The organism is Verrucomicrobiia bacterium (assembly GCA_019634635.1).
In the GTDB taxonomy this organism is placed as follows: Bacteria; Verrucomicrobiota; Verrucomicrobiia; order Limisphaerales; family UBA9464; genus UBA9464.
In genome coordinates, this window is sequence record JAHCBB010000017.1 from 1 (window position 1) to 57,671 (window position 57,671).

Below are 57,671 nucleotides of genomic sequence, written 5' to 3' on the forward strand. Positions count from 1 at the left end.
TAAAGTGACAGGTTTAAAGACTCCGTGAATCGAAAGGGCTGAGGAAGTTGAAGGAGAGCCACCGTGTTCACGCGTGCCGCATACGTTCCAATTCGCTCTTCAAAGGAGCCCAGTACGCGCGATCGGCGGCCCGCTCGACACGCTCCTCCTCCAACAAGCCGGTCTCGATGCCGGCTTCGTCGCCCTGCAAGGCCGAGGACAACAACGGTCGCGATCCGGCAGACATGGCCGCGGCCTCGCGAGGAAACTGGCGCGCCAACTCAACGAGCAGGTCCGGCGTCCGGGCTTCCCGCAACCAGAACCGGACCTGTTCCGGGGATGGCGTCCCCCGGCAGGCGACGCGATCCGCCTCAATCAGCCGGCGGATCATCGGCCAGTCCTTGTCGCGCTGCGTCTTCTTGGACTGGACCAGATCGGGCAGCGACATCAACTCGTATATCGTGCCGTCGGTGCCCTGCAACGTGGTGCGGCCCTCCCAGAGTTCGGCAAACTCCGCGACGCCCCGCATCTTCGACATCACGTCCACCCGCAGGCCGACGGCTTCCGGGTTCTGGCATCGAAAGTGAACGGCATGTCCGCGCTGCAGATGTTCCAGGGAAAGCGGCGGCACGGCGATCACCGAGGCCCGCAGTTCGCGCAGGGCCGCGTTCAGACGATCCAGATTGGCCGCGTCCCCGAGGATGGCGAAATCCGTGTCCCGGCTAAACTCCGCCGCGCCGTAGAACACGCAGGCCTGCCCGCCCATCAACAGGGCGCGCACCCCGCAATTCCGGAAAGTCGAAAGGACTCTGTGAATCGGGTTCGGGATCAAGGTTGCCTCCTTGGGCAAGATACTGCGTCCACAACTTCATGCTCTCACGCCAGCGCTCCAGCGGTTCCAACCGGAACCACTCCTGCCATTCATCCGCCTGCTCGTGATGCACGCGGTGCAGGCTGTCACGTCCATGGCCCGTTGCCAACCCAGCCGTCCCGCCCCGCCTGCTGGTGCTTGGCGGACAAGGCCCATCGTCCAGGCCATGCCCGACGTCACCCAGCTCCTCAGCGATCTGGACGCGGGTGATCCCCGGGCCGCCGACCAGTTGCTCCCGCTGGTTTACGAGGAACTTCGCAAGCTGGCGGCGGCGAAGATGGCGCAGGAGCCCGCCGACCACACCCTCCAGCCCACGGCGCTGGTGCATGAGGCGTGGCTGCGGCTGGCCGGCGAAAACCCTCCGTGGGCGGGCCGGCGCCAGTTCTTCGCCGCGGCGGCCGAGGCGATGCGGCGCATCATCATCGAACGCGCCCGCCAGCGCGGCCGGATGCCGCCTGGGCCGCGGCCGGCGGCGGGCCGGAATACGAGGCGCTCCGGCGGGAGATGTGGGCGGGCGGCGAGCCGCCGTGAGGCGGGAGGACACCGTGGAGTGCGGCGGTCCTCCGCCGCTTTTTCCGCCGGGAGGCAGCGGAGGGCAAGGAGCCACCTCGCCGCCGAAAGCGCCAGAGGGCTGGCGCACTCCAAAAGCACACGCGCCAGCGTCTTGGAGCGCGGCGGGAAGAGAAGCGCCACGCCGCCTGGGCCCGGCCTGAAGGAGCGTTTCCGGAGTTCCAACGCGCGTCCAGCCGCCGAAAGCGGTGGCGTCAACCGTGGTCACTTTGGAGCGCCGCCCGAAATGCCGACGCGCCGGTGCGGAGCACGGCGCCCCGCCACCTCGCCCGCGGCCAATGCATGCCACCACCGCGCGTCGCTTCGCATGGCCTCCCGCAGTCCATGGTTCCGCAACCTGCCTAGAAGCCTGAAATCTGGGGCTTTTCTTGAGCTTTGCGCTTTGCGCTTGAGGCTTCATCCGCGCGCCCTGCCCCGCCTTCAAGCACCGGAAAATTTCTTGGCCCCATCCGCCCCGAAACGTCGCGCTGGGGGGATGAACGGCCCGCCACGGGCCGGGGAGAACCAAACCATGAAACACCTCGCCGCCACCACCGCCGGCCGTCGCCGGTCCGTTGTCCTGATGTTGCTGCTGCTCGCCTCCGCCGCCCTACCCGCCGCGGCCCAATGGGCGCACACGACGAACAACGGCACCATCACCATCACCCGCTACCACGGAGGGGACACCAACCTCATCGTCCCCGAATCACTCAACGGCTGGCCCGTCGCGCGGGTGGCCGCCGGGGCCTTCCAATTCGCGCCGGCCCAGTACTGGACGCACAGCATCACGTTTCCGCCCGCCATCACGAACCTCGGCGTGGCCGAGTTCAACAGCTACCAGCGCCTCACCAACGTCACCTTCCTCGGACCGATCCAGATCATCCCCGACGGCGCCTTCATCGGCTGCCGGAACCTGCTCGCGGTCCATTACCCGGACAGCGTCACCCGCATCGGCCAGGACGCCTTCCAGGACTGCGCGAAGCTCGCCGTCGCCAGCCTCCCGGCCGGCCTCACGCAGATCGGCGCGCGGGCGTTCTCCGGCTGTGCCGCGCTGACGCAAATCCAGATCCCCGCCAGCGTGACGAGCATCGGCGGCGGCGCCTTTGCCGGCTGCCTGGGCGTCGAGGCCATCGAGGTGGACCCGCTGAACGGCCATTACGCCAGCGTCGAAGGCGTGCTGTTCAACAAGGACAGGACCGCGCTGCTCCAATGCCCGGGCGGCAAGACGGGGATCTTCGTGATTCCCGACAGCATCACCAGCCTGCCCGAGGGCGCCTTCAGCGGCTGCGCCAAGCTGACCGGCGTCGTCATTCCCGACAGCGTGACCACGCTGGGCCGTCAGGTGTTTGCCCGCTGCGGGGCGCTCACGGAACTCACGATCCCCGCCGGGGTCCGGGCCATTCCCAACGGCGCCTTCTGGTTCTGCACCAACCTGGCGAACGTCGCGCTCCCGGCCGGCCTCACGAGCATCGGCTCGCAGGCCTTCGGTTTCAGCGGCGTCACCAACCTGGTCATCGCGGACGGCGTCACGGCCATTGAGGCGGAGACCTTCAGCAACTGCGCCGAACTGGTGTCGGTGACGATCCCCGAAGGCGTGCGGACGATCGGCGCCGCGGCCTTCGCGCGGTGCCTGAAGCTCACGGCGGCGGCTATCCCCGCCAGCGTCACCACGCTGCAGACCTCCGCGTTCAGGGACTGCACCAGCCTCGCCGCCATCACGGTGGACGCGGCCAATCCCGCCTTCGCCAGCGTGGACGGCGTGCTCTACAACAAGAGCCTGAGCGCGCTCCGTACCTATCCCGCCGGGCGGCCGGGGGATTACGAGATCCCGGCCAGCGTCCGGCGCCTCGAGGACACCGCGTTCTCCGGCGCGGCGCACCTGCGCACGCTCGTGATCCCCGACACCGTGACCTTCCTGGGGAGCGGCGTCTTCCAGAACTGTGCGCGGCTGTTCAGCATCCGCATCGGCCGCGGCATCACGGTGATCCCGAACGGGGCCTTCTCCGACTGCCTGGAGCTCGCGGACGTCCACCTGCCCGACACGCTCCGGACCATCTCGGACTCGGCCTTCAGCCGCTGCCGTGACCTGCGCCGCATCACCATCCCCGCCAGCGTCCGCACCCTCGGCGTCGGCGTGTTCGATCCCTACTTCGGCGGTGTCTGGCCGCTGCCGATGCTGGAGAGCATCTACTTCGAGGGCAACGCGCCCGCGGCCGGGGCGCAGGCGCTGGTGCTCCAGCCCTACGAGTGGGGTCCGACGGTGTACCACCGCGCCGGCACCACCGGCTGGCGGGAGGAATTCGCCGGCCGGCCCGTCGTGCTCTGGGATCCGCGCGTGGCCTTCGACGCCACTTTCGGGATCAAGGACGGGCGCTTCGGCTGCACCCTCACCGGGACGCCGGACCTGGTCGTCGTGGTGGAAGCCGCGCCGGACCTGGACGGCCCGGCTTGGACCGTCCTCGCAACTCTCACCCTGGCCGGCGGCCAGGCGGCGTTCCGCGACCCCGCCCCGGCGGACGGCCCCGCGCGCGTCTATCGCTTCCGCTCGCCCTGAGCGCGCGCCCCGCGTCTGACGCGCCATGATCCATTTCCGCCCGGAGCAGCGGCCCGGCTCCGGGCGAAAACTCAACCTTGGGCCGTCCATTCACGCGGAGAAGCCGACCATGAGCACCACCAGCACCCCCGGCAGCCCCAGCGATTTCGGAAGGTGGGCGGGGTAAAGTGACAGGTTCAAAGATTGACACACCAGCAGTTGTCGGGCGAAGGCCACGATGGCCCGCTTCCGCGCCCGGGCGTGGGCCTTGGGATTGAGCAGCACGGGATGCCATTTGCGGACCAGATAGTAGCGCGGCTGGAAGAGCAGGATCCGCCACGCCAGCTCCACCCGTTCGGTCCGCAAACGCCGATTGCCCGAGGTGGTGATGCTCAGATCCGCGTGGCCTTCCCCGGAGGCGCGCACGGCCTGATCCATCGCCAGGATCAGCGGATGAAAAACTTCCAGACGTTCGACCAGCCAGGGTTCCAGGGTCGCCTTCAGGACCTCCCACCGCCCGGACTTCCACCAGTGGTTGGTTTCGCGTCGTCCATTCAGCAGCATCAGGCAGCGTCCTTGGGCGGCCAGGCTCAATCGTTGTTCGCGCAGTTGCTGGCGCTGACGTTTGCGCGCCCGCTTCTGCTCCTCCGCCTCGGTCGGGACGTGAACGATGGACAGCGCCTTGTCATTACCGGCGCGGTAGCGATCCAGACGCGTGGCCAGTTCGAGGGCATCGGTCCGGTCGTTGTTCACCCCGGCACGGCGGGTGTCCAGGCTGGTGGGACATCCAGCAATCACCTCACCCGGGCACCGCGTAGATGCGGCGGCGTCCCAGCCGCTCCAACCAGCGGTTGCGTGTCGCATCGGCCAGCACGGCGACAAAGATGATCGCGCTCGACACCAGGGGATACAGGTAGGGATCCGCATTGAGGATGACGAGGCCGTTCTCGATGCTCTGGATCAGGACCGCGCCGAGCACGGTACCGGGAAAAACGGCGCCACGGCCGCCAAACAGGCTGGTGCCGCCCAGCACCGCCGCAGCGATGGCCCCAAACTCGCGATACGTTCCAAACGAGGGCGATACCGCGCCCAGTTGCGCAAGGGACAGAATGCCCCCAAGCGCCGCGCACAGCCCGCTGATGACATACACGGATGCACGCAGGCGGCGGGTATTTAGACCTGCTTTCCGCGCTGCAGCCGCCTGATGACCGACCGCGTACAACTGTCGTCCGTACGGGGTGCGCGTCAGCGTGACGTGCGCGGACACCAGCACGGCGCCAAACACCCAGAGCGGCAGCGGCACCCCAAGCCACCGCGAAGCCCCCAATGCCAGGAAGCCGTCCGGTAGGTTCATTGCCCGCGTCTGCGTAATCCAAAGCCCAAGTCCACGGCCAAGATACAAGGTCCCCAGGGTGGCAATGAAGGCCAGCATGCCGAGCCGGGTGATCAGGAAGGCGTTGACCATTCCGTAAACCACTCCGATCAGCACAATGGCCGCCAGGGCGACCGGAAGGGACATCCCGGCCAGAAGCAGCTTTCCGGCGACCGCCGCCGCCACAAACATGATCGCCCCGACCGACAGGTCCACGCCGGCGGTCAGCAGGACAAATGTCATGCCGATGCCGACAATCGCCGTGGACGACGCCTGGACGAGCAGGTTGGTGAGGTTGGCCCCGGTGAGGAATCGCGGGGACAGCATCCCGAAGGTCATCAGCACCAGAACCAGCAGCACGAGCGTCACGTGGTTCAGGGCGGCCTCGATAATTCGCTGCCGCGCAGCGGCGGACCGGTTCCCTGGGGCTGGAACCACCGGACTCATGTCGGGAGGGCCGCGCGCAGGATGCGCTCACGGTCGAAATCCTGGCGCGGGAGGTCTTCGGTGATTGTGCCGCGGCGCATCACCAGGATGCGTTCGCACAGTCCCGTCAGCTCCTCAATCTCCGACGAAACCACCAGCACCCCGGCGCCACGATCGGCCAGCTCATGAATGAGCTGGTAGATCTCGAAGCGCGCGCCCACGTCAATGCCGCGGGTCGGCTCGTCAAGGATCAGCGCCCGGGGTCCGGCCAGAAGCCACTTGGCGAGGACCACCTTCTGCTGGTTGCCGCCGCTGAGGGTCCGCACCGGTTGATCCATGGAGAGCGTGGATTGCAGCCGGACGGCCTCCCGGATGGCGGCCAGGGCCCGGCGCAACCCCGCGAGGGCCAGCAACCGCAACGGGGTACGGGCATGGCGGGCCAGTGTCACCAGCGCCATGTTTTCGGCAACCGTCGCATCAAGACACAGGCCGTCCTCGCGGCGGCTGTCGGTCAACAGGGCCAGCCCCTGCCGGATGCGCTGCCGCGGGCCGCCGGTCACCGGCACCCCTTCCACGAACACCCCGCCCCGCGCGCAGGGGTCGAGCCCGAAGAGGATGCGGACCATCTCGGTCCGCCCGGCGCCCATCATCCCTGCAACCCCCAGGATCTCGCCGCGGTGGAGCGTGAAGGACAGATCGCGAACCATGCCGTCCTGATGCAGCCCGCGCACCTCCAGCAGCGGCGGGGAAGCGATTCCGGCACGGGTCCGGGCCTTCGCGTCGCGCACCGGGAACAGCTGTTTCAGTTCCCGACCCACCATGAGGGACACCAACCGGCCGGCATCCCAGGCCGCGACCGGCCCCTGACCCACCACCTCCCCATCGCGCAGCACCACCAGGTCGTCGCATTCGCGCAACACATCGCCAAGGGTGTGGGAAATGAAGAGGACCGCCCGTCCCTCGTCTCGAAGCTGGCGCATCAACGTGAACAACCGTTCGCTCTCGCGAAGGCTCAGCGAGGAGGTCGGCTCATCAAGCAGGATGAGTTGCGCGTCCAGGGACAGGGCGTGAGCGACCTCCACCAACTGCCCCTCGCCCGCGGACAAGCGGCCCACCAAAGTTTCCGGGGGCAGGTCAAGGCCCACGCGTTGCAACAGCGAACGGGCATCGTTGCGGAGGCTCGCGCGGCGGATGAAGGGCCCCTCCGTGGGAAACCCGGTGAGGAAGAGATTCTCCGCGATCGTGAGGTTGGGGAACAGGTTCAACTCCTGGTGCACGAAGCCAATGCCGGCTTCCCGGGCCTCGCGTGGCGACCGCGGGGCATGAGTCCGGCCGCGGAGCAGCAGGGTGCCGGCATCGGCCCGCAGGTCGCCGCCCAGCAGGTTCATGAGCGTGGACTTGCCGGCCCCGTTCTCCCCGACCAGTCCCGTGATGCGGCCGGCCTGGACTTCAAAGCTCACGTTCCTGAGCACGGGCACCCCGAAGAAGGCCTTGCAGATCCCGCGGAACGCAACCACGGGCGTCGGCGAACCGGGATCCGGTCCGGCGGCAGTCCTTTCGGCCGGCGGGTTCATGAGCCGTAAAGCATGCGGGATCGCCACCCATCCAGAAGTGCGGCCAGCAGGATCACGCCCCCCTTGACCATCATGATCGTGAAGTGCGAGAGACCGAGCAGATTGAGCGCGTTGTCGAGCAGTGTCAGGAACAGCACGCCGCACAGCGTCCACGCCACCCTGCCCCGTCCGCCAAACAGACTGGTGCCCCCGATCACCGTGGCCCCGAGCACATCCAGCAACAACCGCTGGCCATGCACCGGCGAGCCGGTCTCCAGCCGGGCCGTGTACAGCACCGAGGCCGCGGCGGCAAAAACGCCGCTGACCACGTACGCGGCGATCAGGACACCCGCCACCGGCACTCCCGACACCCGGGCGGTGCGCGGATTTTGTCCCACCGCGTGCAGCCATCGTCCAAACAACGACCGCGTGAGCATCAGGTGGGCCCATCCCCCGAGCACGGCGGCGATTCCCACGGCGATGCCGGGCCGGGATCCCAGCGCAATGAACCCGTCGGGGAGCCGGTCCACAGGCTTCGACTGGCTGATCCAGATGGCCAGGCCGGAAAAGAACATCATCGTGGTGAGCGTCACGATGAATGCAGGCATGCGCAGCAGCGCGACCGCCACGCCGTTGATCAGGCCCGCCGCGGCTCCCAGGAGCAGCATGACCGCAACAGCGGTCGGCGCCGCCAGCGGGCTGCCCGCCAGCCAGCCGGTGTCGCCGTTCATCACCATCGCCCCGACCACGGAGGTCAGCGCGATGATGGACGTCAGGGACAGGTCCATGCCCCCGCTGATCAGCACCACGGTGAGTCCGGTCGCCACAACGAACAACGGCACCAGGTTGCCCACGAGGTTGAGCGCATTGCCCTTCGACGCGAGAGCCGGAGTGAACGGAGCAAGCGCGAGAAAGAGCAGGATGCTGAGCCCAAGGATCAGAAAGCCGGATCGGCCCGCACGGGAGGCGGCGGCCCCCAGCCGGTCGTGGAGCCCCGTCAGAGCCGGTGAACCCATGGCGCTCACTTCCCGACGTTCGCGCCCCAGGTCTTCTCCGCCATCTCCCTGAAGTTGCCCTGGTGAATCACAAATCCCGGATCCAGGATGACGCTGGCAACGTCCCGCCCTTCCCGCAGGGCCACCAGGGCCTCCACGCTCTGCGCCGCCTCGAAATAGACATCCTGGACGCCCGTCGCGTCGAGATAGCCGTCCTGCAGCATCTGCCACGCCGTCGCATCGCCATCAATGCCGCCGAGGATCACATGGCCGGGATCGCCGATCCGGTGGTATTTGCCCGCAGCCTTGAGCGCGCTGACGATGCTCGGGAACAGGAAGTCGGAACTGGAAAAGATGAATCGGATGCCCGGGTTGGCCTGCAGACCGTTCACCACCCCGGCCTGGGCCTTTTCCTGGTTCCACTCCGTCGGGATCCTTGACACGACCTCGATCACGTCCGGTGCCGCGGCCACTGCGGCATCGAAGCCGTCCCGCCGTCCGATGGCATTGATGTCGCCCAGGTCGCCCATGAGGATCATCGCCTGGTGCTTCCGTCCCGTCTTGCGGGCCTCGCCGATCATGTAGTCCACGGTGGCCCGCGCGAGACCCGGGTTGTCGGCGACCACCGCCACTGACGTCGCATCGCTTTGGGCTGCGGGCCGGTTGAAAAGCACGATCGGAATGCCCGCTGCATTGGCCGCCCGGATGGCCGGCAGGCAGGTCTTGGCGTCCTTGGGGACGAGAATGATGCCGTCCACGCGCCGCGTGATGAAGTTCTTCACCTGCTCCAGCTGCCGGTTGGCATCACCATCGGCAACCGCCTCCAGCACTTTGAAGCCGCGCCGGGCGCATTCGGACTTCAAGGCCTCGTAGCCGGCCACCCAGTACTCCGTCTGCAGCGTCTCAAACGCGATGCCGACGGTGAGGCGTTCGGCGGTTCCCGTTGCCGTGGCTCCTTCGGAGGGCTCGTCTCGACCACAGCCGGTCGAAAGTACGGCCATCCACAGGCCGAGGACCGCAGGGAGGAAACGTCGCCGCGCGAGCAACGCCGGATGGGATGAGGATTTCATGGGCGATCGGTGATTCGTGGCGTCGGCTCGTTCAGAAACTGGCAGGGGATTGAAGGCGCAATGTTTGATCCAGACGGGCACGCGTTCAACCTCATCACGCGGCCTGCGCCGGGGCGTCGGGGAGGATTGTCCCGGGATCCAGCAACAGACGGAGCGTTGCGAACGGCGGCAGCCCGACCGGCATCCCCGGCGTCCAGCGTTCACCCGGGGCCTGACGAAAGGGTTCCGGCGCGTTCACCGCGCTCCGGACCGTGGATGCGTCAAGACGACGCCACATGCCGCCACCGGAAATTCCATCAAGTTTCAGCTGCCGGGTTTCCCGGCCGAGGTTGGCCACCCATACGGCGGTGCGCTCCCCGGTGGCCACGGCCAACGCCGCAAGCCCCTCCCCGGGGTCACCGCACACCTCCAGCACCCGGCCATCCACGCACGCACCGAGATCCGCCAGCACGTGGAACAGCGGAAACACCCCACCAGCACCCGACGGAAATCGCGCCGGCAACGGAGAGCCGGCGCTGGTCTCCAGGACGCCCTGCCAGCCCGTCGTCTCGTAGAAAGTGGCTCCGGCCGCGCCGGCCTCTGCCAGCGCCTTCACCATCGCGAGGGTCCAGGCCGCGCCGAACAGGGAGAGTTGCCGCGGATCCACCGCGGATGGCAGCTCCCCGGCAGCCTGCGGGGCTTCTGGTCCGGTCGCGTTCGGATTACCTCGCGGGCGCAGGCTCACCGGGGACACGTACAGGGGTCGCCCGGGAAAATACGCCGCCACACTGGACACCTGTTGGCCCGCTGCCGGCGGGGTTTCGGCAACACTTGAGGTGTCGGCGGCATGCACCTGGGGGTTCATGGACCAGCAGATGAAATCGGCATCGGCAGGCGGGCGGGAAAGATTGATCTGGTACAGGTCGCCATCGGTGCCCGCCCCGAGCGGGACGTCCGGCAGGGCCTTTCCCAGATGTCGGCGGGCCGCCGCCAGCGCCGTCGGCGTGGTGGACCGCCGCCCGCGATGCAGCACCAGCAATCGTGCAATGACGTCCCGAAATCCCCCCAGATGCGCGGCGACAGACCTCAGGTCCTGCCCGGGGTTCTCGTTGAGGTGCAGCACCACCTCCAGTTGGGCCCCGAGGTCTGCCGCCTCGCTCGCAACGAGAAACAGACGATCCTGCCACCTGCGCTCCCAAACCCGCAGGTCCACCCGCAGGTGGGCCGGATGCAGGAACTGCAATCGTCGCGCCTGTTCCTCCGTCAGTATCCGCCCGTGGGTTGCCGCACCCAGGCCAATCCGCGGCAGCCTGAGGGGCGCCGGCGGACGCCGCACCCTGAGGACCGGGACCCGCGGCGCTTCGGAAATGACGATGGTCGGTCGCGATGCCGGCGTTGGGGCCTCGGGTCCATGCCACCGCAGCACCACTTCCTGCCGGACCCGCGTGCCCTCGCGGATTTCCATGGGGAACGGCAGGCGAAGGGGCGTCCCATAGGTCTTGAAGCTCGCGTCAATCCAGTTGCGCTGGTCCTCGGTCTCAAAGGCATCGCCGGCAAATCGCACCTCGGCCCACAGCCCCGGGGACACCTCATGTGCCAGGCCGGCAAGGTCGTGCAGCCACCGGACCGGCTGCTCCGCCGCGATGATCCCGGGAAACCGCATTTGCTGCCCGGTCCCGTTGCCATAGAGCGCACGACATGGGGTTCCCGCACATTCGCGGATGGGGTGCAGGACGCAGAGGCCGATGCGGTTGCGGAGGAATGTGGCCCGCGCCTCGCCGTCCAGGACAAATCGCACGGTGCCGGCGGCATCCCCGGTGATCGTTGCCTGCCAGGCGAAGTGGACCGGACCCCGCTGGTGGACCTGGGTGTACCCGACGACAAAACCGTCGCCGGAATCGTCCACGACGAGATGCGAAATCACCCCCGGCACGGTGCCCCAGTTGGCATCCCGCACGGCGCCATAAATCCGGCGGAGCACCTCCCGTCCGTTCCGGCGCAGCGTGCGCAGGTCTCCCGCCTCGAAGACCATGGACACCGGACCGGCCCGAAGTTCGCGCCGCTCCGGCAGCGGATCATCGCTGCCGTGCCGCAGCATGGAATCACTGGCGGGAACACCGTTCATGGCTGGGCGCGAACGATCCGTTCCACCTGTTCGCGCACGCTCACCGGCTCGAACACTTGTTTCCAGTCCGGACGCATGAGGCGGTGACGTCCGTACTCGGCGATCAGCCGCGCACCATCCGAAAAGGGAAATGGCGCCTTCCCAAAGGCGATGCCGAGTTCGACCTTGATGTGACCGTAAAGGAAATCCTCGGCGGCCGCCCGGGGTACGCCCCGCCGCACCGCCTCCTCCAACGCCTCCCGCAGGGCCATTACCAACGCGATGCCGCACGTCTCGGCCATCGTCGGCTCCAGGATGGCCATCTGCTCGACGGTCACGCGGTGCGCCCGGGTGACCGGCGCATAAATGTCCCGCGCGATGCGTTCCCCGGTGGCATAGGCCGCCTCAGGACCCTGCATCAGCGCGCAGACGACCGCCTGACGCGCATGAATCCCCCCGAAGAAATCGTCCCGCTCCGCGGGAGTTTCGAAGTGGTCGAACACATCGGGATGGCACGGGTGGGTCACAAAGTAGCTGATATCCGCGCGCGCCGGCAGCGCGCCGGCATGGGCGACAGCGGGGTCGAGGGTGATGACAAGGCATTGCGATTTCAGGTGCGGCACCACCTCCCGGGCGACCTCGCTGAGCACGCGGTCCGGCACCGCGAGGATGACGGCATCCGCCGCCGCCAGGGCCTCACCGCGTGGCGTGGGCCCAACGCCGCGTTGACTCAAAGCTTCGAGGCCGCGCGTCCCCGTCTCGACGTAAAGCATCCGGTAACCCGGATGATCCCGCAGATGGTCGGTAATCCGGCAGCCCATCTTGCCGCCGGCGCCGATGAGGGAGAGGGTGGTCATTGGAAACATTTGTTGAGAATGCCGCCATCACGAGGCGCCGGGAACTCCGCAAAGCACGTCCGCGAAAAATGACGGGTGTCCGACCTGCCCACCCTTGAACACGATCTCGCGTCCGTGCGCCACCCGTCCCGGGGCATAAACCCGGCACACCGGAGATCCAGGTGCCATCGGCCCACGATACTCCAGCGCTTCAACTCCCATGGCCCGGGCCACATGGGTCGAGGTGTCGCCACCGCAAACCACCGCGCGGGGCAGTCCGGTCCGCTTCAGCAACTGCTCCAGCAACCCGCCGAGTTGCAGTCCAAGCTTCTCCGGGTCCGTGGGCGGCATCCGCGAACTCCCGCACGCATCCTCCGGACCCCGGCTGCTCCGCAGCACCACGCTGCGCCCCTGCCCGAGCAAGGCCAGCGCCTGCTCCAGCAGCCGGCGTCTCGCCCCCTCGTCGGCCAGCGGACCCGGGCCCGCATCCAATGCGACGAATCCCTGTTCCACCGCCACGGCGATCTGTCGTGCCGTCACCGGCGAGCAGCTCCCTGAGACACACACCAGCTGTTCCACGGTCTCAAGGCCGCATGCGTCCGCGGTCGCAACGGAAACCCGGCGTCGCCAGTGCGCGACCAGCGCATACTCCATCCCGCTCGATCCCACGACAAAGAGCGGAACGTTGCGCACAAGGTCCTCAATCACCCGGCCGATGACGGGCAGATGCGCCTCGCGAAGGGTGTCAAAAAGGACCACCGGAGCCGGCACCCCGGGGGCCACCGTCCACCCGGGATCCCCGGGCTGCTCCAACTGCAACACGTCCACCAGCTTCACGGGCAAATCCGTCTGCGCCGCCAGGACCCGCCGCAAATCGGATTCCGTCATCGGGGTCACCGGATGCCGGCTCATGGTCGGATGGCGGTCCAGCCGGTACGGCTCGGTGTCGAGTCCCGAGCGTGCGAACAGATTGCCGAAAACCACATACCGCCCGAGCACCGGCGCTCCGACCACCAGGGGCGTCGGCTGTTCCCCGAAAACCTTTCGTCCGAGCTCGATTGCGCGACCGACCGACCCCGTCGTCGGGGACGAATCAAAGGTTGAGCACACCTTGTAGTGGATGATGGGTGCGCCGCTCGCGCGAAGGGCCTCAAACGCCGGGGGCAGCTCCCGCTCCATTTGCTCCGGCGTCAGGGTTCGCGATCCCCCCGCGACGCCGAACGCACGGATCCCGGGGAACCTTGCAAGCTGCTGCGCCGTTGGCGGACGCAGGAAAAGTACAGTGGAAATTCCCGCACGCGACAGCGCCTCGAGCACATCGGTGGACCCGGTAAAGTCATCCCCGTAGTAGGCCAGGCACAATGAAGCCTTGCCGTCCGCACGATCGGCTTCGGTGGGTCGGGTCGGTGTCATGCGATCGTGTGTGTCCGCTCCCCGGTCATCCACGACCCCCAAACGCCACGAGACTCGCCGCCAGTTCCGGGTGCGCCGCCGCATGAGCAACGAGATCCACGCCCTGCACCGCCGCCTCCCAGGCCTGACGGAGCGCCCGCAGACCAGCAGCCGGGCCCATCGGATGCGCCATGATGCCTCCGCCTGCAAGGTACATCAGGTCGGTGGTCCCCGAACGTCGGTAGGTCTCCGGCGCCTGGCCGCCCCATTGCCCCGAGCTGATCACCGGTACGGCGGTGTCGTCCGGACGAAACATCGGTGTGCGACAGGCCACGAGGCTTCGGACCACCGAGTCGTCCGGCTCCCAGAACTTGTTTCGCAGCCCGTTGACGTGCAGGTGGTCGACTCCCACCAGACGCCAAAGCTTCTGCCAGGCCGGAAACTCAACCCCCAGGAGCGGATGCCTGGAATACAGGCCCCAACCATTGCGGTGACCATGGATTGGCAGCGCCGTCCGCCGCCGCAATTCCAGCAGCCCCGGCAGCCCCACGCTGTGCAGGCTCACCATCACACAGGTGCCGCCCGCGGACTGCACGGCCTCCTGGTGTCGGAACATCGCGTCCAGATCGTCGGTGATGTTGAAGGCATACATCAGCTTTCGCCCCGTCCGGTCCGCCAGTTCACGAATGACCCGCATCACGGCATGCACCCGGTCCCGAAGCGGGCATTGCGGACCGTCCGCCTGCAACTCGTCGTCCTTGATGAAGTCAATGCCCGCCTCCCCCAACTGACGAACCAGCGACGCGGTCTGGTCCGCGGTCAGCCCCACGCTGGGCTTCACGATGGTGCCCAGGATCGGGCGCCCCTCCACACCCGCCAGACGACGGGTGCCTGCGATGCTGAACGCCGGCCCCGGGTACTTGGCGCCAAATGAAGGGGGCAGCTCCAGGTCGAGCAGCTTGCATCCGGAATGGTCCGATAGCTCGTAGAGATTGCCGCACACGGTGGCCAGGAGGGTCGGCAGGTTCGGACCCAGATTGCCGATGGGGAACTCGAGGGTCAGCACCGCCCGCCGGTAACCTGCGGGACCGGCGCCGCCGGACGGACGGCATCCGCCCGGCAGGCTGGGTTCCGGGACGCTCTCCAGCGGTTCGATTCGCAGCACCCGCGCCCGCGCCCGTGCCTTGAGTTCCTCGGTCTCTCCGGGCACCGGCAGGAAGGTCCCCGACGATTGCTCGCCCGCGATCGTTTCGGCCACCTGTTCCAGCGGGAGACAGGTCTCGATGCGGTATCGGGCGATGATGGACTCGGGCGACATGGATCAGAAATTCGCCAGCCACAGGGGCGGACGAAGGCAGCACCGTCTTCAGGATTGACCTGGAATGCTATCCGGATCCGCGGACGAAGGCCTTGAACATTTGAGTCAACGTTTGGGACGGACCGGCCCCCTCCGCCGCTCGCGAGGGTCCCCGTCCAGGGAGACTCCGTCCGCCCTGCCGCCCCTGCACTCAGGCGCCGGCCCGGTCGTCTGGGCGCGGTGCTGGGAGGGGGTGCGCCCGAAGGTCTGGCGGAAGCGGCGGTCGAAATGGCTCTGATCGCAGAAGCCGAGGCGGCAGGCGATGGCCGCCACCGATTCCCCGGTCTCCTCCAGCAATGCGACGGCGTGGGTCATGCGCACGCGGTTGACATAATGACTGAATGTCATGCCCGACGCCCGCTTGAACGCCCGGGAAAACACCGCCGGACTCATGCCGGCGAGACGGGCCGCCGCTCCAAGGGGGAACCGGACCGCATACTGGTCGCGGACCCGGTCAAGCACCGGCTTCAGCCTCACGGCCAGCGCCTGACGGCGCAACAGTTCAGCCCGCTCCAGCATCGAGCCCCGGAACTCCTGGATCATTGAATTCAGCAGCACGAGCAGCCACGCCTTGCACCCGGCCTCCCGGTGAGGAAGGGACAGATCGAAATGGAACCGCAGCAACCGCGCCAGCGCGTCATGGGCTTCCGCCGCCAGGGATGACCTTGCGCGCAGGACATGGGGGCGCCCCTCAATGCGGCGATGGAACGGGATCAGGAATGCAGCGTCGGTCGGTGGCGACCCCGCCGAGAACAGGCACTCGGGGAGAAACGACAGAACGACAACCCGCGAGTCGAGCCCGGGGCTGTCGGCCACCTGATGCGGCTTCAGGTGATCCACCACGAGCACGTCGCCGGGTTCCAAAGCGGCCTCGAGGTCACCCATCCGCTCCGTCATCGGCCCGTCGAGCGGGATCAACAACTCGAGGCGCTCATGCCAGGTGGGCCGCCGGGTGACCGCACCCTCGCGGAAATGAAACAGGCTGACGGCGAACGGAAACCCTGCCGGAAGCTCCAGGGAGTGGCGCCCGCGGGCGTCCAGCAGATGTCCGATCCGGTGCGGCCGGAATTCCAGTCCGGACGCCACCTCCAGGAGACGCTGGAACGATCCGGATCCCACCCGATCCGTGACCGTCCGGCGCGATGCGGAGGGCGTCATCCTGGGTCTCCTCCCAGCCGCACCACCGAATCGCGACGTGCGGAGTCGTACGCGGCGAAGGTGAGCTCCATGGTGCGGAGATTGTCCGCACCCGTCGTCTCCGCAGGCGGCCCGCCCTCAAGGGCCTTCAGGAGGTTTCGCAGGCATGGCACCAGGCTGGCCTGCGCCACCTCGTACGCGGGATCCGCCCACGGATACCGCGGGGGAGCGTGGCGCCGGCAATGCACCCCTTCGCGAGTGGAAACGCGCAGCCAGTAGTCTGCGGTCACCTCCGCCGTGCCAAGCGGCCCCTCCACGAACGCCAGCGTCTGCGGAAACACCTCCCGCTCCAACGGGGCCTTCGCATATCCCAATTCCACGATCACGCTGGTGCGCTCCGGCCCCATCGCGAGCAGCAGCGTGGCCACATTTTCTCCCCGGACCTCCGGCGCCAGGGTTCGATGCGTCTGGCAATACACCGTGCGCGCCTCGCCGAATGCGGCGCGGGCAACATCCAGCAGGTGGACGCCCAGGTCGGTGAGGATGAATCGTTCCAGCGTCCGCAGGGCCGGTTGACTCGCCCAGACATCGAAGCCCGAGATCAGGGTAAGGCGGGCGCGAAACGGCGGGCCCAGCATCCCCGACCGCAAGGTGTCCAACAGGGCACGCATGGGCGCCTGCCAGCGCCAGTTCTCATGGACCAGGAACAGCGTCCCGGTCCGCTCAAAGGCCGCCACCATCGCACGGGCATCCCGCAGCGAGGCCGCCATCGGTTTTTGGCAGATGCAGGGGATTCGGTGCCGCGCACAGAGCAGCGACAGGGGCTTGTGCCCCCCAACCTCGGTGATGTTGTCCACAAAATCCGGCCGCACCTCCTCCAACAACCGGACCGGGTCATCGTAAACCGCGGGCACCCCGAGCTCGCGGGCAAACGACGTGGCGCGATCGCGCGACCGGTTGTAGACCGCGACGCATTCGGTGCCGCCCAACTCGCGCCACGCGGCCAGCTGGACGCGCGCCCAGAAGCCGGCGCCCAGGATGGCAAATCGAAGCGGGGGCATGCCCGGGTGATACTCCACGCTGGTGGCCGCGCCAAGCCCCGGGACGGCCACAGAATGCTGCGACGCGCTCCAGGAATCGAGGAGGGCGGCTCCTGCCGCTCGTCGGCGGTCAACGGGCGGCCTGATCGTCCGCCAGCGAAATCTCGAGGAGCAGGAATCGCTGCGCCCCCGCACTCATGGGCCACCAATCCCTCACCGTCACCATCCGCCGGCCCTCGGCAACCACCGCGGACACCGGAACAACCTCGTCCGCCGACAGATCGGCAAGATCCGCACCCGCCCTGGGCCGGTAAATGATCCCGGCGGGCACCGGCAGGGCCTCGTTGTAGGTCATGGCGAGGTACTCGACACCCTCCACTCGCAGGATCGAATACCCGACCCGGTGATCCGCGCGCTTCAACCAGGCCACGAGGTCGGTGTTGGACGGTGCGCCCGCCAGCGCCACGGCCCCCCCTGCGTCGCCTGACGGAGCAATCTCAATCCGGTCAAGCAGCGTGTTGGGCTCCCGGTACGCGATGGTCAACAGGTGAGCACCCGCGGCCAGCTCGTATTCGAGCGGCGTTGTCGGGGAGGCCCCGTAAACGCCCACCCATCGAAAGCTCTCGGCCTCGGCGGCCGTCCTTCCATAAAATCCGTTCCACGAAGACCAGGCGCCCGAGTCCATGCGCACCCAGAAGGAATCGCTGTTCGCGGTCGGCGCCTTGACCCGGGCGCGGATGCTGTAGGTGCCGGCGGTGGGCACGGTGAACACATAGGCGACTTGACCACTGGCCGGCGCCGCGGCGGTGGCGGCCGGTGCCGAGGAGACGGACACGTAGTACCCCCCCGATGCCTCGGGATCCGCAAAAGCATTCACCCGCATCGGCTCGGTGATCGAATGATAGCGCTCCGCCTCAATTCCGATCGTTGATGAGGCGGACGGCGCCTCGCCAACAATGGTATAAACCCTGGAATGGGTGGGACCCGCGTCCCCGCCGGTTTCACGCCCGAAGAACTCAAGCGCCGTCGTCTCGTTGATCCAGAGATTGGTTCCTGCGGTGGAGAACGCCACAAAGGGTCCCCCATTGGTGGACCAGAACCCGAAGTTCCTGTCCACCTCCAGACGCAACCAGAAGGGCGCACCAGGCCCCGGGCTCGCGGGCGCGGACACCACGGGCGCGGCGAGGTCCACCTCCCGGACATGAATCACAAGTTCGTTGGTGGCGCTCCGGGCCGGGATGCCGTCATCGGTGGCCTTGACGGTGATGAGGGTGGTGGTCCCACCGTCGGATGCCTGAGGGGTCCACGTCAGCTGGCCGGACGGTGTCACGACCGCGTTGGCGGGTCCGTGGACCCGTTCATGGAGCAGACGGTCCCTTGGCGTCTCGACGTCGGAGGCGCTGACGTCCAGGGATACAGTCTCCAAGGCGTTCACTTCGAGGGCCGGAAGCGCGGCAAACACGGGCGCATTGCGGTTGGGCGGCAATGCCTCGATCGCAATGTAATCGAAGAGGATGGACGATTGGGTGACGATCGGACCCGTGCGCACAAACTCCAGGGTGTTCGGCCCCGCGGAGATTCCCGCCGCGGCATTGGACCGTCTGAGCACCACGTTGGTGCGGGCCGAAATCCGGTCGGCGAAGAGCACCGTCGCCTCCCCCGCAGCGTTGCGGATCCGCACAACGATGTCGTGATTTCCGAAGCCGACGCCGGATCCGTTCACGGTCTGAGTTGCCGACTGGAATTCAAAGGAGATGCCGAGGCCACCGTCCGCCTCCGCCTGGCCCGGGGTCAAAATGAAATGCAGACGGTTGGTGCGATCGCCCTGGGTCAATGCCCCCTCCCACGCCTTGAAGGGTTCATCGAACGGTACCGAAAGCGCCGCGGTGAGGCTGTTAAAGCCCGCGGGATATTCCCCGGCCAGATAATGGTCGTCGTCTGCAGTCGGATTGGCCGCCTCCACGTAATCGGGATCTCCGGCCAGGCGGGTTACGCGGCCCGGCGGAAGGTCATTCAGGTTGTTCTGGGGGGAGAACTCGGAGTTCCCACCCCCTGTCGCATCATCCACCCCGACGAGCCACGCGGAGCGGGATGCGGTCACCTCGATTTCGAAGGTGATCATGTCCGACAGGGCGGGTTCGCCATCATCGGAAACCCGGAGGGTGACCGGATGCCGTTGCGGTCCCTGATCCGCAGCGGGCACCCACGTGACCTCGCCGGAAGCGGAAACGGCCAGTCCGGGAGGTCCCTCCATCAGGGAGAACGTGAGAAGGTTGGCCGGCAGGTCGGGATCGAGGGCCGTCACGGAAAACGACAGCAGCGAGAGGGCCCGGGCTTCCCGGTCTGAAACCGGCTCAAACACCGGAGGGAGATTGACCTCGCGAACCACGATGGTGAATTCATTCGTGGCACTCCGGGGCGGCTCACCATTGTCCCGAACCCGCACCTTGACCGCGTTGGTCGAGGGGCCCTGGCCCTCCATGGGCGTCCAGGCGAGGCCCCCCCCCTCGCTGACCGCAAGTCCCATCGGACCCTGGATGAGCGAAAAGAAAAGGCTCTGTGGGGGATCGTCCGCATCCGTCGCCAGCAACTCAAGGACCAGCGGCTCCAACTCATTCACGATCGTTTCCGGGACGGCTTCGAAAACTGGAGCCGCATTGAATCCTTCCACAACCAGCGTGAACTCACGCGTGGCCTCGAGAGGTGGCTCGCCGTCGTCCGTGACCCGGACGACCACCACGTTGGTGGAGATGGCCTGATGAGCCGCCGGGGTCCAGCTCAATCCGCCCCCCGGCGCCACCACCAACCCCTCGGGACCGCTGACCAGGGAAAACACCAGCTGATTCGGCGGCAAATCCGGGTCGGAGGCCGTCAGCGTTCGTGTGAACAGGAGGAGCGGCTCCAGGTGGGCATCCGGAATGGGCACAATCTCCGGCGCCCGGTTGGTCTCAAGAACCACCAGGGTGAACGCATTGGTGGCGCTCAGCGGTGGTTCACCACTGTCGGTGACCCGGACCGTCACCACGTTGGTGGACGGGCCCTGGGTCTCCGCCGGTGTCCACCTCAGGAGTCCCTCGGAGTTGATCAGGAGCCCTTCCGGACCGCTGACCAGTGAATAGCTCAATTCATTCCCGGGCAGGTCGGGATCGGTGGCCGTCAGCGCGACCTCGAACAGCGCGAGTTCCGGAATTGCGGCATCCGCCAACGGGTACAGCTCCGGGGGCAGATTCACCTCGCGCACGAGGATCTTGAACGTGTTGGTGGCGCTCAGCGGCGGCTCCCCGCGGTCGCTGACCCGGACCGCCACCACATTGGTGGAGGGTCCCTGAGCCTCCCCAGGCGTCCATTCCACAAGGCCGCCCTCTGCCACGGTCAAGCCCTCCGGCCCGCTCACCAGGGAGAAGATCAGCAGGTCCCCGGACAGGTCCGGATCCGCGGCGGTCAGCGTGACCTGAAACGGAACCAGTTCATCCGTGCTCACATCGGCGACCGGATCGAACACCGGCGCAAGATTGATCGACTCCACAGACAACGTAAAGGCATTGGTGGCGCTCAGGGGGGGGACGCCGTTGTCGGTCACCCGCACTCGCACCTCGTGGGTCGAGGGGCCTTGCTCCGCGGCCGGCGTCCAGGTCAGCAGTCCGTCGGTGCTGACCGACAAACCGTCCGGCCCGCTGACCAGTGAATAGCTCAGCGCATTGACCGGCAGATCGGGATCACTGGCCGACAAGGCGAGCTCAAATGGAACAAGTTTTGGGATCGTGGCATCCTCCACCGGGTCAAATCCGGGAGGGAGATTGATTTCGCGAACTGCGATCGTGAAGGCATTGGTGGCACTCAGGGGCGGTTCTCCATCGTCCGTCACCCGGACCGTCACCACGTGGGTCAGAGGTCCCTGCGCCTCGGTCGGCGTCCAGCTCAGGAGACCGTCCCCGGCCACGGTCAACCCCTCGGGTCCGCTGGCCAGGGAAAAGGACAGCCGATCGGCCGGCAAGTCCGGGTCCGTGGCCGTCAACATGAGCTGCAAATGCACCAGTTCGTCCGTAGAGACCTCGCCAATCGGGTTGAAGACGGGTGCCTGATTGACCGAATCCACGACAATCGTGAACACATTGGTCGCGCTTAGCGGCGGTTCGCCATCGTCGGTGACCCGGACCATGATCACATTGGTGGAAGGGCCTTGCGCCTCGGACGGTGTCCAGCTCAGGAGGCCGGCGGCGCTGACGTCCAGTCCCTCCGGCCCGCCAACCAGCGAATAGAACAACCCGTTCGGGGGAAGATCCCCATCCGTGGCCGTCAACATGAGCTCATGGGGTACCAATTCCTGGATGGACTGGTCCTCCACGAGGCCAGGCACCGGCGGTCGGTTCACCTCGCGAACGACAATGGTAAACGAACCAAGGGTGCTCTTCGGGCGCATGCCGCCGTCGGTGACTCGTACGGTCACGAGCTGGGTGGAAGGCCCCTGGGATTCCGAGGGTGTCCACGAGAGGACTCCCCCCGGGCTGACCGTCAAACCGGCCGGGCCGCTGACGAGCGAGTACGTGAGCCCGCTGGCCGGAGTCTCCAAATCCCAGGCGGTCAGGAGTCGCTGAAACTCGATCAACTCATCGGTGACCGCATCGGTGAGCGGCCCCAGGACCGGCGGGTCGTTCCTTTCGTAAACGACGACGGTGAAGTCCAATTCCGCGCTCATCGGCGGATGGCCATCGTCCGTGACCGAGACAACCACCCGATTGGTGGACGGACCCTGAGCCGCGTCCGGCGTCCACAGGACCTCACCCCACGAGGCGATCTCAAGCCCGTCCGGTCCGGTGATGAGCTGATACTGCAGGAGGTTTTGCGGCACATCTGCATCCACCGCATCCAATGTCCATGCCAGCGGGTGCCCCACCTCGATCTCCACAACCTCCAGCGGAGCAAAGACCGGGGGCTCGTTTACTTCCACGACCACCAGGCTGAAACTGTTGGTGGCACTCCGCGGGGGAGTGCCATCATCGGTGACCACCACGTCCACCTGATGAATGAGAGGCCCCTGGTCCTCACCCGGGGTCCATGTCAGAAGCCCACGCGCAGTGACCTGCAATCCGCGGGGCCCAGTCAGCAGCGAATGGACCAACTCGTCCGACGGAGTATCATCGTCACTGGCGTCCATTTGAAGCTGGAACGGTTCATGCTCCTGCAGGATCTGCAACGGAACCGGAACCACGACCGGCGGCTTGTTGGTGCCGAAGAGCCGGGCAAGTCGGGTGAGATGGATGGATTCCAACTCCGCGTCGGTCAGTGCCCGGTTGAAGACGATCACCTCACCCAGGGTGCCGGACGGCACCTTGCTGGGCTTGCCCCACGGAACGGCGAACGATCCGCCACTGCCAAAGGCGTTGACAACGCTGGCGTTCCGTATCCCGGCCAGCTGGCCGTTCTTGAAGACCTCAATGCGGCCGTCGGCGCCCATGCGAACGGCCATCAGATCCACTCCGGGACTCGGCGAAAGCCCGATGGTTGTCTCGGGATCCCCATAGGAGAACTGCTTCCGGGTCATGTAAAAGCGCGGGACACCGCCGCCCCCATTGCTGCCATTGCCACACATTCCGAAATCGCCGTCCTCGGAGTGCGTCGTCATCACCACGGTGAAATTCTGCGGGATCCCGGCCGTGTTCATCAATCCGCCTGCGGAAAGGCAGTTCGTCCCATTGAAATACACGCCAGGCGCCCCATTGATCACGTTGGTTCGATAGACCGGCGGCGTGTTGATCGCCAAGTTGGGCAGCGACCCCGTCGGCGCCCGGACGACAGGACCTACCGACGGCGACCAACTGGTCACCGGAGCGTTATGGGAAAGCCCCTTGAGATCCACCCAGGGCCGAAGCCACAACTTCGTGGCCGGATTCTTCGCAACATCAAATACGGGCACGCCCCGGACCACCACGGTGCTCACCGGCGTTGCATTGCCACCGAGGAATGACCGCGCCTTGATGGTGCTTGCCTCGTGAATTCGGAGGGGGCCGGAGTATTCCGGCGACGTCGAAACCGGATCACTGCCGTCCAGCGTGTAGCGAATCGTCCCCTTCCCGGCATTGACAATCCGAACTTCCTGGTTTGCGTGAATCATGTCCCTCCGGGTCACAATGGCCGGCTGGACCAGGGCGCCCGGGGCCGGCTCAAGGACCAGAATCGCCCACAAATCGAACGGGGGAATCTCCAACTGCGTCAGGCTCCGGTCGGAAAAGCCCTCCGGGGTGATGTCCACCGCAAGGGCCGAGTAGTCCTTCGTCAAACGGGCTGCGTTGTGAATTCCTGCATCATACGGCCGCAGCGTGTACAGCGTCTTCTTCATCGCCGTTCCAAAAAACGCCTCCGGATTGAGCGACAGCACAATCGGATCCGCATCGGCCGGACTGCTGCGGATCATGTGGACCACCACCGGATCCTGACGCGTCCGGGTGGCCCGTATCGTGACGCTCGCAGCGGACCGGTTCTCAACAAACAGAGGCTCCACCGGATACCTCGGATCCGACCGGCTGGCATTGAAGAAGCCGGCATCTTCGTATCCGTCGAGATACCGGGACATTGCCCGGACGAAACCCAGGATCGGGGCAAAGTCCGCCACGGTCCCATAAAACCGCCCTTGAGACGGCGCATTGTAGTCCTGGGGAATGATGTACGTATCCCAGGGCACGATCACGTTTCCACCCGCCGCATAACCGGACGCGGTGAATCGCCGGTGCTCCGCAACCAGATAGGAACCATCGTAGGTCAATGCCAGCGGCTTGTCGTCCAGGGCCGCCTGCTTCAGAAACGTGTCGTAAATTGCCGCCGGATCCGAAGTGTTGCATTCCCGCATGAACAGATCGTGGCGCTCCTCGATCGCCTGGGAGCTGGACCTTGTATTGGCGGAGAACTTGATCTGACGTCCAAAATGATTCGTGATGGCGGCATGGACGACGGTGTAGAATTCGAGGGTGTTCGCCGTCTGGAAATTGACGAACGCGTCCTTCAACACCGGGGAACCCACGGAAATGAACTTGACGGGATCCTGACCCCTGGACTTGAGATAATCCCGGTAGCTGAAAACCGCGACATCCCCCACCCCGGCCTGCGTCAGTTCCGCGGGAGTTAGATTTGTGGAGAGGTATTGGCGGAAACCCGTGTTGCATTCGTCGCAATAGCAACCGCCGTTGCCGATGATTTCGATGTTCATGTCCACGGCGTCCATCTGAAGCGTTTGCACGACCGCGGGGTTCCGATTGATCAGGGCCAGGGCATGCTCGATCCACACGTTTCGGAAATCCTCCCGCCGCGCGCACCCCGGATACTTGCCGCTGTTCAGGTGGTCCGTCCGCGCGGCGGGTTCATTGTTGATGTTCTTGACCCGACCAATGGTGTAGGTGGCGGATGTGAGGGACTGCGAAAAGTAGTCGCGGATGTTGGGATCAATTGTCAGGCTCAACTGGACGCCCCGCTGGGCCGCCGTGTTGAGCATGCGGTCATCATAGGCCTGCAGCCAGAACACCCACTCCATCCGGTTGGCGAAGAACGCATCGAAGGCTTCAAACGTGTCCAGGAGGATCGGAACATTGACGCCATTGACCCGATGGGTCATTTGGTACGTCGGCTTTTCGTGATAGACGCGCGAGGAGAGGATGACGTCGGAGCGGTTCCAGTGCGTTGCCGGTCGGGTGAAATCGCTGAGCAGGCTGCTGACCGTGGGTTCGGGGGGCTGGCCCGGTCGGTTGACGAAAACGATGAACTGACCGGTGGTGCTCATGGGGGGAACTCCATCGTCCGTGACGGCGAACTCGACAACGTGGGTCGAAGGGACATCGGAAGGGTGGGGCGCCCATGCCACCAGGCCGTCCGGCGAAATGGTCAGCGATGGAGGACCCGAGAGTTTCTGCCAGGCGAACGCATTGGCCGGAGTGTCCGGATCGAACGCGGTCAACAGAAAGGAAATGGGTGTCACGCCCTCGGTCGTCCGGGGTGCGACGGACGGAACAACCGGTGGCGAATTGGCTTCGCGTACGACGATCAGAATCTCTTGACGGGTGCTGCGGGAAGGTAGGCCATCGTCAGTCACCTCAACGTGGACCACCTTGACGGTGTCTCCGTCATCCTCAGTCGGAGTCCACGTCAGCCGGCCGGCGGGTGTCAGGACCGCGCCTGCAGGTCCGCCGATCATCGTGTAGGTCAGCCGGTGCGCGGGCGTCTCAACATCAGTGGCGGTGATATCCACCGAAAGCGTCTGATGTTCGTCCACCTCCAGCGGTGGATGGACGGCAAACACGGGAGCGTTGCGGTTGGGATCCAGCGCCTCGATCGCGATGTAATCGAAAAGGATGGACGACTGGGTGACGATCGGACCCGTCCGCACAAACTCGAGTGTATTCGGGCCCGCGGAGACTCCAGCCCCGGGGTTTGGCAGAAGGATGACCACGTTGGTGCGGGCGGAAACCCGGCTGGAGAAAAGCACCGTCTGCAAACCGGACGCATTGCGCATCCGGATGACGATGTCGTGATCTCCAAACCCGACGCTGGCACCGTTGACAATCTGCGACGCCGACTGGAATTCGAGGGATATCCTGATTGTGCCATCGGACTCAGCGCGGCTCGGACCCAGGATGAAGTGCAGGCGGTTGGTGCGATCCCCCTGGGTCAGCGCCCCCTCCCAAGCCTTGAAGGGTTCGTCGAACGGAACCGACAACGGAGCCGGGAGTCCGTTGAAGCCCGCTGGATACGCTCCCGCCAGGTAATGGTCATCGTCAGCCGTCGGATTGGTCGCCGCCACATAGGCGGGATCCCCGGGCAGGCGGGTCACGCGACCCGGGGGTAGATCATTCTGGTTGTTCTGTGTGGAAAACTCGGAGTTACCCGACCCCGTGGCATCATCCGCTCCGACAAACCACGCGGAACGGGACGCAGCCACCTCAATCTGCAGGGTCGCCGTATCGGAAAAGGGAGGCGTCCCATTGTCGGTAACCTGAAGGATCACGGGATGGACCTGAAGGGCCTGCGCCTCGGCAGGCACCCAGGTCACTTCACCCTCCGCGGAAATCGCCAGCCCCTCCGGTCCTTCCAATACACTGTAAATCAGGAGATTACCAGGAAGGTCCGGATCCGTGGCGGTGACGGAGAACCTCAACGGCAGCAAGGCCCCGATTTGCTGGTCTGAGACGGCGGCGAAGGCCGGTGGCCGATTGACCTCCAGCACGACAATGGTGACTTCATTCGTGGCACCCAGTGGAGGTATTCCGCTGTCCACGACGCGGACGCGAACAACATTGGTTGACGGCCCCTGCCCCTCCGTCGGCGTCCAGCTCAGTAATCCACCTTCGGAAATCGCCAGCCCCTCCGGTCCGCTGATCAGCGAGAAGGTGAGGACCTCGGGAGGCAGGTCCGGGTCTGTGGCCGTCAATGCGAGCTGGAAGGGCACCAGCTCTTCGATAGCCACCTCGGCCACCGGATCGAACACCGGCGGCCGGTTGATTGAATCCATGTACACCGTGAAGGTGTTGGTCGCGCTCAACGGCGGCACGCCGTCGTCCACCACCCGAACCACCACCACGTTGGTGGATGGAGCCTGTGCCGCGACCGGGGTCCAGCCCAGCAGTCCCGCGGCACTCACCACCATCCCCTCCGGCCCGCTGAGCAATGAATAGCTCAGCGCATTCGCCGGCAGATCGGGATCCGTCGCCATCAACGTCCGCTGAAACAGCGCGAGCTCCGTCAGCGTCGCATCCTCCTCCGGCACCCACTCCGGAGCACGGTTGATCTCCAGCACCACAATGGCGAGCTCGTTGGTGGCGCTCAGCGGCGGTATGCCGTTGTCCGTCACCCGCACCACCACCGCGTTGGTCGAAGGGCCCTGCGATTCCGTCGCCGTCCAGTTCAACAAGCCCTCCTCAGACACCGTCAGCCCCTCCGGCCCCAGGATCAGCGAGAAGCGAAGCACGTCCGCCGACCCGTTCGGATCGCTCGCCGTCAACGCCAGCTGGAAGGGCACCAACTCCTCGATCACCGGCTCGGCCACCGGATCGAACACCGGCGGCCGGTTGATGGAATCCACGTACACCGTGAAAGTATTGGTCGCGCTCAACGGCGGCACGCCGTCGTCCACCACCCGAACCACCACCACGTTGGTGGATGGAGCCTGTGCCGCGACCGGGGTCCAGGCCAACAGTCCCGCGGCACTCACCACCATCCCCTCCGGCCCGCTGAGCAATGAATAGCTCAGCCCATTCGCCGGCAGATCGGGATCCGTCGCCATCAACGTCCGCTGAAACAGCGCGAGCTCCGTCAGCGTCGCATCCCCCTCCGGCACCCACTCCGGAGCGCGGTTGATCTCCAGCACCACAATGGCGAACTCGTTGGTGGCGCTCAGCGGGGGCACGCCGTTGTCCGTCACCCGCACCACCACCGCATTGGTCGAGGGGCCCTGCGCTTCCGTCGCCGTCCAGTTCAACAAGCCCTCCTCAGACACCGTCAGCCCCTCCGGTCCCAGGATCAGCGAGAAGCGAAGCACGTCCGACGCCCCGTTCGGATCGCTCGCCGTCAACGCCAACTGGAAGGGCACCAACTCCTCGATAGCCACCTCGGCCACCGGATCGAACACCGGCGGCCGGTTGATCGAATCCATGTACACCGTGAAGGTGTTGGTCGCGCTCAACGGCGGCACGCCGTCGTCCACCACCCGCACCACCACCACGTTGGTGGATGGAGCCTGTGCCGCGACCGGGGTCCAGGCCAACAGTCCCGCGGCACTCACCACCATCCCCTCCGGCCCGCTGAGCAATGCATAGCTCAGCGCATTCGCCGGCAGATCGGGATCCGTCGCCATCAACGTCCGCTGAAACAGCGCAAGCTCCGTCAGCGTCGCATCCTCCTCCGGCACCCACTCCGGAGCGCGGTTGATCTCCAGCACCACAATGGCGAACTCGTTGGTGGCGCTCAGCGGCGGTATGCCGTTGTCCGTCACCCGCACCGCCACCGCATTGGTCGAGGGGCCCTGCGCTTCCGTCGCCGTCCAGTCCAACAGGCCCTCCTCAGAAACCGTCAGCCCCTCCGGTCCCAGGATCAGCGAGAAGCGAAGCACGTCCGACGGCCCGTTCGGATCGCTCGCCGTCAACGCCAGCTGGAAGGGCACCAGCTCTTCGATAGCCACCTCGGCCACCGGATCGAACACCGGCGGCCGGTTGATTGAATCCATGTACACCGTGAAAGTATTGGTCGCGCTCAACGGCGGTTCGCCGTCGTCCACCACCCGCACCACCACCACGTTGGTGGATGGGGCCTGTGCCGCGACCGGGGTCCAGGCCAACAGTCCCGCGGCACTCACCACCATCCCCTCCGGCCCATTGATCAACTCATAGCTCAGCGCATTCGCCGGCAGATCGGGATCCGTCGCCATCAACGTCCGCTGAAACAGCGCAAGCTCCGTCAGCGTCGCATCCCCCTCCGGCAACCACACCGGAGCGCGGTTGATCTCCAGCACCGCAATGGCGAACTCGTTGGTGGCGCTCAGCGGCGGTATGCCATTGTCCGTCACCCGCGCCGCCACCGCATGGGTCGAGGGGCCTTGGGCCTCAGCGGGAATCCAGTTCACAAGTCCGAAGGGGCTGACCGACAGCCCGTCCGGTCCGCTGATCAGCGAATAGACGAGCCCCTCCGGCCCGGTATGAGCATCTGTGGCGGTCAATTGAAGCTGGAACAATTCCAGTTCGGGAATGACCTGGAGCGCAACCGGACCCGGAACCGGCGGCGTGTTCAGGACTGCCGGTGTGGACTCGATGCGAACATACGCCATTCCCAGGGAATGGGAGTACCCGGAGAGCACAGGGCCGGTCCGCACAAACTCCACCGAGTTGGGCCCCGCGGAAGCGCTGATCGCAGCGGCCTCCACCTCGACGGCCACCGTCGCGGCCTGGGTGAGCGTCCGCGTGTCGAGAACCGTGGCCAGTCCGGAGGCGTTCTTGAACCGCATGATGATGTCATGGGAGCCAAACCCCTGCTTGACGTTGTTGATCATCAAGAGGGCGTCCGGATACCGGATCTCAAACCGGATCCGGGACCCCGGCGCCACCTGCGCCGGGGAAAGCACAAAGTGGAGCCGGTTGGTGCGATCTCCTGCCGTCAGAGCACTCTCCCAGGCGGACCACGGTTCATCGAAGGGCACCAACAGGGGCGCCGCCAGGCCGTTGAATCCCGCAGGATAAGACCCGGCGGTGTAGTAGTCGTCATCCAGCGGGGCATTGGCCTCCGGTTGAAACTGCGGATCCCCGGCAATCCGCGTCACCTGACCGGGCGCGAGGTCGTTCTTGTTGTTCTGCGAGGGAAACTCGGAATTCCTTGACGTCGTCGTCGGATGGTATGTCCCGATCTGCCACAGGAGCCTGTCCGCCGCCATCGCAGGAGCAAGTCCAAGGATGCTTCCAAATAGAGCCGCAAGGCGCCATCGGTTGTGGGGGACCACCACGGGATTGCAGCATCCGCTGCGGGACGCGCAAGCGCAAACAGGCCAGAATGCAACAAAAGGGCGCATCCCCAAGTTGGCCAAAGTCGCTCCGTGCCGGTGGAGCGAAGGGACTCTGGGAGTTCAAACAGCAGGCGGTTCGTCGAAGGTTCCAGCAATCGCTGCGGACTTCCGGTTCTGGGAGGCACCCTTGCGTCGGGCGCCACCCGAACTTCCGCTTGCCTCCGCAGTCGGGTTCCGCAACGTCTCCGCGCTTTCGTATGCAACTCCCGATCGCGCACCGTGCGGCCTCGCTTACACCGTCCGTCACCCTCGCCATTGACGCGCGGGCCAAGCAGATGAAGGCGGAAGGCCTGGACGTCGTGGGCTTCGGCGCCGGCGAACCGGACTTTGACACCCCTCAGCACATCAAGGATGCCGCCGCGGCCGCGCTGGCCGCCGGATTCACGAAGTATACGCCGAGTTCGGGCATCCCCGAACTGCGCCAGGCCATTGCCGACAAGTTTCTCCGGGAGAACGGTCTCCGGTTCGAGCCGTCCCAGATCATCGTGAGCAACGGCGGGAAGCACTCCTGCTACAACGCGATCCTGGCCACCTGCCAGGAGGGGGATGAGGTGTTGATTCCGGCGCCCTACTGGCTGAGCTATCCCGAAATGGTGAAGCTGGCGGGTGCCACCCCGGTGATCCTGCCCACCAGCGACCGCACCGAGTTCAAGGTCACCCCCGATCAATTGCGCGCCGCGATCACACCGCGCAGCCGGCTTTTCATCCTCAACTCGCCGAGCAACCCCACCGGCACCGTGTATTCGCCTGAGGAAGTCCGCGCGCTCGGAGACGTGTGCGTCGAACGGGGCGTGCTGATCCTGAGCGACGAGATCTACGAGCACCTGCTCTATGACGGTGCGCAACACCGGTCGGTGGCCGGCTTCAGCCCGACCCACGCGGCCCAGACCATCATCGTGCACGGGTTCGCCAAGGCCTGGAGCATGACCGGGTGGCGCCTGGGATTCCTGGCGGCCCCCGGGCCGGTTGCGAAGGCGATTGACGCCATACAGTCGCACAGCACGAGCAACCCCTGTTCCTTCGCCCAGAAGGGCGGCCTGGCGGCATTGACCGGCCCGCAGGACCACCTGCCCGGGTGGCTCGCCGAATTTGCCCGGCGCCGCACGCTCGCCTGGGAACGGTTGAATGCCATCCCCGGCATCACCTGTGTCAACAGCCGGGGCGCCTTCTACCTGTTCCCAAACATCAGCGGGACCGGGCTGCGCTCCGCCGAGTTTTGCGCCCGTCTGCTCGATGAGGAACGCGTGGCGGCCGTGCCAGGAATCGCCTTTGGCGCGGACGCGTACATCCGCCTCAGCTACGCCACGAACCTGGCCAGCATTGAGAAGGGTTTGGAACGGATGGAGCGGTTTGTGCGGCGGCTCATGGGGGCCTGACCCGGCGGTGCGGATCCCGCTCCCCTGCGCCCTCCAGCGGCGGGTTGAAGGTCCTCCCCGGGCGTCCGCGCACGGCGTTCCCACGGGCCCGGCTCGCAGCGACACGTCAAGCCGGGGTCGCACCGCCAGCCACACGGATTACGTCGGGCGTGCGATGGGACTTGCGACCGTCCCAGACCGCGGGAGGGTGTCGGGGTGTCGCCCGCTGCTGCACTGGAATACCTCGCGTCCCTTGGGCAGTTCGGAATGCAACCCGGACTGGAAACCACCCGCCGTCTGTGCGCCGCCGCCGGCAATCCCGAGAGCGGTCTGCGCTTCATTCACGTCGCGGGTACCAACGGGAAGGGTTCGGTGTGTGCCTTCCTCGACTGCGTCTACCGGACGGCAGGCTACCGGGTGGGACTCTACACCTCCCCCCATCTGGTCCGGTTCGGTGAACGCATCCGCATCAATGGCGCTCCCCTCTCCAATGAGGCGCTGGCCGGAAGCGTGGCGGCATTCCGGGAGATCGCCGGGCGTTGTCCGGGTCCATCCCCCACCTTGTTTGAGGCGGCCACGGTCATGGCCTTGCGGGAGTTCGCCGCCGCTTCGGTGGATGTCGCGATTTGGGAAACGGGGCTCGGGGGCCGGCTGGACGCCACCAATGTGGTCATGCCCCTCGCCACCGTGGTCACCAATGTCGGGCTGGACCACCAGCACATCCTGGGTTCCACCCTCGACAGAATCGCGGCCGAGAAGGCGGGGATCTTCAAGCCGGGCGTTCCGGCGTTGACGGCCGCCGAGGATCCGGATGCGCGGGCCGTCCTGGAGTACCGCGCCCGGGAACTCGACGCCCCGTTTCTCGCCGTCGGCGCGCCCGAGGCCGCTGCGTTGACCGTCGCGCCCGGCCTTCGAGGAGCCCACCAGCGCCTGAATGCCGCACTGGCGGCGGCCACGATCCGCATGCTTCGGGTGTGGCTTCCGGTGGGTGACGACGCCCTCCGCGAGGGACTGGCATCCACGCGGTGGCCCGGACGCCTTCAGGAGATCCGTCGTGGTTCCCAAATCCTGGTGCTGGATGGCGCGCATAATCTGCCGGCGGTCCTGGCCGTGAAGGCCGCCCTTACGGAGGTTCTCCCCGGGGTTCGTCCCACCGTCATTGTGGGCATGCTCGCGGACAAGGACTGGCGGTCCATGATCCGGGAGCTCACCCCCCTGGCCGGCCGCCTCATCACCGTACCGGTGGACAGCCACCGCAGCGTCAGCCCCGGTGAACTGAAGGCGGCAGTGATCGCGACCGGGATGGGAAGACCGGTCCGGGCCGCCACCTCGCTGGATGAGGCGTTGCGCTGGGCGGTGTCCGACCCCGCGGTGCTGCTCACCGGCTCGCTGTACCTCATCGGCGAGGCACTGGAACGGCTGGAGGCAACCGGCAGCGTGCCGGCGGGAGAGCGGTCACTCAACGAGTGGACCCCGCCCGGCATCGTCTCCACGATCCGCTCCCGTTCCACGCCAACCGGTTGACGTTTCCAGGGTCGCCAGCGGCCCGCGGCCGAAACACACTCCGCGTGTGGTGTCCTCAACCGTTGCCCCGGTCTTGCCGCTGCTCAGTCGCGCCCAGCGGCGCTTTCTGTACCTGACCGCCCTCGTCAACGGGGCGGCCATCATGATCGTGGAAATTCTGGGGGCAAAAATGCTGGCACCCTACCTGGGCACCTCGCACTTCGTGTGGACCGCCCAGATCGGCATGGCGATGGTCTCGCTGGCGGCCGGCTACTACCTGGGGGGGCGTCTGTCGGATGCCGCTGCGGGTTTGAACCGGCTCTACGCGGCCATGCTGGCCGCCGCCGCATACCTCGCCCTCACGGTGATCGGCGTGCGTCCCGTCGCGGAGAAGTGTCTGGATCTGCCGCTGCCCGTGGGATCGTTGCTCGCCTCGATGTTCCTGTTTTTTGTGCCCCTGTCATTGCTGGCGATGACCGCGCCGTTCCTGGTGCGATTTCTCACCCATCAACTGCAGCAGGTCGGCGGCGCCGTGGGCAGGCTGACGTCGCTGAGCACCGTGGGCAGCCTTCTTGGGACGGCTCTGATCGGGTATCTCCTCATCCCGCTGATGCCCAATTCGCTCACGATGGCATTAACCGCAGCCCTGGTGGCCGTCGTGGCGGTGGCCCACTTCGTCGTCTGGGGCCGGCGTGCAGGCGCGGCAACGGCCGCGGCCGCCGCCGTCGCCCTGCTGGCAACCCTCGGGGTGCGTCGGGACCTGCGGCTGGAATATTCCCATGTGAAGCAGCTCCACCGGGGCAACTCGAACTTCGGCCAGCTCCAGGTGATGGAGACGTCGTCCGGCTCCCGCCGGTTCTACGTCAACGACTACCTCATCCAGAACACCTACATTCCGCAGACCCGACAAAGCGCCTCGGTGTTCACCTACGCCCTGCACGGGCTGGCCCGAATGCACGTGGAGCCGCTCCGCTCGGTGCTGTGCATCGGCCTCGGGATCGGCATCGTGCCAGCCCAACTCGCGCGGGAGGGGGTCCAGGTGGACGTTGTTGAGATCAATCCGGCTGTCGTTCCCGTCGCCGAGCAGTTCTTCGACCTCGACCCGTCGGTGATGAACCTGACAATTGGCGACGGCCGCCAGTTCCTGAACCGCTGCACGAACCGGTACGACGCGATCCTGCTCGACGCGTTCCTGGGCGACTCGTCGCCCGCCCACCTCATGACCCGCGAGGCCTTCGAGACGATGCGCGAAGTGCTCCTGCCCGGGGGCGTGCTGGTGATCAACTGCTTCGGGGAGACACGCCAGGGGAAGGATTTCTTCCTCGCCTCCCTGATGAAGACCCTGCGCGCCGTGTTCCCGCACGTGGCGCTGCACGCCGCGGAGGGCGGCAACGCCTTCTTCGCCGCCTCGACATCGCCGCTGCAGGTGCACCAGCGGGTGGATCCGCGAACCGTCCATCCGGTGGTCCGCGAGGAGGTCGTGCGGGTGTTGTCCCGCACGCAGGAGACGGATCCAGGTCACGGACGGATCCTGACCGACGATTTCAACCCGGTGGAGTTCCACGATGCGGCCAACCGCGAGCGCCTGCGCCGCAATCTGGCCCGCGGCATGCAGGAATTGTAGCCGTCGTCGTCCGCAGCCCGCAATCCGCTGGGATCGTCACAAGATTGACTCGCATTCCAATATTGACTTCGAGTCAAGCCATCACATCCTCGGCGCGTGGGCACTGGGGAACGCAGGACTCGGGAGCGCGAGGCGCGCGAGGCGCTGATGGTGGAGCATGCCGGGCGGTTGCTGCTGCGGGACGGCTTTCAGGGACTGAACCTCGACGAACTGGCCCGGGCCATCGAGTACGCCAAGGGGACGATCTACCAGCATTTCGAGAGCAAGGAGGACCTGGCCCTGGCTGTGGCCACTCGGGAGCTGAAGGAGCGGGCGGACTTGTTTGAGCGGGCGGCCGGCTTCACCGGACGCAGCCGCGAGCGCATGCGCGCCGTGGGCGTGGCGTGCATCCAGTTCGCCATCGCGCATCCCACCTATTTCCAGATTGATCTGATGCTGCACGCCCGGTCGTTCTGGGAGGATGCCTCGGCCGCGCGACGCGAGGCCCATGGCCGCGAGGGGGAGCGCTGTCTCCGGGTTCTGGAGCGCATTGCGACGGAGGCGCAGGAGGCAGGGGACCTTCCGGCCACGCCTGCCGCGGGCGTGGTCTGCTTCAGTCTGATCGCGATCACAATGGGGAGTCACGCCATGGCGTTGGAGCCCGACATCCAGCGGCTGTGCCGGTTGTCCGATCCCACCGCGGCCACCCGGTTCAACCAGGCTCTCGTCTGCGATGCGCTCGGATGGCGCCCCCTGCTCTCCGAATGGGATTATGCCGCCACCGACCGGCGGATCCGGGCGGAGGTGTTTCCCGAGGCCGGGTGGCTCTCCCCGCCCCCGGGACGCCCAAAGAGGAGGACCGTCGCATGAACTGGGTCGCGTGGCAGATGCTGACGCACGAGCGCGCCAAATACCTCGGGCTCGTGTTCGCCATCGCCTTCAGCACCTTCCTCCTGGAGAACCAGACCTCGATCTTTGCGGGCATCCTGAAGCGGACTGCGAGTCAGATCCTCGACGTGACGGATGCGGAGGTCTGGGTGATGGACCCGGTGACCGAGTACTTCGAGGAGACAAAGGCACTCCGGGACACGGCACTCCACCGGGTGCGCGGTGTGCCGGGGGTCGCCTGGGCGGTGCGGCTTTACAAGGGCATGCCGGTGGCGCGGACGCCCGGGGGACGCTTCGCGCAGACCGTCGTCCTGGGGCTTGACGACGCCACGCTGGTCGGTGCTCCGCGCCGGATGGTGATGGGGTCGTGGGCGCGTCTGCAGGCGCCCGACTCGGTGGTCCTGGATCGCGCGGGGCACCAACTGCTCTTCCCGGGCGAACCGCTCCAGATCGGTCGCCGCCTCGAACTCAACGACCATGCGGTCACCGTGGTGGGCATCTCCGAGGCGTCGGCGCCGTTCTCCAGTTTCCCGGTGATCCACACCCGGTACAGCGTTGCCCTCCATTTTCAGGGCCCGGAACGCAACCAGATGGCCTACGTGCTCGCGCGTCCATCATCGGAATCCAGCCCCGGCGCCCTGTGCGCGGCGATTCAGGCCCAGACCGGATTGCGAGCGCGTACCACCGAGGAGTTCGCATGGGATTGCATCCGGTACTACCTCCGGAACACGGGCATCCCGGTCAATTTCGGCATCACCATCGGGATCGCCCTCATTGTCGGCACCGTGGTGGCCGGGCAGACCTTCTACCTGTTCACCGTCGAAAACCTGCGGCAGTTCGGAACGCTCAAGGCCATCGGTGTCGGCAACGGCCGCCTCGTATTGATGGTGCTGCTGCAAGGCGGTGCGGTGGGCCTGATCGGCTTCGCGATCGGCACCGGCATGGCCGCCGCCTTCTTCGAGGCCACCCAGCACCTCGTTGCCACCCGCGGCATCATCCTGATGCTCCCATCGGTGCTGCTCACCGGGGGCTGCATGGTGTTCGTCGTCCTGCTCGCCAGCCTGCTCAGCCTGCGCCGCGTGCTTGTTCTGGAACCCGCCAGCGTTTTCCGCGCATGAACCGGATCCCTCCCGCAGTGGCCTGTCGCGGACTGCGCAAGCAGTTCGGAACCGGGGACACCCGCGTGGACGTGCTGCGGGGCGTGGACTTCGAGGCGGCCCCCGGGGAGATGACGTTCCTGCTCGGACCGAGCGGCTGCGGCAAAACCACGCTGATCTCGGTCATCGCCGGTCTCCTCGACAGCACGGAGGGCGACGTGGAGCTTTTTGGGCACGCTGTGGAACGGCTTACCCCCGGGGAACGCGTGCGGTTCCGCCGACGACATCTCGGATTCGTCTTTCAACAATACAACCTCCTTCCGTCGCTCACCGCGTCGGAGAACGCAGCCGTCCCCCTGCTCGCGGCCGGCGTCCGGCGTCGCGAGGCGCTGCCCCGCGCCCGGGATCTTCTGACCCGGCTCGGGCTTGCAGACCGCCTCGACACCATCCCCTCCCGGTTGTCCGGCGGCCAGCAGCAGCGGGTGGCCCTCGCCCGGGCCTTGATTCACGAGCCGCGCCTCATTGTCTGCGACGAACCGACCGCCGCCCTGGATCACGCCACCGGTGAGTCGGTCATGGAGCAACTCGCCGGCGCCGCCCTGGCCGCCGACCGCGCGGTGATCGTGGTCACCCACGACACCCGGGTGCTGCATTTCGCCGACGCCATCGCACGGATGGATGACGGCCGGATCCTCGGCGTGGATCGCGGCATGCATCCGGAACCGAAGCGCCACACTCACTGAGATGAAAACCTTCCCCTGGACGCTGCCTCTAGTCGCAGCCGCCGCGGCCGTGTTTGCCGCCGTGTCGGTGGTTCGCTCCCACCCCCGACGTGAGGCCACCGAGCCACCCCTGGGTCCGCCACAAACCCCATTCCCGGCATCCATCGCCGCCGTCGGTCTGGTGGAACCTTCGAGCGAGCCCGTCGCGGTCGGCACCGCGCTTTCGGGAGTGGTGGTGGCCGTGCCGGTCCGCGTTGGCGATGCCGTCGGGGCCGGGGCACCCCTCTTTGAACTTGATACGCGGGCCTTGCGCGCCGAGCGCGGCGTGCGGGAAGCCGCGCTGGCCGCAGCCCGACGCCGGGTGGACACCGCGAGCAGCGTCCTGGACGACCTGAACGACCAAAGGACCCGTGCGGAGCAGTTGTCGCGGACCGCCGTGATCAGCCCCGAGGAACTGGAGCGACGCCGGTTTGCCGTGCGCACCGCGGAAGCCCGCCTGGATGAGGTCCGCGCCGAGGCGGTCGCCGCTGAAGCCGCGCTGGCGGTTGTGGACACCGAGATTGAGCGCGCCACGGTCCGTTCGCCCATCGCCGCCACCGTGCTCCAGGTCAACGTGCGCCCGGGAGAGTACGCGGCTGCCGGACCAGGCATCCGGCCACTGGCAGTCCTGGGCCAGCTGGATCCGCTTCACGTCCGGGTGGACGTGGACGAGCATGAGGGATGGCGGGTGATGCCCTCGGCCGCTGCCGAGGCCCGGCTCCGCGGCGACGCCCGGAAACGCGCAACCCTGCGGTTCGTCCGCTTCGAGCCGTTGGTCATTCCCAAACGTTCCCTCACCGGGGACGTCACGGAACGGGTGGACACCCGCGTCCTGCAGGTCATCTATGTCGTCACCGAAGTCCCGGACGCTCCACTCTTCGTCGGGCAGCAGGTGGATGTGTTCATCGCGGCCGCGCCCGGGTCGTGATTGCCGGGCGTCAACCTCGCTGAATCGGCAATCCTTCCCGGCGGAATCCCCACCCGCGTCACATGATGGATTCAAACCGGTCCGACCGCCACGCGCATCACGCCGGAGCGGCCGGATCACCGGAGGGCCTGACGGGCCAGCGGCGAGGTTCCAGCGATGGCATCGCCCAACTCGGCGGCCACGGGGGACTGCGGGCGGATCCGGAGTCCGGCTTCCCAGAGAACCAGGGCCTGTTGGCGATCGCCCCGGCGGAGGAGAGCAAGTCCGTGATACAAGAGCACGTACTGACGAAATTCTTCAGTAAAGTCGCCACGGTCCACGCGCTCCCGAAGCCACTGGAAATCCTCCTCCACCGTCTTTCGGCGATCGAAGAAGTCCGGCAGGAACAGATTGTTGCTGCACCGGATGAACCGGGCATCGGCGTCGTTGGGATCCGCGGCCACCGCTGCATCCATCAGGCGGTTTCCCTCCCGGACACGCCTCAATCTGGCCGGCGGCCAGAGCGGCTCCCGGGCACTGATGACCACGCAGCTGCCCTCCAAAGCCCGGCCCGGCACACTTCCCGGATCCACCCGGAGCAGCACTGCAACCGTTTCGCGAGCCCGCCGCAACATGCGCCGGCCCTCCTCATCATCGAACGCCGCGCGGTCGTGATACTCCAGTGCGGCCCGCAGCAGCGTCGCGGCGTGATCCGGTTCGACCGCCAGCCGGTTCTCCAGGGAAGGCAGGTCGGACGGCACGCCCGGCATGTCCCGGGAGGGGGCCGCCGCCCGGGCTCCTGAGAAGAACCCCATGGTGGCCATACCGGCAATCTGCAGGAACAACCGCGCCTTCATGAGAACGACCACAACACAAGCCCCCTCCCGGCCGCCGTCAAACGCGCACCATCCCGCGCGGCCCCCGATGCGCGCCGTCGGCCCCGGGTCCGGGCGACGGGATGCGTTTCAATTCCGGACCCTTGCCCCTCAACGGTCGCCCCAGGTTTGACGTTCCGCCAGTGCATCGCGAGCATCCTGGCATGTCCAAGGCAATCCGGAGGGCAGGTCTGCTGGGCGCAGGAGCAGTCGCATTCTTGACGATGAACGCCGCCGAGGGGATCCCCATCAACGAAGACGAATCCCAGGTCCCCCCGTACACGCTGCCCAACCCGCTGGTGTTTGAGTCCGGCCGGGTGATCACCCAAAAGTCGTCCTGGCCGTGGAGGCGTCTCGAACTCCTCGAATTGTTCAGGGACCACGTCTACGGACGCACCCCACGCGGCCTGTATCGTGGAAGCGCCAGGGTCGTGTCCATTGATCGCAACGCACTCGACGGTTTGGCAACGCGGAAGCTTGTCCGCATCCCGTTGACCCGAAGGGAACCGGGTCCGGTCCTGGATCTGCTCCTGTACCTGCCCAACGGGGTGTCCGATCCGGTGCCCGTGTTCCTGGGGTACAATTTTGACGGCAACCATACCGTCACGGCCGATCCCGCCGTGCCCCTGCCCTCGGGCTGGGTTCCAAACCGGCCCCGTTCGGGCATCACCGACAACCGGGCCCAGGAGGTCTCCCGGGGTGCCGATGCCGCCGCGTGGCCGATCGAAAAGATTCTTCAGCGGGGTTACGGGCTGGCCACGATGTATTACGGAGACGTCGAACCGGACCACGACACCGGGTGGCGCGAGGGCCTGCGCGGGGCCGTCGCCCGGGGTGGCGACCGTCATGAGTTCGGCCCGTCCGAATGGGGGGCGATCGCCGCATGGGCCTGGGGATTGAGCCGCGCGATGGACTATTTGCGGACGGATCCGGGAGTGGACGGCCGCCGGGTGGCCCTGATCGGCCACTCGCGCCTGGGCAAGACGGCGCTCTGGGCGGGAGCCCAGGACGAACGATTTGCACTCGTGATCTCCAATCAGTCCGGCGAGGGCGGCGCCGCCCTCGCCCGCCGGTGGTACGGCGAGACGGTCTGGCGCATCAACACCAGCTTCCCCCACTGGTTTTGCGGACGCTTCAAGGACTACAACACCAATGTGCCCGCCCTCCCGGTGGACCAGCACGAACTCATCGCGCTGTGCGCGCCCCGTCCGGTCTATGTGGGCAGCGCCGAGGACGACCGCTGGGCCGATCCCCGGGGGGAGTTCCTCAGCCTGGTGGGTGCGGAGCCGGTGTACACGCTTTACGGGGTGCCCGGGCTTGGCGTCGCCGAGATGCCGCCCGTGAACACCTCCGTCGGCGAGACGCTGGGCTATCATGTGCGCACCGGACAACACGCGCTGACGGCCTACGACTGGGAGTTCTATCTCGACTTCGCGGACCGCCATCTGAAGGCCCCCTCCCCTCCCAGGGCCTCCCGCTGACCGGCGGATGTCGAACGGAACGCCCGGGCGAAGCCCGTCGCGCGCTTTGACTTCAAGCCCCGGCTCGACAAACTGGGGGACGTGTCCGCTCCGATGCACCGCCGATTCGCCCTCCCCGGCATCCAGGCCGCGGTCGTTGCATCCGTCGTGCTGCTGAACGCCCTGTCGGCAGCCGGTGCCGCGCCCGACCCGGCGGCCATCGAATTCTTCGAGAACCGGATCCGCCCCCTGCTGGCGGATCACTGCTACGAATGCCACAGCGCCCGCGCCACCCGGGTGAAGGGCGGGCTGCGACTCGACACCCGGGCGGGCCTCCTGAGCGGCGGCGCCTCAGGCCCGGTGGTGGCGGCAGGACGGCCGGCAGACAGCCTGCTCCTCCAGGTGTTGCGGGGCACGGCCGCAGACGTGCCGGCGATGCCGCCCAAGGATCATGCCGCGCCTCTCGGTGAGGAGGCCATCGCGGCGGTCGAGGAATGGATCCGCCTTGGAGCTCCGGATCCACGGGATGATGCGGGCGTCGCCGTCGCGAATTCGGAGGACCATTGGGCTTTCCGAAAGCCGGTGGATCCTCCGGCACCGGCCCCCGTGGAGTTCGATCCGCCAGCCATGCGGGCGAATGCCATTGACGACTTCATCCAGACCCGTCTTGCCGCCGCCGGCCTGTCGCCCATGCCACCCGCGGATCGCCGCACGCTGCTGCGCCGCGTCACCTTCGATCTGACCGGGCTCCCGCCGACCCCGGACGAGACCGCTCAATTCCTCAATGACGCGTCACCCGGGGCCTACGAGCGGGTGGTGGACAGACTCTTGGCGTCGCCGCAATACGGCGAGCGGTGGGGGCGCCGCTGGCTGGATGTGGCGCGATATGCGGACTCCAAGGGGTACGTGTTCGAGCAGGAACGACGGTTCAGTCACAGCTTCACCTACCGGGACTGGGTCGTGACGTCGCTGAACAATGACCTGCCCTACGACCAGTTCCTCGTGGAGCAGATTGCCGGCGACCGCATCGCGACCCCGGAGAACCCATGGCCGATGGCCGCACAGGGGTTCCTGACCCTGGGGCGGCGTTTTCTCGACAACACCCACGACATCATTGACGACCGCATTGATGTCGTCTTCCGCGGGACCCAGGGATTGACCGTGGCGTGTGCCCGTTGCCATGACCACAAGTACGACCCGATCCCCACGGCGGACTACTACTCCATCTACGGCATCTTCAACTCCAGCCACGAGCCGAGGGTGAAGCCCCTTCTGGGGCCAAATCCTGATCCCCGCCAGGCCGCCGCGTACGAGGCGGAACGGAACCGTCGTGAACAGGAGCTCACCGAGTTTCGTGCCGAGCGCACCGCGGAGATCGGGCAGAAACTCCGGGAACGGGTGGGGGAATACCTCCTCGCGGCCCACGATTCCCTGGGTCTGGACTGGACGAATCTCGAGGGACTGGCACGCGTGCGGAACCTCGATCCCGGTCTGGTGGCCGCGTGGAAGGCGCAGCTGGAGGGCTGGCGGAGCGCTCCGATTCCCGCCTTCCGCCCCTGGTTCGCCTTCGCGGCACTCGGCACCAATGACTTCGCCGCGTGCGCCCGCGAAGTGGCCCTCGGGCTTGCCTCTGGAAACCCGGAGGCCCCCCAGAACTCCCGCGTTGCCGCCTCGTTTGCCGCTGAACCGCCCGAGTCCCTGCAAGCGGTTGGGGAACGCTACGGACGCCTCATCCTGGAGGCCGACGCCGCATGGACCGCCGCACAGACCGCCGCCACCGAAGCCGGACACACGCCCCCGACTGCGCTCGAAGACCCTGCCGAGGAGGAATTGAGGTTGCTGCTGTACGGCGCCGATTCGCCAATCACCGCGGCCACCCGCGATATTGACCGCTTCTTTGACACGCCCACCGGCCAGAAACTGCGCGGCCTGCAACGCAAGATTGACGAGCTCGATGCGACGCATCCCGGCGCCCCGTTGCGGGCGATGGCGCTGCTGGACAAGGACAAAACCGCTGAACCCGTGATCTTCAAGCGGGGCAACCCCGGCAACCAGGGACCGGTGGTTCCGCGGCGCTTTCTGCAGCTTGCTTCCGAGGGGGAACGTCCGGCGTTCACCGACGGCAGCGGACGCCTGGAACTGGCGCGCGCGATCGCCAGCCGGGACAATCCGTTGACGGCGCGGGTGATGGTCAACCGGGTCTGGCAGGGACACTTCGGCACGGCATTGGTTGGCACCCCGAGCGACTTTGGAGTGCGCTGCGATCCCCCGTCTCATCCCGACCTGCTCGATCACCTCGCCGTGTGGTTCATGGACCACGGATGGTCGCTCAAACAACTCCACCGGTATCTCCTGTTGTCGGCCACGTACCGGCAGGCCAGCGACCCCGGATCCGAACCCGCCCAACACGCGACGTTCTTGCGGAACGAATCCGCGGATCCGGCCAACACCCTCTACTGGCGCATGAACCGGAAACGAAGTGATTTCGAATCCCTGCGCGACAGCCTGCTGGCGGTCAGCGGCCGGCTCGACACCCGGATCGGCGGCCAACCGGTGCCCATGTATGAGGGGCCCGGATCAGACCGCCGTACCCTCTATGGCTTCATTGATCGGCAGAACCTTCCCGGGGTGCTGCGCGCATTTGACTTCGCCATTCCCGACAGCACGTCGCCGATGCGGTTCCAGACCACAACGCCCCAGCAGGCGCTTTTCCTGCTCAACAGCCCATTCATCGCCGACCGCGCCCGCGAGTTCGCCCGCCGTCCCGGGGTGGACGCCGCCCCTGCCGGGGAGCGCATCGAGCAGATGTACTCCCTGGCCTTGCAGCGACCGCCGTCTCCCGAGGAGAAGGCGCTGGCGCTGGCCTTTGTTCAGGCGGAGGCGGATGCCCCACCGGAGCCGGATCCCGCCGATGCCTGGAGCTACGGCACGGGCGCATGGAATGCGGCAGCGGGACGCGTCGAGCGATGGCGTCCGCTCCCGACATTTTTCAAGGACCAATGGCAGTGGGACAATCGCCTGCCCTCGAAAGACGGCTTGTGGACCCTGCTGAATCGCGACGGCGGACATCCCGGCCCTTCGTCCGGGCACGCCGCCATCCGGCGTTGGACCGCACCCTTCACCGGCCGTCTGCGCATTGAGAGCGCCCTCAAACATTCCGCTGAAGCCGGCGACGGAATCCGCGGCTGGGTCGTTTCCAGCAGGACGGGCGTGCTGGGCCATTGGACCGTGCACCACGGCAGGGCGTCCAGCCGTCTGGACCATCTCGAGGTGACCGCAGGGGACACATTGGATTTCGTGGTCGAACCGGGTGCGGGAGAAGATTCGGACAGCTTTGAGTGGACGGTCGAATTGAGCCGGCTCGATCCCGCACCCGCGGGGGCTGCACTGACCTGGAACAGCCGTCGAGATTTTTCCGGACCGAGGGCCTCAAATCCTCCGCTCGACTCCTGGCAGGCCTTTGCCCAGGTGCTGCTGGGCTCCAACGAATTCGTATTCATTGACTGAGCCGCGCCCCGGCGAAGCACTCCCGATGCGGCGAAGGTCCCGCTGAACCGCGTGCGGTGTCCCCCAGCCCCGACACCCCCGCCTTGGCGGGGCAGTAAAATTCTCCGCCGAGGCGTACACTCGCGGAGTCTCCCCAATGTCGGACCCGGGTTGCGCTTACGGCGAAACCACCCCCCCGACCACCTGCAGGCTTCATTCGAGATCTGGGTTTTCTCCAGGCCTTCCCGGCCGCACCCTCCCCCCATGTTGAATATCGGCATCCTCGGCACCGGGTTCATGACGGTGCAGCACCTCAAGGCCTACCAGTCCGTTGCCGGCGCCCGGGTCGCGGCGTTGTGCAATCCCAGCGGACGTCATCTGGACGGCGACTTCTCCGGCGTGGCCGGCAACGTCGGGGACGCGGACCCGCTGAAGCTGGACATGACGCAGGTGCGTCCCTTTCGCGACCCGGCCGCGCTCCTCGCCGATCCCGACATCCAGGCGGTGGATATCTGCACGCCCACCCACACCCACGTGGACCTCGCGCTGGCGGCCCTGGCGGCGGGCAAGCATGTGCTCCTGGAGAAGCCCATGGCCCGCACACACGCCGACGCACGGCGCATTGCGGACGCCGCAATCGCAGCCGCAACGCGGGGGGTGTTCCTGATGCCGGCCATGTGCATCCGGTTCTGGCCTGAGTACGCCTGGGTGCGGGAGCGGATCCAGAGCGGTGAGCACGGCCGGGTTCTGGATGCACGGTTCCGCAGGGTGGCATGCGCCCCGGGCTGGGGACGGTCCCACTTCCTCCAGGGCGGCACTTCCGGAGGCGCCTTGCTCGACCTCCACATCCACGACGTGGACTTCATCCAGTACTGTTTCGGCCGCCCGCGCGCCGTTATGGCGTCCGGATACAGCCGGGTCAGTGGTGCCACGGACCATGTGGTCGCGTTGTACCAATATCCGGGGGGACCCACGGTGAGCGCGGAGGGCAGTTGGGCCATGGCCGACGGCTTTCCATTCCACATGGGGTTCACCGTCAACTTTGAGCGTGCCACGGTGGATTACGATCCCGGGCGTGGTCCCGAGGCGCTTCGGGTCGCCTCGGAGGGGGCCGTGCGCCCGGTGATTCTGACCGCACCGGACGGCTACACCGGCGAGTTGCAACACTTCGTGGAGGCGGTCAGCGCGGGCCGGGCACCGGACCGCGTGACCGCGCAGGACGCCGCAATGGCGATCGAGCTGTGCGAGGCCGAGGAGGCGTCCATCGCCAAAGGGGCGCCGGTGGCGCTTCGGGATGCCAGGCTGCCGGCCGTTTGAGCCCGGCGGACGTGAACGACCTGCCGGACGGGTTCCACAGGTCCAGCCCAGCCAATGTGCGGAAGGTTTCTCGAAACGGACGGGCCGCCGCATGGCCGTCCGCATGCAGGTAATTCGTACCCCGGCCGTCCGGGTTGGTGGCGATCTCGACCGCTCCGCCGGTCCGGCGGTTCACCGCCCGGGAATTTCGATTGAACCCACAGCCGGCGCGCCTAGGATCCCCGTCCCTTCGCAGGGAAGACCGGTCGGGGCGTAGCGTAGCTTGGTAGCGCGTCTGAATGGGGTTCAGAAGGTCGTGAGTTCAAATCTCACCGCCCCGACCATCTCTCCCTGGTTCACCCGCTTCTCCCGGTTGTGGACGCGGTGTTCCGGAGCCAATGCACCGAGGTCCGCAACCAACGGACGGCCGCTTGCCGGTGGGTGGACCACACCCTAACGTCGCCGCCCTTATGGAGAACGTCGTCATCATCGGCACCGGCTGCGCCGGGTTGACCGCCGCCATCTACACCGCCCGCGCAAATCTGCGCCCGCTGGTGCTGACCGGCGTGATGCCGGGCGGGCTGCTGACAACGACCAGCATCGTGGAGAATTTCCCGGGTTTCCCGGACGGCGTGGACGGCGTCGAGTTGATGACCCGGATGCAGGCGCAGGCGGAAAAGTTCGGCGCACGCGTGCAATTCGGGACCCTCGAGGCGGCCGACCTTGCGGCCTCCCCGCTCCGGCTCACCGTGGACGGGGAGGTCGTGGAAACCCGCACCCTGATCATCGCCAGCGGGGCCGGGCACCGGCACCTCGACGTTCCGGGCGAGCACGAGCTGGAGAAGAAGGGCGTGACCTATTGCGCCACCTGCGACGGGGCCTTGCCGATGTTCCGAAACCAGCCGCTGGTGGTGGTCGGCGGGGGCGACTCGGCCTGCGAGGAGGCCAATTACCTCACGCGCTTCAGCGCCGAGGTGCTCCTCGTCCATCGCCGTGACACGCTGCGCGCGTCGAAGATCATGGCCGACCGCACCCTCTCGAATCCGAAGATCAAGCCGGTGTGGGACTCCGTGGTCACGGCGGTGGAAGACGCCGCCGCCGGCAAGGTGACCGGAGTGCGGCTGAAACATCTGAAGACCGGCGCCGAGTCCCTGCTCCCCTGTGCCGGCGTGTTCGTCGCGATCGGCCACCTGCCCAACACGCAGCTCTTCCGGGGGCAGCTGGAACTGGACGCCGCGGGCTATTTCGTTCGCGGCCACGGCGCGGCCACAGGCGTTCCGGGGGTGTTTGTCGCCGGCGATTGCGCCGACTCGGTTTACCGGCAGGCAGTCACCGCGGCCGGCATGGGATGCGCCGCCGCCATCGAGGCCGAACGTTACCTCGCCGGCCTGTGCGCCTGAGGCCTTGATCCCCGACGTGGACACCATCACCCCCGCCGCGCTTGCCCGACGCCTTGGTGATTCCGATCCGCCCGCCCTGCTGGATGTTCGGGAACATGAGGAACACGCATTTTGCGCACTTCCCGGATCGCGCCTGATCCCCCTGGGTGAGCTCGGCATCCGGGCCGATGAACTCGCCGACTGGCAGGATCGGGAGGTCGTCGTTTACTGCCACCACGGCATCCGAAGCGCCCATGCCGTCGGCCTCCTGCATCGGCTTGGCTTCGCGCATGTCCTCAATCTCGCCGGCGGCGTGGACCGCTGGACCCGGGATGTGGACCCCTCCTTTCCTCGGTACTGATCGCCGCTCCCGTCAACCCATCCCCGACGGTTCCCCGAATCTCCGAAACCGCCCGCAAATGGCTTCGGACGGAACCCGCTTGGATGGGGTCCTATTTTCGGATCTGGCAGCGATCCGGGCGGGCGGGAACGCCAGCCGCCGCACCTGTTCCCGGGCCGGTACCGGGCCGTTGGGCCCGGTGGAAGGGTTGGACCTTCTACTGATTTCGCCCGGGGGGCTGGCGGGTCAACACCACGCCGTCCGTCCTGCCCTCCAGTTGTTCTCGAACATTCGCGGCACGGGCCTGAATGAACCGCTTCAGCTGCCACACCGGACGCCCCGGGTCCATCGGGTTCCGGCCATCACGCGGCTCCGTCCCAAAGGTCCCAGAAACGGCGGCGTCAAACCGCTCAAGACGCATCGGCGACCACTCCACGATGAGGGGCCGAATTGCCGGGGCGACCTCGTCCACCCGCCGGCACAACCGGTCCGGCTCAAACACGGTGTCCAGCAGCCTGCCCAAGGCCTCACGATACCGAATCCGGACCTCCTCGACGGAGAGCATCCGCTCCAGGAAACGATTCCGTCCCACCCACGGACGCCAGATGGAGGCCCGCTCCCGATCATCGGCGGTGGCAATGAAGGGGAATTCGCCCCAGGCATGGTCAAGATCCCAGGGGATGAACCCGATCCGGTTGGAGCGTGGATCCAGATGGAACAGGAAGTTCTGGCCGTTCGAAAGGATGCCATCGTAGTTGGACAGCAGCACCTCCGTGGCGAGGAACCGGGCGAAGGCGTCGAGATCCACGTAGTCACCCACCCGATCGGCAAAGGCATCGTCCGGGGCTGACGATACGAAGCGGGCCAGCTCCATGACGCGCTCCTGCTGGGCCGGCGTCGTCCTGGTCTTCGGATCGTAGATGCCTTCATAGTCCGCCCAGTTGGTGCCCAGATCGGCGAAAAGGTCCAGAGTGACCGGCTTGAAGAGCGCCACGCCAGAAGCACCGAACTGCTCCCGGGCCCAGGCGGCATCGGGGTTCTCCACCAAGAGGTACGGCCCGAGCAGACGTTCCTCCTCCAGGCCTTTGATGCTGAGGAAGACCCTGGCGAACGCGGTTCGCGGCGCCGGAACCCCGGCCTCGCGAAACACCTCGTAGGCGAGTGTGTCGCTCAGGCAGGTGAAGTCCGCCGCGAGGTTCGCGAGGTTGAATGTGGAGCGGCCCGCCAGGGAGGCCCCCTTCACATTTCGGTTGAGGTCCAGTTTGAAGGGCTTTCGGTAGCTTCGCACCGAGCCCAGGTAAGTGCCGTTGCCCTTGAACCGGATCCCGACGTTCGTGAATACCACGCCGCCAAACTCCACCGTCCCCTCCGACCAGGGGAAATCAATGCCCACCACCCCCGACAGACCGTTCCGCGACGCGTTCGGATTCCGCAACGTCATCGAGCCGTCGGGATTCATCCAGCGTCCTCCCGTCGGCACCCGCTGGTGCTGGATGCCCTCCCATCCGTCCGCATCAAACCTCAAATGGATGTTCCACACATTGGTCAGACGGTACAACGCCGCCGCCGAGGTCAGCTCACGGGCATCATCCAGCGGTCCAGCGTAAACCGGGACGACCCCCGGTTGGCCCGGAGTCTCCTCGGGCGTGGCGGGCGGGGTCCATTCGACCATCCGCGCCATGAACCACCCCTGAAACGCGGGGACTTGGAAGGCACCCCAGAGGGACAGTCCGAGCAGCAGGATGCAGAGGAAGAACCCGCCCGCTGCAAGCCCCGAAACCGCCAGCCAGCGTTTCCATCCGGATTTGGGCAACTTGGGGCGTGGAAATGGCATGTCGGAGTGTTACGGAGCGGTGACGGGTGCTGCAAGCAGGCGAGCAGCCCTGGAACAAACTCTGGGGGAAGCCGTCGAAGGGCTGGTGTCGCCATGAGCAGCAAATCCATCGCGTGACCCGTGGCCTGCCGCGGTAGGTGGCGATCCGGTGACGAGAAACCGGTTTGCCCCGTCGCGTGCTGCTGGTTCACTCGTGGGCCCGATGAAGGTCCTGGTCCTTGGCTCCGGCGGACGCGAGCACGCCCTGGTTTGGAAGCTCGCCCGCTCGCCCCGCATCACCCGGCTCCAGGTGGCACCCGGCAACGCGGGCACCTCAGAGGAGCGTCTGGAGGCATCCGGCGATCCCGTGGAGAACGTGCCGATCAGCGCCGAGGACCTGCCCGCCCTCCTCGATTGGGCCCGGCGACACAAACCGGACTTCACCGTCGTCGGTCCCGACAACCCCCTTGCGCTTGGGGTGGTGGACCTGTTCCGTGACGCCGGATTCCGCATCTGGGGCCCCACACGGGAGGCGGCCCGGTTTGAAGCGTCCAAGGCGTTCTCACAGGAGTTCATGGAGCGTCACGGCATCCCCACCGCACGCGCCGGCACCTTCACCGACGCGGCCGCTGCCCGCCGCTTCTGCGCCAGCCTCGGCGGCCGATGCGCCGTCAAGGCCGACGGCCTCGCTCTTGGCAAAGGCGTCCTGCTGACGACGGACCTCGCCGCGGCAGAGCAGGCCGTGGATGACATCCTCGTGCGCGGCGTGTTCGGTGCCGCGGGTGCCCGCATTGTGATCCAGGAACGGCTTGAGGGGCGGGAAGTCTCCCTGCACGCGCTCACCGACGGCCGCTGCTACCGGCTTTTTCCCTCCTCCCAGGACCACAAGCGGATCCACGACGGGGATCAGGGCCCGAACACCGGCGGGATGGGCACCTATTCGCCGGCGCCCTTCCTGGCCGACGACGCCCTGGCCGCGGCAGGCCGTGAAGTTCTGGCCCCCTGGCTGCGGGGGTGCATGCGCGACGGCATCGAATTCCAGGGGCTCATTTACCCCGGCATCATGCTGACCGCCGCTGGTCCCCGGGTCATTGAGTTCAACGCACGGTTTGGAGATCCCGAGACGCAGGTCTACCTCCCGCGGATGCAGAATGATCTGTTGGAACTGTTGGAAGCCTGCGTGGACGGCACGCTGGACCGCCACACCCTCCGCTGGTCGTCCCGTTCGAGCGTCTGCGTGGTCGCCGCCAGCGCCGGGTACCCGGGATCTTCGGTCAAAGGGCTTCCCATCCAGGGACTGGAAACCGTGCATGGACTTCCCGACGTGAAGGTGTTCCATGCCGGCACGACGATGCGTGAGGAGGCCGTGGTCACCAATGGAGGCCGTGTGCTGGGGGTCACCGCCTGGGCCGGCACGCTCGCCACGGCGCGGAATAAAGCCTACGAAGCGCTGGACAGGATCCAGTTTGAAGGCATGCAATTTCGGCGTGACATTGCCGCCCAAGCGTTGACCTCCGCTGAATTCCAGTCATGACTCGTCGGATCTTCCTGATGTGCGCGCTCCTTGCGCGGCTGTGTGCCAGTCCTGATTCCGGCCTGCCCCGGTCGGAGGCCGACGAGATCCGCGCACTGGTCCGGGCGCACCTGCCATCGCCGGAGGTCGGAGATCTGTCCGCACCCACCGTCGAGGGAGTCCTCGAACAACTCGGCGGCCGGGCCTGGTGGGTCGAGCCCACAATCGCCAGCCCCGGGACCGCTCCGGCAGCCCCGCCACGGCGCCTCGATGGCGGCTTCGGCTATGTCCATCTGCCCGAACCCGACACCACGGCGGTGGCCGACCTGGATACCATCCTCGAAGCACTTGGCGGCGGGCCCGCACTGAGAGGGTTGGTTCTGGACCTCCGCTTCGCATCCGGACGGGACTTCGCGGCAGCATCCCGGCTGGCCGGACGATTCCTGCCCGCAGGTCAAAGGATCCTGGACTGGGGTGAAGGAATGGCGACGGCAGGAGAATCCAACTTCGTGACCGCCCCGATCGTCCTACTCGTCAATGCGGGGACCCGCGGATCGGCAGAGGCGCTGGCCGCCGCGCTGCGCAGCGCCGGACGTGCGGTGATTGCCGGAGGTTCCAGTGCCGGCGAAGCGGCACAGTTCACCGATCTTCCTCTGGCGTCCGGACGGACACTGCGACTGACACTCGCCTCCGTGCGGACCGGCGATGGTCTGCCGATCCCCGGAGCGCGGGTCCTCCCCGACATCCCGGTGCCAATCCCGCCGGATTCCGAGCGACAGTTCCTTGGTGATCCGTACCGCCAGGTGCCCGGCACCCCGGAATCACCCGCGCCGGCCGAGTCCGCACTCAACGCCGCCACCACGAGCCGGCCGCGCATGACCGAGGCCGAGCTGATTCGTTCCAAGCGCCAGTCCCTTGGCCAGTCGGTGCCACCCCGCATGCCCGCAGCGGCAGCCTCCCCCACCCTGCAGGACCCCGTGTTGATCCGGGGCGTTGATCTGCTCACCGCACTCGACGCCCTGAGCCCGGTCGGATCACCCTGAGCCGGCGTCACCGGAGGTTCTCAAGGTAGGCCATCAGGTCCCGGACCTCGTCCACCGTCAACGCGGCCGTCAACCCCTCGGGCATCAGGGAGAGGCTTCCCGCCAGGTGGGCCGCCACCAATCGGCCCGGGATGCGCGTCCGCCCTCCGTCGCCACCCATGAGCACCAACGTGCCATCCGGATCCTGCGACACCAACCGCCCGGAGTACTGCTCCCCACCAACGGTCTCCACCCGGTGCTCCGCAAACTGAGGGGCGATGTCCCGCGACGGTTCGAGAAGGGACCACAAGAGCTTTTCACGATCGGACCCGCGGCGAATTGTGGAGAGATCAGGTCCGAGCAACCCGCCACGTCCCTGAACACGGTGGCAGCGCGCGCAGGCCACGGTCGCGGACCGAAAGACGCGAGATCCCCGCTCCGGATCCCCCGGAGCCGCGTCCAGCAACCGGATCCAGCCCTCCACGTCCTCCGGATGAGCCGGCGGCGTCCCGAGGGCCACCGACGCCAATGCCGCCACACGGTCGCGGCCCGATGTTGCGGCCGCCTGCAAGGCAGGTCGCACACCGGGCACCTGCAGCCAACCGGCCAGCGCCCGGGCCACTTCCACAGCCACGACCTCCTCCGGGTCGTCGAGCAACTCCTTCAATGCCGTCACGTGATCGTGATGAGTCCCGGTCAGCGACAGAATCGCCTCGGCGCGCAATTGGGCCGGCTCCACCGCGTTCCGGACGAGGGCCTGCAGGGCGTTCACCGCATCCGGGTCGTCGGTTCCCGCAAGATCCATCACCGCATTCAACCGCAGGAACAATGGCGTCTGACAAGCGCGGACCCTGGCCACCGACCGGGCGATCTGCTCCGGCGAAGGCCGGCTGGGAATGGCCCATACCTGGACGACCGCATCGGTCACCGCCGCCGTCTCTGCGGCATGACTCATCGCCTGGAACTTCGCCACGGCGACCGCATGCAACTCCGCCAGCAGTGGCGTCAGACCGGCCACCTGAAGCACTTCCGGAGCCCCGGCGCCCACATCACCGAGGTCCTCCTCAATGGCCCACACCAGCGCCGCCGTCCGAACCTCGGGATCCTCATCCCGCAATCCCCGGCCAATCCAGGCCTTCTCCCGGTCCCGGCGTTGCCCCATCGGTCCCGCCAGTTCGAGCGACCCGCGCGCGGCCAGCAGCAGCCCGGTGCGCTCCCGGGGAGAGCCACCGGCCCAGGACGCATCCAGGCGGGCTTCAGGGAGGGACGAAAGTCGGTGGATTGCGGTCGCGCGAACAAATGGGTCGGGATCCCCAAGGGCTTGCTCCAGCAATTCCCGTGCGCGGACAGGATCGGCCTGCTCGAAGGAGCGACGCATCCGCTCTGGTTCGGAGGGCGGCGGCAGGGACCGGGGAGGCGTCGCAGAAGGTGTGCGCGCGGAAAGCCGCCACAAGGCGCCCGCACCGTGGACCGGATAGTCAGACTTGACCCAATCGGTGAACACCAGGGAGCCATCTGGCGCCGCCGCCAGACTGACCGGACGAAACGTCGCCCCTCCCACCACCAGCGGTTCGCGGTCCGATCGGAGCGTTGCGCCCACCGGGACCGGACGAAACACCTCGATGCGATGGTCCCATGTGGCGGTGACGAACAACGCCCCGTCATACCGGGCGGGAAACCGCGTTGCGGCGGCATCCAGGATCGAACTCGGGGCCTCGCCCGTCCCCGCCACCATGCCCAGGGTCCCGGGAAGCTCCCCGTCCCATGCAATCAGCGGACTCAGCCCGTCGCGTCCATGCCGAAACTGGAATCCGTAATTTCCCCCACGGATCACGTCGAGCAGACGACACGGAGGACGGGAATCCGGATCATTATCCACCACAAAGAGCCGCTCGTGGCGGTCGAACGTCATGCCGAAGGCGTTCCAAAACCCCCGGGCGAAACCCTCAAGACCTGAGCCGTCCGCCCGACAACGCACGACCACCCCGCCAGCGCCCGCCCGGACGGCGACCCGCCGCTGGTCGGATCCGACGATCGCGTAGGGCAGTCCGAGATTTTCCCCGGTCCCCAGGTAGAGCCAGCCATCGGGGCCGAAGGCGATGCCGCCGATGCCATTGTGTGGGTAGTCGCCCCGGGTCTCCATCGTGAGGATCACGGTGCGATCCAAGGCGCGGACCGCATCCCCCTCCAGGCGATATCGGAGCACGCCGTTTCGATGCGTCACGTACAGGGTGCCCTCCGGACCCATCGCCAGGTGCATGCCCCAGCGGATTCCCTCTGCGGCCACCAGGGGCGGGCCGGGAGCCCCGGGAACCACGACCCGGATGCGATCGGAGGCAGGACCGGAATAGTCCTGTGGCGGGAAATGGGTGTGGGATTCGAGGACGAAGATCCGCCCGGTGGCGTCCACCGTGCACCCGACCGGTGTGACCAGCTCCGGGGCACCGGCGAGGCGCTCGATCTGGAGTTCGGGGTCCAGGCTGCGCGGGAATTCGGCGCCCACCAACGCGAAGGAGATCGCGGCGAGGCAATGGGCAAGCATCCGGACCCGGACCCGCCCGGCCTGCGCGAATGCGACGCGACCGTTCATGGCACGTACAGGGCCTGACGCAGCTCATGAACGAGCACGCCAAGAATCGGGTACCGGGCCGCCGGATCGCGCTCAAGGCACCGGAGCAGGATGCGCTCGAGGTCGGCCGGGATGTCGCCATTGAGCTCGCGCGGCCGCAAAAAATCGGAGCGGTCAATCTGACGCCGAAGCACCTCGTCGGCATTTTCACCGGGGAAGGGCTTGCGCAGGGTGAGCAGTTCGTAGGCGCTGACGCCATAGGCCCAGATATCGGCGCGGTGATCCACGGGCTGCTTCAACAACTGCTCCGGCGCCATGTAGGCCGGCGTGCCCGAGAGCTTGTCCAGCTTCCGCGGCGGCCTCGGGATCGGCTGCGCCAGATCAAAGTCAATCAGCTTGAGCCGGCCGTTCCGCGACAGCAGGACATTCTCCGGCTTCACGTCCAGGTGCATGTACCCGCGGTCATGGACAACCTCCAGCGCCATGGCGAAATCAAGCAGCACCTCGGCGAGATGGTCCGTCAGCACCGGATCCGCCGCCGCCAGCAGCAGCTTGAGGTTGGCTCCCTCGACATACTCCATGACGAGCGCGCGGTGGCCTCCGATTTTGCCGTGTTCGACGTACCCGATGATGTAGTGATCGTCCTGGCAGTCCCGGAGGATCTCCGCACCGGTGTTGAACCGCCCCTTCTCGGTGAAGGCAAACACGGAGTCGTTCAGCAGCAACCGCACCGCGAAGGACCGCCCGGCGTCATCCGTGGCCAGCCAAATCTCCGACTGCCCGCCCGAATTGATCAGTTCGTGCAGGGTGTACTGACCCAGTTTGTCTCCAGCAGTCGCCATTCGGATTGGCCGCGGGTAGCTATCACAGGGGCCGGCCCCCGGAAAGCGCCGCGTGATTCATTTTCGCCCCGGTTCCCCAAAGCGCACGTTGAAAGCAAGGCGCGGGCCGGGCGCCCCGAATTTTCAATCCAAAAACTGGCGATGTTCCGGTCCCGTGGATCGGGTTTGCTGCCGGACACCATGACCGGCCGGTTGCCCCTCGCATGCTCCCACCGGTTGAGTGTCGGGGTCCGGAACCACCTCGAAGACCTTCTGGGCCTCCTGTACCCCAATCGGTGCCTCCTGTGCGATGGGGAGCCGGCATCCGCCCGCGGAGGTTACGTCGGCAGCCGTTGCCGGCGCTCCGTCCGCGCCATACACCCCCCCTACTGTTCCCAATGCGGACTGCCATTTCCCGCCGACATCACCGGGAGCTTCGTCTGCACCAACTGCGAGGGCCTGTCACTTGCGTTTGAGTCCGCCCGGGCCGCAGTGGTGGCTGGCGGGGTCGTCCTGGAGGTGATTCACCGGTTCAAGTACGCCCGGGCGCTCTGGTTTGAACCCTTCCTGTCCGACCTGCTCCTCACCGCGGCAGTGCCCGCCCTTGCGGGTGGCGGTTGGACCGCGGTGGTGCCCGTCCCGCTTCATCCGGTCCGCGCCCGCCATCGTGAATTCAACCAGGCGGAGCGCCTGGCCCGTCCCCTGGCCGCGGCCCTCGGCCTTCCCCTGCTCTGCAACCGGGTCCGCCGCACGATGCCCACGCTCACCCAGACCCACCTTTCCCGGGCCGAACGCGCCCGCAACGTGAACCGGGCCTTCCAACCGGGCGACGGCGGCCGATTGGACGGGGCCTCAGTGGTCATCGTGGATGACGTCTTGACCACCGGTGCCACCACCAGTGCCACCGCCGGGGTGCTGCGCCGCCTGGGCGCCGTCCGTGTCTGCGTCTGGTCGGTCGCCCGCGCGATCCGCGGCGAACCTCCGCTTGCCTGAAGTCCCCGGCCCCGGACCACGATCCGCGGCCGGTTCCCGGGTTCTGAGCCTTCGATCGCTCCGTTCCCGACTCCGGGGAGGCGCTGTTTAAGCCCCTGCCCCGGACCAGGTCATGGGGCGCACCCGAGCCTGAGGCCGCTGGAGCCCCTCGAAAATCCGGGTTTCCGGGTCTCGCCGCGGCGCAAACCCCTTGCCCGCCCCCGTACGCCACCGCTTAACTGACGGGACGCCGTCGCCGCGGCGGTTCCCGGCCTCCGGCTTGGTACCGCGTCAACGGCCATCGTTCATCCGTCCATGCCTTACACCACCTGTTCAGTGCCTCCCGGCGAAAAGATTGCCATTCACGAGGGAAAACTCGCGGTTCCCGACCACCCGATCATCCCGTTCATCCGGGGCGACGGCACCGGACCCGATATCTGGGCGGCAAGCGTCCGCGTTCTCGACGCCGCGGTGACCAAGGCCTACGGCGGTCGCCGCCAGATCGCCTGGATGGAAGTCTTTGCGGGCGAAGAAAGCTTCAAGCGGTTCAACAACTGGCTCCCGGACGACACCGTGGAGGCCTTCCGTGAGTTTCTGGTGGGCATCAAGGGCCCCCTCACCACACCGGTTGGAGGGGGGATCCGCTCCCTCAATGTCGCCCTTCGGCAGATGCTCGACCTCTACGTCTGTCTGCGCCCCGTGCAATACTTTCGCGGGGTTCCCAGCCCGGTGAAGCATCCCGAGAAGGTGGATATGGTGATCTTCCGGGAGAACACCGAGGACATCTACGCGGGCATCGAATTCGCCGCGGGTTCGCCCGAGGCCGGGAAACTCCTGAGCTGGCTCTCAGCCGAGTTCCCGAAGGAGTTCAAGAAGGTCCGTTTCGGCACGCGCGAATCGGCCGAATCGTTCTGGAAAGCCGTGGGTGCGCCCGACGTGGATTCCGGCGTTCAGGTGGGCATCGGGCTCAAGCCCGTCAGCTGGTCAGGGAGTGTCCGGCTCATCCACAGCGCCATCAGCTACGCGATCAAGTTCGGACGCAAGTCCGTCACCCTCGTCCACAAGGGCAACATCATGAAATTCACCGAGGGTGCGTTCCGCGACTGGGGCTACCAATGCGCCGAACGGCACTTCGGGGACAAGGTCTACACCTGGACGCAGTGGGAGCGGACCAAAAAGGCGCAAGGCGAGGAGGCCGCCAATGCCGAACAAAAGGCCGCCCTGGCCGCCGGCCGCGTCCTGGTCAAGGACGCCATCGCCGACATCGTCCTGCAGCAGGTCCTGACGCGTCCGGAGGACTTTGATGTGATCGCGACCCTGAACCTCAATGGCGACTACCTGAGCGACGCCCTTGCCGCCCAGGTGGGCGGCATCGGCATCGCGCCGGGCGGCAACATCAACTACATCACCGGGCACGCCATCTTTGAGGCCACGCACGGGACGGCCCCCAAGTATGCCGGCAAGGACATGGTCAACCCCGGCTCGGTGATCCTGAGCGGTGAGATGATGCTTCGGCACCTGGGATGGGTGGAAGCGGCCGATCTGGTGTTGCGCGGCTTGAACGGTGCGATTGGAAGCCGTCGGGTGACCTATGACTTTGCCCGCTTGATGGAGGGCGGCACGCAGGTCAAGTGCTCGGAATTCGGCGACAATCTCATCGCCCACATGTGAGGGCCCGCGGCCCCGGGTCCACCGGCGGCCCCGGGGCCCGCAGTGGATGGTCCAGGGCCTGAACGCGGCAGGCAACCGGCGGATTGAACGGCTGGGCCCCCTCGCGCATGCTCGAACGCGTGCCGCTGCCCGCCAACTGGGTGCTGCCCCTGATGCTGCTGCTGGTGGGGTTCAGTTTTTTCTTCGCCGCTGCCGAAACCGCCCTTTTTTCCCTCGGGCCCTGGCGGGCCCGGCGCCTGGCGGAGCAACGTCCAGCCCCCGGGGCGGTGGTGTCCGGATTGCTGGCGCGTCCCGACGAACTCCTGGCGAGCCTGGTACTCGGCAACACGGTGTCGAACTTCCTGCTGGTGGCGCTGGGTCTGCTGAGCTTCGGGGTGGCCCTCTGGGAGCGCTTCCTGGTCCTGTTGGTGCTCCTCGCCGTGTTGCTGATCGCCTGCGAAATGACGCCCAAGGCCCTCGCCGTTCGAAGCCCCGAAGCCTGGGCCCTGCGCGTCGCCCGGCCGATGCGGCTCTTCGTACGGTTCACCGGACCGGTGATCCGTTTCGCCCGAAACGTGGTGGACCGACTGCTCAGTCCGGTACTCCGCTGGGCGCCGCCAACGCGGGTCGAGGTCACCG

35 protein-coding genes and 1 tRNA gene (1 of these 36 running past the window's edge) are annotated in these 57,671 nt (G+C 66.8%); 19 read left to right on the forward strand and 17 right to left on the reverse strand.

Features of this window, described 5'->3' with window-relative positions:
* Positions 1-67: 67 nt before the first annotated feature.
* On the reverse strand, positions 68-760 hold the full coding sequence (locus KF791_12550; protein ID MBX3733412.1) for a hypothetical protein: 693 nt from the start codon (positions 758-760) through the stop codon (positions 68-70).
* A 256-nt stretch (positions 761-1,016) separates the two neighbouring features.
* Here KF791_12550 and KF791_12555 point away from each other — a divergent pair, with 256 nt between their 5' ends.
* Positions 1,017-3,953, forward strand: a complete 2,937-nt coding sequence (locus KF791_12555; GenBank protein MBX3733413.1) for a leucine-rich repeat protein — start codon at positions 1,017-1,019, stop codon at positions 3,951-3,953.
* Between the two features lie 90 nt (positions 3,954-4,043).
* Here the strand turns inward: KF791_12555 and KF791_12560 are convergent, their stop codons facing one another.
* From KF791_12560 to KF791_12615, 12 genes are all read right to left on the reverse strand, one after another.
* Positions 4,044-4,730: a hypothetical protein gene (locus tag KF791_12560; protein MBX3733414.1), complete on the reverse strand. Its 687-nt coding sequence runs from the start codon at positions 4,728-4,730 to the stop codon at positions 4,044-4,046.
* A gap of 1 nt (position 4,731) precedes the next feature.
* Entirely contained in the window at positions 4,732-5,751 is a 1,020-nt protein-coding gene (locus KF791_12565) for an ABC transporter permease (protein MBX3733415.1), read from the reverse strand.
* Positions 5,748-7,304 (reverse strand): sugar ABC transporter ATP-binding protein, encoded by a 1,557-nt coding sequence (locus tag KF791_12570; GenBank protein ID MBX3733416.1) that lies wholly within the window; start codon positions 7,302-7,304, stop codon positions 5,748-5,750. The genes KF791_12565 and KF791_12570 overlap by 4 nt, the downstream gene beginning before the upstream one ends.
* Positions 7,301-8,299: an ABC transporter permease gene (locus KF791_12575; GenBank protein MBX3733417.1), complete on the reverse strand. Its 999-nt coding sequence runs from the start codon at positions 8,297-8,299 to the stop codon at positions 7,301-7,303. Before KF791_12575 ends, KF791_12570 begins: the two co-directional genes overlap by 4 nt.
* Before the next feature lie 5 nt (positions 8,300-8,304).
* Positions 8,305-9,348 (reverse strand): sugar ABC transporter substrate-binding protein, encoded by a 1,044-nt coding sequence (locus KF791_12580; GenBank protein MBX3733418.1) that lies wholly within the window; start codon positions 9,346-9,348, stop codon positions 8,305-8,307.
* A gap of 94 nt (positions 9,349-9,442) precedes the next feature.
* Positions 9,443-11,452 (reverse strand): hypothetical protein, encoded by a 2,010-nt coding sequence (locus KF791_12585; GenBank protein ID MBX3733419.1) that lies wholly within the window; start codon positions 11,450-11,452, stop codon positions 9,443-9,445.
* Positions 11,449-12,288 (reverse strand): semialdehyde dehydrogenase, encoded by an 840-nt coding sequence (locus KF791_12590; GenBank protein ID MBX3733420.1) that lies wholly within the window; start codon positions 12,286-12,288, stop codon positions 11,449-11,451. The genes KF791_12585 and KF791_12590 overlap by 4 nt, the downstream gene beginning before the upstream one ends.
* 27 nt (positions 12,289-12,315) lie before the next feature.
* Positions 12,316-13,680 (reverse strand): four-carbon acid sugar kinase family protein, encoded by a 1,365-nt coding sequence (locus KF791_12595; protein MBX3733421.1) that lies wholly within the window; start codon positions 13,678-13,680, stop codon positions 12,316-12,318.
* Between the two features lie 25 nt (positions 13,681-13,705).
* Positions 13,706-14,977: a ribulose-bisphosphate carboxylase large subunit family protein gene (locus KF791_12600; protein MBX3733422.1), complete on the reverse strand. Its 1,272-nt coding sequence runs from the start codon at positions 14,975-14,977 to the stop codon at positions 13,706-13,708.
* 105 nt (positions 14,978-15,082) lie between these two features.
* A complete protein-coding gene (locus KF791_12605; protein ID MBX3733423.1) occupies positions 15,083-16,174 on the reverse strand; it encodes a helix-turn-helix domain-containing protein in 1,092 nt (363 codons plus the stop codon).
* Positions 16,171-17,214 (reverse strand): Gfo/Idh/MocA family oxidoreductase, encoded by a 1,044-nt coding sequence (locus KF791_12610; GenBank protein ID MBX3733424.1) that lies wholly within the window; start codon positions 17,212-17,214, stop codon positions 16,171-16,173. The genes KF791_12605 and KF791_12610 overlap by 4 nt, the downstream gene beginning before the upstream one ends.
* Positions 17,215-17,323: 109 nt before the next feature.
* Entirely contained in the window at positions 17,324-29,593 is a 12,270-nt protein-coding gene (locus KF791_12615) for a chitobiase/beta-hexosaminidase C-terminal domain-containing protein (GenBank protein MBX3733425.1), read from the reverse strand.
* 326 nt (positions 29,594-29,919) lie between these two features.
* Between KF791_12615 and KF791_12620 the strand changes: the two genes are divergently transcribed.
* The 7 genes from KF791_12620 to KF791_12650 all read left to right on the forward strand — a co-directional run bounded on the left by KF791_12620 (position 29,920) and on the right by KF791_12650 (position 37,857).
* The gene (locus KF791_12620) at positions 29,920-31,098 is read left to right on the forward strand and encodes a pyridoxal phosphate-dependent aminotransferase (protein ID MBX3733426.1); all 1,179 of its coding nucleotides are present in this window, start codon (positions 29,920-29,922) and stop codon (positions 31,096-31,098) included.
* Positions 31,099-31,293: 195 nt separating this feature from the next.
* On the forward strand, positions 31,294-32,601 hold the full coding sequence (locus tag KF791_12625; GenBank protein ID MBX3733427.1) for a bifunctional folylpolyglutamate synthase/dihydrofolate synthase: 1,308 nt from the start codon (positions 31,294-31,296) through the stop codon (positions 32,599-32,601).
* A gap of 73 nt (positions 32,602-32,674) precedes the next feature.
* Positions 32,675-34,204 (forward strand): fused MFS/spermidine synthase, encoded by a 1,530-nt coding sequence (locus KF791_12630; protein MBX3733428.1) that lies wholly within the window; start codon positions 32,675-32,677, stop codon positions 34,202-34,204.
* Between the two features lie 96 nt (positions 34,205-34,300).
* Positions 34,301-35,053 carry a TetR/AcrR family transcriptional regulator gene (locus KF791_12635; GenBank protein ID MBX3733429.1) on the forward strand — a complete coding sequence of 251 codons (753 nt, stop codon included), beginning with the start codon at positions 34,301-34,303 and terminating at the stop codon, positions 35,051-35,053.
* The gene (locus KF791_12640) at positions 35,050-36,189 is read left to right on the forward strand and encodes an FtsX-like permease family protein (GenBank protein MBX3733430.1); all 1,140 of its coding nucleotides are present in this window, start codon (positions 35,050-35,052) and stop codon (positions 36,187-36,189) included. Before KF791_12635 ends, KF791_12640 begins: the two co-directional genes overlap by 4 nt.
* Positions 36,186-36,911, forward strand: a complete 726-nt coding sequence (locus tag KF791_12645; protein ID MBX3733431.1) for an ABC transporter ATP-binding protein — start codon at positions 36,186-36,188, stop codon at positions 36,909-36,911. Before KF791_12640 ends, KF791_12645 begins: the two co-directional genes overlap by 4 nt.
* A 1-nt stretch (position 36,912) precedes the next feature.
* The gene (locus KF791_12650; GenBank protein MBX3733432.1) at positions 36,913-37,857 is read left to right on the forward strand and encodes an efflux RND transporter periplasmic adaptor subunit; all 945 of its coding nucleotides are present in this window, start codon (positions 36,913-36,915) and stop codon (positions 37,855-37,857) included.
* A 116-nt stretch (positions 37,858-37,973) separates the two neighbouring features.
* On the opposite strand, the gene KF791_12655 is transcribed toward KF791_12650, so the two are convergent.
* Positions 37,974-38,693, reverse strand: a complete 720-nt coding sequence (locus tag KF791_12655; protein ID MBX3733433.1) for a hypothetical protein — start codon at positions 38,691-38,693, stop codon at positions 37,974-37,976.
* A gap of 194 nt (positions 38,694-38,887) precedes the next feature.
* Here KF791_12655 and KF791_12660 point away from each other — a divergent pair, with 194 nt between their 5' ends.
* From KF791_12660 to KF791_12685, 6 genes are all read left to right on the forward strand, one after another.
* Positions 38,888-40,192: an acetylxylan esterase gene (locus tag KF791_12660; GenBank protein MBX3733434.1), complete on the forward strand. Its 1,305-nt coding sequence runs from the start codon at positions 38,888-38,890 to the stop codon at positions 40,190-40,192.
* A gap of 93 nt (positions 40,193-40,285) precedes the next feature.
* Entirely contained in the window at positions 40,286-43,678 is a 3,393-nt protein-coding gene (locus KF791_12665) for a PSD1 domain-containing protein (protein MBX3733435.1), read from the forward strand.
* Positions 43,679-43,921: 243 nt separating this feature from the next.
* On the forward strand, positions 43,922-44,974 hold the full coding sequence (locus KF791_12670; protein MBX3733436.1) for a Gfo/Idh/MocA family oxidoreductase: 1,053 nt from the start codon (positions 43,922-43,924) through the stop codon (positions 44,972-44,974).
* A 246-nt stretch (positions 44,975-45,220) separates the two neighbouring features.
* A tRNA-Pro gene (locus KF791_12675) sits at positions 45,221-45,297 on the forward strand.
* Positions 45,298-45,423: 126 nt separating this feature from the next.
* A complete protein-coding gene (trxB, locus tag KF791_12680) occupies positions 45,424-46,353 on the forward strand; it encodes a thioredoxin-disulfide reductase (protein ID MBX3733437.1) in 930 nt (309 codons plus the stop codon).
* Positions 46,354-46,369: 16 nt separating this feature from the next.
* Positions 46,370-46,693 (forward strand): hypothetical protein, encoded by a 324-nt coding sequence (locus KF791_12685; protein ID MBX3733438.1) that lies wholly within the window; start codon positions 46,370-46,372, stop codon positions 46,691-46,693.
* Between the two features lie 196 nt (positions 46,694-46,889).
* Here the strand turns inward: KF791_12685 and KF791_12690 are convergent, their stop codons facing one another.
* Positions 46,890-48,506 carry a CotH kinase family protein gene (locus KF791_12690; GenBank protein ID MBX3733439.1) on the reverse strand — a complete coding sequence of 539 codons (1,617 nt, stop codon included), beginning with the start codon at positions 48,504-48,506 and terminating at the stop codon, positions 46,890-46,892.
* Positions 48,507-48,708: 202 nt separating this feature from the next.
* Between KF791_12690 and purD the strand changes: the two genes are divergently transcribed.
* Positions 48,709-50,019, forward strand: coding sequence for a phosphoribosylamine--glycine ligase (gene purD, locus KF791_12695; GenBank protein ID MBX3733440.1), 1,311 nt, complete (start codon positions 48,709-48,711; stop codon positions 50,017-50,019).
* Entirely contained in the window at positions 50,016-51,041 is a 1,026-nt protein-coding gene (locus tag KF791_12700) for a hypothetical protein (GenBank protein ID MBX3733441.1), read from the forward strand. Before purD ends, KF791_12700 begins: the two co-directional genes overlap by 4 nt.
* 7 nt (positions 51,042-51,048) lie before the next feature.
* Here the strand turns inward: KF791_12700 and KF791_12705 are convergent, their stop codons facing one another.
* Together KF791_12705 and KF791_12710 are read right to left on the reverse strand one after the other, a co-directional pair.
* Positions 51,049-53,610 carry a PQQ-dependent sugar dehydrogenase gene (locus tag KF791_12705; GenBank protein ID MBX3733442.1) on the reverse strand — a complete coding sequence of 854 codons (2,562 nt, stop codon included), beginning with the start codon at positions 53,608-53,610 and terminating at the stop codon, positions 51,049-51,051.
* The gene (locus KF791_12710; protein ID MBX3733443.1) at positions 53,607-54,431 is read right to left on the reverse strand and encodes a serine/threonine protein kinase; all 825 of its coding nucleotides are present in this window, start codon (positions 54,429-54,431) and stop codon (positions 53,607-53,609) included. The genes KF791_12705 and KF791_12710 overlap by 4 nt, the downstream gene beginning before the upstream one ends.
* 141 nt (positions 54,432-54,572) lie before the next feature.
* Here KF791_12710 and KF791_12715 point away from each other — a divergent pair, with 141 nt between their 5' ends.
* The 3 genes from KF791_12715 to KF791_12725 all read left to right on the forward strand — a co-directional run.
* A complete protein-coding gene (locus KF791_12715) occupies positions 54,573-55,403 on the forward strand; it encodes a ComF family protein (GenBank protein MBX3733444.1) in 831 nt (276 codons plus the stop codon).
* 294 nt (positions 55,404-55,697) lie between these two features.
* Entirely contained in the window at positions 55,698-57,053 is a 1,356-nt protein-coding gene (gene icd / locus KF791_12720) for an NADP-dependent isocitrate dehydrogenase (GenBank protein ID MBX3733445.1), read from the forward strand.
* Between the two features lie 152 nt (positions 57,054-57,205).
* Positions 57,206-57,671 carry the beginning of an HlyC/CorC family transporter gene (locus KF791_12725; GenBank protein MBX3733446.1) on the forward strand. The gene runs 743 nt beyond the window's last position, so only the first 466 of its 1,209 coding nucleotides appear in the window; its start codon is at positions 57,206-57,208; its stop codon lies beyond the right edge, outside the window.

What these genes read in the sequence shown, in the direction of transcription:
- KF791_12555 (MBX3733413.1), top strand. Translation starts at nt 1,017, where the DNA reads ATGCCCGACGTCACCCAGCTCCTCAGCGATCTGGACGCGGGTGATCCC.
- KF791_12565 (MBX3733415.1), bottom strand. Translation starts at nt 5,751, where the DNA reads ATGAGTCCGGTGGTTCCAGCCCCAGGGAACCGGTCCGCCGCTGCGCGG.
- KF791_12570 (MBX3733416.1), bottom strand. Translation starts at nt 7,304, where the DNA reads ATGAACCCGCCGGCCGAAAGGACTGCCGCCGGACCGGATCCCGGTTCG.
- KF791_12575 (MBX3733417.1), bottom strand. Translation starts at nt 8,299, where the DNA reads ATGGGTTCACCGGCTCTGACGGGGCTCCACGACCGGCTGGGGGCCGCC.
- KF791_12580 (MBX3733418.1), bottom strand. Translation starts at nt 9,348, where the DNA reads ATGAAATCCTCATCCCATCCGGCGTTGCTCGCGCGGCGACGTTTCCTC.
- KF791_12585 (MBX3733419.1), bottom strand. Translation starts at nt 11,452, where the DNA reads ATGAACGGTGTTCCCGCCAGTGATTCCATGCTGCGGCACGGCAGCGAT.
- KF791_12590 (MBX3733420.1), bottom strand. Translation starts at nt 12,288, where the DNA reads ATGACCACCCTCTCCCTCATCGGCGCCGGCGGCAAGATGGGCTGCCGG.
- KF791_12595 (MBX3733421.1), bottom strand. Translation starts at nt 13,680, where the DNA reads ATGACACCGACCCGACCCACCGAAGCCGATCGTGCGGACGGCAAGGCT.
- KF791_12600 (MBX3733422.1), bottom strand. Translation starts at nt 14,977, where the DNA reads ATGTCGCCCGAGTCCATCATCGCCCGATACCGCATCGAGACCTGTCTC.
- KF791_12605 (MBX3733423.1), bottom strand. Translation starts at nt 16,174, where the DNA reads ATGACGCCCTCCGCATCGCGCCGGACGGTCACGGATCGGGTGGGATCC.
- KF791_12610 (MBX3733424.1), bottom strand. Translation starts at nt 17,214, where the DNA reads ATGCCCCCGCTTCGATTTGCCATCCTGGGCGCCGGCTTCTGGGCGCGC.
- KF791_12615 (MBX3733425.1), bottom strand. Translation starts at nt 29,593, where the DNA reads ATGGCGGCGGACAGGCTCCTGTGGCAGATCGGGACATACCATCCGACG.
- KF791_12620 (MBX3733426.1), top strand. Translation starts at nt 29,920, where the DNA reads ATGCAACTCCCGATCGCGCACCGTGCGGCCTCGCTTACACCGTCCGTC.
- KF791_12640 (MBX3733430.1), top strand. Translation starts at nt 35,050, where the DNA reads ATGAACTGGGTCGCGTGGCAGATGCTGACGCACGAGCGCGCCAAATAC.
- KF791_12645 (MBX3733431.1), top strand. Translation starts at nt 36,186, where the DNA reads ATGAACCGGATCCCTCCCGCAGTGGCCTGTCGCGGACTGCGCAAGCAG.
- KF791_12650 (MBX3733432.1), top strand. Translation starts at nt 36,913, where the DNA reads ATGAAAACCTTCCCCTGGACGCTGCCTCTAGTCGCAGCCGCCGCGGCC.
- KF791_12655 (MBX3733433.1), bottom strand. Translation starts at nt 38,693, where the DNA reads ATGAAGGCGCGGTTGTTCCTGCAGATTGCCGGTATGGCCACCATGGGG.
- KF791_12665 (MBX3733435.1), top strand. Translation starts at nt 40,286, where the DNA reads ATGCACCGCCGATTCGCCCTCCCCGGCATCCAGGCCGCGGTCGTTGCA.
- KF791_12670 (MBX3733436.1), top strand. Translation starts at nt 43,922, where the DNA reads ATGTTGAATATCGGCATCCTCGGCACCGGGTTCATGACGGTGCAGCAC.
- trxB (MBX3733437.1), top strand. Translation starts at nt 45,424, where the DNA reads ATGGAGAACGTCGTCATCATCGGCACCGGCTGCGCCGGGTTGACCGCC.
- KF791_12690 (MBX3733439.1), bottom strand. Translation starts at nt 48,506, where the DNA reads ATGCCATTTCCACGCCCCAAGTTGCCCAAATCCGGATGGAAACGCTGG.
- purD (MBX3733440.1), top strand. Translation starts at nt 48,709, where the DNA reads ATGAAGGTCCTGGTCCTTGGCTCCGGCGGACGCGAGCACGCCCTGGTT.
- KF791_12700 (MBX3733441.1), top strand. Translation starts at nt 50,016, where the DNA reads ATGACTCGTCGGATCTTCCTGATGTGCGCGCTCCTTGCGCGGCTGTGT.
- KF791_12705 (MBX3733442.1), bottom strand. Translation starts at nt 53,610, where the DNA reads ATGAACGGTCGCGTCGCATTCGCGCAGGCCGGGCGGGTCCGGGTCCGG.
- KF791_12710 (MBX3733443.1), bottom strand. Translation starts at nt 54,431, where the DNA reads ATGGCGACTGCTGGAGACAAACTGGGTCAGTACACCCTGCACGAACTG.
- KF791_12715 (MBX3733444.1), top strand. Translation starts at nt 54,573, where the DNA reads ATGTTCCGGTCCCGTGGATCGGGTTTGCTGCCGGACACCATGACCGGC.
- icd (MBX3733445.1), top strand. Translation starts at nt 55,698, where the DNA reads ATGCCTTACACCACCTGTTCAGTGCCTCCCGGCGAAAAGATTGCCATT.